Raw genomic sequence first — 51,849 nt, forward strand, 5'->3', positions numbered from 1 at the left:
CGATGCCGCGCGCCCGACGCGGCATCGTGAAGCTTTCGTTTTGCCGACTGACGAGGCGGCCGCCTGCACGTTCGATGTGGCTCTGCAACAATACGGCTCGCGGCGCCGCGCGCTCCGTTGCCGTTGCACGGAGGATGCGGTGCCGCGCCGCTTAATCCGCGACGCCGCGCGTCGCTCGTCAGCCGAGCCCATCTTGTCCGAATTCGCTTCCCCCGCCGGCGCGCACGAGCCGGCCGTCAACTGGCGCGCGATGTCCGCCGTGCTGCTGGCCGTCGCGCTCGCGACGCTCGACACCGCGATCGCGAACACCGCGCTGCCCGCCATCGCGACCGACCTGCATGCGTCGCCGGCCGCGTCCGTGTGGATCATCAACGCCTACCAGCTCGCGATGGTCGCGACGCTGCTGCCGTTCGCGTCGCTCGGCGACATCGTCGGCCACAAGCGCGTGTATGTCGCCGGGCTCGCGGTGTTCACGCTGGCGTCGCTCGGCTGCTCGCTCGCGTCGACGCTGCCGACGCTGACGGCCGCGCGCATCGTGCAGGGCTTCGGCGCGAGCGCGATCATGAGCGTGAACGTCGCGCTGATCCGCGGCCTGTTTCCCGCGCACCGGCTCGGGCGCGGCGTCGGTTTCAACGCGCTTGTCGTCGGCGTGTCGTTCGCGGTGGGGCCGACGATCGCGTCGCTGATCCTGTCGGTGGCCGCGTGGCCGTGGCTGTTCGCGGTGAACGTGCCGCTCGGCGTGTTCGCGCTCGCCGTGGCGATTCCGTCGCTGCCGCAGACGGCGCGCGGCAAGCATGCGTTCGATCCGGTTGCCGCGCTGTTCAACGTGATCACGTTCGCGTCGCTGATCTTCGCGCTCGGCGAGTTCGCGCAGCGCGGGCCGCTGACGGTCGTGTTCGCGGCGGCCGCGGTGGCCTTCTCGTTCGGCTGGCTGCTGATCCGCCGCCAGGCCGGGCATCCGGCGCCGATGCTGCCGGTCGACCTGTTCCGCCGGCCCGTGTTCACGCTGTCCGCGCTGACCGCCGTGTGCGCGTTCGCCGCGCAGGGGCTCGCATTCGTGTCGCTGCCGTTCTATTTCGAAACCGTCCTGCATCGCAACGCGGTCGAGACGGGGTTCCTGATGACGCCGTGGTCGGCGATCGTCGCGCTCGCCGCGCCGATCGCGGGGCGGCTGTCGGATCGTTATCCGCCCGGGCTGCTCGGTGCGATTGGCCTGGCGTTGCTGAGTGCGGGCATGGTGTCGCTCGCCGCGCTGCCGGTGTCGCCGGGCGCCGTCGACATCGGCTGGCGGATGATGCTGTGCGGCGCGGGCTTCGGCTTTTTCCAGTCGCCGAACCTGAAAGCGCTGATGTCGAGCGCGCCGCCCGAGCGCAGCGGCGGCGCGAGCGGGATCATCGCGACCGCTCGGCTGATCGGGCAGGCGACGGGCGCGGCGCTGGTTGCGCTGTCGTTCGGGATCGCGGGCCGCCACGGGCCGACGCTTGCGTTGATGCTCGGTGCGGGTTTCGCGGGCGCGGCGAGCGTCGCGAGCGGGCTGCGGCTGTTCGCGCCGTCGCATCGGGCCGGCGCACCGGTCGTGTCGGAGCGCGCGAAGGAACCGGCGGCGGAGTAGGGCACGGCACGATCAAGACCGGCGCACGGCAACCATCGCCGCGCGCCGGCCTTCATGCATCGCTCAGAACCCGCCCGACTTGATCAGCTGGTTGAGGTTCGCGATGTTCAGGCTGCCGAAGCCGGTCGTCGGATCCCACCCGGTGCCGGCCTTGTAGCCATACCCCTGATAGCCGTTGTTGCCCGACACGACGTCATAGCGCACGAGCGACGGATGCGACGGAATATCCGCATAGAAATTGGCGGCGGGGAAGCCGAGGCCCGTGCCGTTCGCCGCGAGCAGCCGCGCCCAGAAGCCCGTGAAGATCGGGGCGGCGAGGCTCGTGCCGCCGATCTGCTGCAACTGGCCGTAGTTGTAGATGTACGCGCCCGTGCTTTGGGCGGCATCGAACGCGACGTCCGGCAACTGGCGATTGCTGCCCGACTGCCACGACGGCGCGGGCAGGATCGTGCTGACGCCGCCGCCCGTCGCCCACAGCTTGCCGTTCGAATCGAGCCCTTCGTTCCACACCGTTTCGTTCGAGAACGCGCCGGCCGACGTCGTGTAGAGCGTCGTGCCGCCGATCGCGAGCACGTGCGGCGACGAAGCCGGCCACGACACCGTGTAGTTCGAGCCGTCCGGGTAGCCGCGGTTGTTGCACTCGTACACGCCTTCGTCGCCGGACGATACCGAGAACGTCTGGCCTTGCGCGGCCGCCGTCGTGAAGATCTGTTCCTCGGCGTCGAGCGTGCCGTCCGCGTTCGCGTCGGTTTCGCACCAGCCGAGCGAGACGTTGATCACCTTCGCGGTGTTGTCCGACACCGCGCGGTTGAACGCCTGCGTGAGGCCGGTGTTGCCGGCGGCGTTGAGGTCCGCCATGTAGAACACCAGCTTGCCGACCTGGCCGCCGGCCGAGCCGACGATCGACTGGCTGTCGAGATCCCATTCGCCCTGGCCGTCCTGGTCGTCGGTGTAGCTGCCGCCCGTGCCGTTGGTCTTGACGGTCTGCGTCGCGACCGTGCCGTAGCCGTTGCTCGACGTGAACTGCTTCAGGTCCTGCAGCGTCTGCGATACGCCGCCGATCGTGATGATGCCGACGGTCACGCCGGCCGCGGTCGGCACGCCGGTCGCGTTGTAGAGGCCCGGAAATTCCTTCGGGTAGTGGCCCGTCGCCGTGCCGGCCGCGAGCGCCTGCGGCTTCGCGACGTTGCCGATGCGCAGCATCGGCCGCGCACGCGCGACGCTTTGCAGCCCGAGCACCGAGCCGACGACGTCGCCGAGCGCACGCGGCACCTGCGCGGTCGACGTGTTGGCGAAGCCCGAACGGCCCGCGTACTGGAAGTGCACGAGCGACGTGTTGAACGCGGTCTTCACCGTGCCGGCCGTGCCGTGCGCGGAGACCAGCAGCCGGTTCGGCGCGACTTCGACGTTCACGAAGCCGCTCTTGCGCAGATAGTCGACGACCGACTTCACCTGCGCGTCGGTCGGCGCGTAGTTCGCGAGGAACTGCTCGTGCGTCAGGTACTGGCGGTAATGCGCGCTGCCGGGCCGGTTCACGTCGCGCGCCAGTTGCTTGAGCTGCGCGGCGTTGCGCAGCTTCAGGCTGACGACGACGTCGGTCGTCTCGCCGGCCGCGAGTTCGAGCGACGGCGCCGCGCTTTGCGCCATCAACTGCGGGCCGGTCAGAAAGGCCTTCGTATGGGTATCGACCCAATCCGTCGTCGCGTGCGCCGCGGCGGCGGCGAACACGAGCGGTGCCACGCACGCGAGGCGGCGGGGCGACGGAAGGGGAAGGGCAAACCAGGCGTTCCTTTTCATCGGGAGTCCTTTTTTAGGAGAGGCGACGTTACTGGAACCCCCGGCCCTTGTGGGGCCGCGAGCGGTGACGAGCGTAGGGCGTCGGTGCCGTTCGGGTAGCTGCCAGTTTCCATAGCTGTCAGTTCTGACAACGCGGGCGCGCGAGTGCGTGCGCGGCGCAGTGCGCGCCGGAAGTGGCGGGGCCGGTGAGCGGAACCGGTTCTCGGTGCGACGGCGCGGCAATGCGTGTCGCTCACACGCACGCGTCGTTCGTTGCAGCATCGGAATATGCGCGAGCGTGGACGGGCGCGCCGCGCGGATGCATGGCGTTTGTGTGTCAATGGCTGCACGTCGGGTCGCACTATGTGGTCATTGGAAGCGACTCGTCAGGAACCGATTCGCGCAGGGACGCGAACGCGGCTGGCCGACCCCGAACGTTTCCCGAACTGTGGAACAGCGCATCGGCCAGTCTTGCAGGCTGCTTTCGAATCGCGCGTCGTCATCGCGGATTAGAGGAAAGACTCGAATCCGGCGTCCGCGCGAGCCGATGCGACGCACGCGCCGGCCGCGCAGGATCGAACGACGTCATTCGCGAAATTCCGCCTTGACGCGCGCCGATCAGCGGATATCCTTCAATCCATAACCGGCCGGTTATGGATTTTGGACGATATGCAAAACGCTCAGGACACGCTTTTCAGGACGCTTGCCGATCCCACGCGCCGCGCGTTATTCGAGCGACTGTGCGCGGAGGGGGAATTGACGGTTGCCGCGCTGACGGCCCACGCGGGCGTCTCGCAGCCGGCCGTATCGAAGCACCTTGGCGTACTGAAGCAGGCCGGGCTCGTGAACGACCGTCACGAAGGCCGGCAGACGCATTACAGCGCGCAGCCGCAAGCGCTGGCCCCGTTGATCGACTGGACGAGCCAGATGGCAGGCTTCTGGCAGAGCCGGTTCGATGCCCTCGAAGATCTGCTCAAAAGGATGGATCAGTAATGAACCACGCCACGACCGAAACGCGCTCCGTCGTCGTCGACCGGGAGCTACCCCATCCGCCAGAGAAGATCTGGCGCGCGCTCACGCAACCGCACCTGATCGAGGCGTGGCTCATGAAGAGCGACTTCGCGCCCGTCGCGGGCCATGCCTTCCGTTTCCGCGCGGACTGGGGCTCGGTCGACTGCACGGTCCTCACGATCGAGCCGCATCGCACGCTGTCCTATACGTGGGCGGCCCACGGGCTCGACAGCATCGTCACATGGACGCTCACGCCGACGCCGGCCGGCACGCACCTGCGCATGGAGCAGGTCGGCTTCCGCCCCGACCAGGAGCAGGCGTACCGCGGCGCGCAGTACGGCTGGGTACGGTTCTTCGACACGCTCGAACAGGTGCTGTCGCGTCCCGACGAAGGCACGGAGGCCCGCGCATGAGGGCACCGGACCTCACACCGTCGGCGCGCATCGATGCGCTGATCGCAGGCATCGCCGACTGGCGCGGCAAGACCTTGGCCGACGTGCGCCAGACGATCCTCGCGGCGCAAGCGGGCATCGTCGAGGAATGGAAATGGATGGGCAGCCCCGTCTGGTCATGCGACGGGATGATCGCGGTGGCGAACGCGCACAAGGGCAAGGTGAAAGTGACGTTCATGCACGGCGCGCAGCTCCCCGATCCGGACAAGCTGTTCAACGACGGCCTCGACGGCAATGCGCGACGCGCGATCGATCTGTTCGAAGGCGACAAGCTCGACAAGCGGGCGTTGAAGAATCTCGTGCGCGCGGCGATCGAATACAACCGCACGCACCTGAAGAAGAACGCGCGAGGCTCGGGCGCGAAAGCGCGCGCAGACAAGGCGGCTTAAGGCCACGTAAAGCCCGGGCGAAAAAAAGCCCGACACGAGGTCGGGCATCCAAATCGGCCGCAACCGCCCGCGAGGCGGCTGCGGCGCCTGCAACAGCCGTGCGCTTACGCTGCGAGCAGCGAGCGCAGCACGAACGGCAGGATCCCGCCGTGCTTGTAGTAGTCGACTTCGATCGGCGTATCGATGCGCAGCAGCACCGGCACGCGCTGGGTTTCGCCGTTCTTGCGATGGATCACGAGCGTGACGTCCTGCTGCGGCTTGAAGTCGTCGCCGAGGCCTTCGATGTCGTACGTCTCTTCGCCGGTGATGCCGAGCGACTGGACGCTGTCCGCGCCCTTGAACTGCAGCGGCAGCACGCCCATGCCGACCAGGTTCGAGCGGTGGATGCGCTCGAAGCTGCGCGCGATCACGGCCTTCACGCCGAGCAACTGCGTGCCCTTCGCGGCCCAGTCGCGCGACGAGCCCGTGCCATACTCTTCGCCCGCGAACACGACGGTCGGCGTGCCGGCGTCGACGTACTTCATCGCCGCATCGTAGATCGACAGCTGTTCGCCGCTCGGCTGGTGGATCGTCAGGCCGCCCTCGACGCGCGTGCCGTCGGCCTTCGCCGGGATCATCAGGTTCTTGATCCGGACGTTCGCGAACGTGCCGCGCATCATCACGTCGTGGTTGCCGCGGCGCGAGCCGTAGCTGTTGAAGTCGGCCTTCTGCACGCCGTTTTCCTTCAGCCACTTGCCGGCCGGCGAATCTTCCTTGATCGAGCCTGCCGGGCTGATGTGGTCGGTCGTGACCGAGTCGCCGAAGATGCCGAGCGCACGCGCGCCCTTGACCGTCGGGATCGACGCAGCCGGCTCCATCGAGAAGTCGTTGCCGAAGAACGGCGGCTCGGCGATGTAGGTCGACTTCGGCCAGTCGTAGACTTCGCCCGATTCGCCCTCGATCTTGCTCCAGAGGTCGCCCTTCTTGGTCAGCTTCGAGTAGTTGTCCTCGAACTTCTTCGGATCGAGCGCGAACTTGAGCAGCGCGTGGATTTCTTCGCTCGTCGGCCAGATGTCGCCGAGGTAGATGTCGCGGCCGCCCTTGCCCTTGCCGACCGGCTCGGTCATCAGGTCGCGCGTGATGTTGCCGGCGATCGCGTACGCGACGACGAGCGGCGGCGACGCGAGGAAGTTCGCGCGGATGTTCGGATGAATGCGCGCTTCGAAGTTACGGTTGCCCGACAGCACGGCCGCCGCGACGATGTCGTTCTTCGTGATCGCTTCGTTCAGTTCCGGCGTCAGGTCGCCCGCGTTGCCGATACAGGTCGTGCAGCCATAGGCCGCGACTTCGAAGCCGAGCTTCGACAGGTAGGGCAGCAGGCCCGTCTTCGTCAGGTATTCGGTGACGATGCGCGATCCCGGCGCGAGCGAGGTCTTGATCTTCGGATCGACCGTGAGGCCGGCCTCGACCGCCTTCTTCGCGAGCAGGCCGGCAGCCAGCAGCACGCTCGGGTTCGACGTGTTCGTGCACGACGTGATCGCGGCGATCAGCACGTCGCCGTTCTTCACGTCGATGCCGTTGCTCGTCGTGTACTGCGTGTTCAGGTCTTCCGCCTTCTTCGCGAAGCCGTTCTCCGCGACCGGCTTCGAGAACAGGTCGGTGAACGTCGACTTGACGTTGCCGATCTCGATGCGGTCCTGCGGGCGCTTCGGGCCGGCCAGCGACGGGGCGACCGTCGCCAGGTCGAGCGTCACCGTCTTCGTGTAGTCGATGTCGCCGGCCTTCGGGATGCCGAACAGGTTCTGCGCCTTGAAGTAGTTTTCGAACGCGGCGATTTCGGCCTTCGTGCGGCCCGTGCCTTCGAAGTAGTCGATCGTCTTTTCGTCGACCGGGAAGAAGCCCATCGTCGCGCCGTATTCCGGCGCCATGTTGCCGATCGTCGCGCGGTCCGGCAGCGACAGCGACTGCGTGCCTTCGCCGAAGAATTCGACGAACTTGCCGACGACCTTCTCCTTGCGCAGCATTTCGGTGATCGTCAGCACCAGGTCGGTGGCCGTCACGCCTTCGCGCAGCCTGCCCTTGAGCTCGACGCCGACGACGTCCGGCGTCAGGAAGTACACCGGCTGGCCGAGCATGCCGGCTTCCGCCTCGATGCCGCCCACGCCCCAGCCGACCACGCCGATGCCGTTGATCATCGTCGTGTGGCTGTCCGTGCCGACGAGCGTGTCCGGGTAGTACACGGTGTCGGCGCCGTCGGTCTTCTTGTGGACGCCGCGCGCGAGGTATTCGAGGTTCACCTGGTGCACGATGCCGACGCCCGGCGGCACGACCTTGAACGTGTCGAACGCCTGCATGCCCCACTTCATGAACTGGTAGCGCTCGTTGTTGCGCTGGAATTCCAGCTTCATGTTCAGGTCGAGCGCGTCCTTCTGGCGGAAGTAGTCGATCTGGACCGAGTGGTCGACGACGAGATCGACCGGCACCAGCGGCTCGATCTTCTTCGGGTTCTTGCCCGTGCGTTCGGCGACGCCGCGCATGGCCGCGATGTCCGCGAGCAGCGGCACGCCCGTGAAGTCCTGCAGCACGACACGCGACACGACGAACGGAATCTCGTCGACGCGTTTCGCGGTCGGCTTCCAGTTCGCGAGCTGCTCGATGTGCTCTTCGGTGATCTTCTTGCCGTCGTAGTTGCGCAGCACGGACTCGAGCACGATGCGGATCGACACCGGCAGGCGTTCGATCTTCGTCTTCAGTTCCTTGCCGAGCTGCGGCAGCGAGTAGAACTTGCCTTTGCCGGAACCGCTGTCGAATTCCTTGAGGGTCTTGTGGAGATTGTGGGCCATGGTGATTTTCCTGGGTTTGAGGCTAGGAAACAACGTGTCCTGCAGCTATATCACATACAAGTCGACGTACTCATCGACCGGCATCGCTTCGAGCTTTGCCTGGTCCAGCGACACGTCGAGAATCGCTTGTTGCTGCTTGGCCGGGAAGCGGCGGGCGAGGTTGGACCGGAATTTGTCGACCAGCAGCGGGATGCCGTCCGCACGGCGCCGCCGATGGCCGAGCGGGTATTCGACCGCCACTTCGGCAAGCTTCGATCCGTCCGTGAACTCGATCGTCAGCGCATTCGCGATCGATCGCTTGTCCGGATCGTGATAATCCTTCGTGAACTGCGGATCCTCGACGCATACGGTCTTCGCGCGCAGCGCGTCGATGCGCGGGTCCGCCGCGGCCGCGTCTTCGTAGTCGGCCGCGGTCAGCCGGCCGAACAGCAGCGGCACGGCGACCATGTACTGGATGCAGTGGTCGCGGTCGGCCGGATTGGCGAGCGGGCCCTGCTTGTCGATGATGCGGATCGCGGCCGCATGCGTGCGGATCGTGATCCGCGCGATCTCGTCGGTCGTGCGGCCCGCCGCGGCGAGCTGCGCGTGCAGCTGCAGCGCGGCCTCGGCGGCCGTCTGCGCATGGAATTCGGCGGGGAACGCGATCTTGAACAGCACGTTTTCCATCACGTACGTGCCGTACGGGCGCTGGAAGCGGAACGGCTTGCCGTCGAACAGCACGTCGTAGAAGCCCCAGGTCTTGGCGGTGAGCGCCGATGGATAGCCCATTTCACCCGTTTTCGCGATCAGCGCGAGGCGCACCGCGCGGGACGTGGCGTCGCCGGCCGCCCAGGACTTGCGCGAACCGGTGTTCGGCGCATGGCGGTAGGTGCGCAGCGCGTGTCCGTCGACGAACGCATGGGAGACCGCGTTGATCAGCTCGTCGCGCGTGAGCCCGAGCAGCCGGCCGACGACGGCCGTCGACGCGACCTTCACGAGCAGCACGTGGTCGAGCCCGACCGCGTTGAACGCGTTCTCGAGCGCGAGGCAGCCCTGGATCTCGTGGGCCTGGATCATCGCGACCAGCACGTCGCGCATCGCGAGCGGCTTGCGGCCGGCCGCGCGGGCCGTGCGGGAGAGCCAGTCGGCCGTCGCCAGGATTCCGCCGAGATTGTCGGACGGATGACCCCATTCGGCGGCGAGCCAGGTGTCGTTGAAGTCCAGCCAGCGGATCATCGCGCCGATGCCGAACGCGGCCTGGACGGGATCGAGCTGGAAGGACGTGCCGGGCACCTTCGCGCCGTTCGGCACGATCGTGCCGGGCACGACCGGGCCGAGCAGCTTGGTGCAGGCAGGGTAGGACAGCGCCTCGAGTCCGCATCCGAGCGTGTCGATCAGGCAATGACGCGCCGTCTCCAGCGCGAGCGCGCTGTCGATGCCGGGGTTCAGCACGTAGTCGACGATGTCGACGAGTACCGTATCCGGAGCAGGGCGGACGTTGGAGACCGGGGCGGACATCGAGGGGCCGAGAGGAACGTGCTTAGTTCGTTGCCGGCTTCAGCTCGTTCGCCTGCGTCGGCGCTGCGCCGCCTTGTGCCATTTCCGGCGTCACGCATTCGTCAGCGAGGCGCTCGCCGCCGTTTGCGTCGGAGAACAGCATCGCCTTGCTCGGGATCACGACCAGCTTGAAGCCGGCTGCCGGATCGTAGAACGTGTCGGCGCCCGTCGTCGTGGCCTGACGCGGCAGCTTGTAGTTCTTCTTCGCCCAGTGAACCGTGACGACCTGGTCGCGCTTCATGTCGCCGGCGAGGTCGAACGACAGACCTTCCTTGCAGGACCACTTGACCGCGCCGTCCGGTACCGGATCGACCTTGGCGGCCGCGCGCGCCTGCGCCTTCTTGCTGCGCGGGATGATGCGCTTGGCCGGCGCCGGGCGCTTGGCCGTGGCCTTCTTCGTGGTGGCCGTACCCTGGGCAAACGCGCTCGGAGCCGACACCAGCATCGTGGCGGACAAGGCGCCGATGGCGGTAGCGATCAGGAGTTTCTTCATGGAGTCAGAACCTTTCGATAATCAGTTGACAAGGGCCGGCAATCGAAACTGTCGGCCGGTTTGAAACTGCACGCGCCCCGAAAGCGCGCAGCGGCCGCTATTTTCACCTATTTGGCCGCGCATACATCAGGTTTTCGGGCTCCGTTACGTTTTTTGTCGTTTCGCAAACGTCTGTCCGGTTCGCGAAATCGCGAATGCATGAAACTCGTGTATCGGCCGGCGGCGCGCACTCAACGCGCGGCACCCGCGGCGGCCGGGCCGAACAGCGGCGCGGCGTCGTCCGGTACGGGCTGGCCGGTGGCCCGCGCGCGGCGCAGCACCGACCAGTAATAACGATAACTCGCGCGATCGTGCAGCGTATCGCCGTGGCGCGTCGGGCCCCAGTCGGCGGCCTGCGCGGCCAGCAGGATCTCGGCGGCGAGCGTGACTTCGTCGGTGCGCGGTGCGAACGCGTCGACGATCGGACGGATCTGCGCGGGGTGGATGCTCCACATCCGCGTGAAGGCGAACTCGTCGCGCGCGCGGCGTGCGTCGCCGGCGACGACACCCATGTCGCGCACCTCGGTCGTCACGTTGTGCGACGGCGTCTTGCCGTGCGCGTGACAGGCCGCGGCGATTTCCAGCTTCGCGCGGCGGACGAGCGGGTGGTCGAACTGGCCGGGCGAGCGCATCGCGGTATCGGGGATCGCGCCGTGGTGCGCGGAGACGAAATCCATCAGCCCGAAGCTCAGCGTGCCGACCGTCGGCAGCGCGGCGAGGGCGGCCGCCTGCGCGAGCGCGCCGTGCGTCTCGACCAGCACGTCGACCGCGATCGGCTGCGCGATGCCGAGCTCGCGGCGCGTGCCTTCGATGAACGCGGTCATTTCGGCCGCGTCGGCGGCGTTCGCGACCTTCGGCAGTGTGATGTAGGCGGGTGCGCGCGCTGCGCGCAGCACGATGCGCACGTCGTCGCGCCAGTGCGGGTGGGAAAAGTCGTGGATGCGGACGCCGACGCGGCCGAAGCGGTTCTCGGCGCTGCCGAGCAGGTCGGCGACGAGCGCCGCGTGCGCGGCTTCCTGGCCGACGGCCGCACCGTCCTCGCAGTCGAGCGTGACGTCGAACACGGGGCCCAGCTCGGCCTGCAGCGCGAGCGACTTGCGCATCAGCTTCTCGCTGCCCGCGTAGTGATCGCAGCAGGGCAGGATCGCGGGCGGTGACGCCCCGTCGTACAGCACTTGTGCAGGAGTGAGCGCGGCCATCTCGTCTACGTCAGGGAAGCGGGTCAACGTGGAGAAAATCGGATTCGGGCAGGTTCTGGGCCGGCGCGCGGCGGGCGCGGGCGGCAAAACGTGCGCGAATCGGATCGATCGGCAGGGCCGGCGGCGTGCCGGCCCGTACCGAAGCCGGGCGCCCCGAAGGTCGCCCGGCGCGATGCGTGAGGCTTAGTTCTTCAGCAGGTGGGCGACGCCGTCGCGCTCTTCGAGCAGCTCGGCCAGCGTGCCGTCCATCTTCTCGCGCGAGAACGCGTCGATTTCCAGGCCTTCGACGCGCTTGTACTCGCCGTTTTCGCAGGTGACCGGCACGCCGTAGATGATGTCTTCGGGGATGCCGTACGAGCCGTCCGACGGGATGCCCATCGTGACCCACTTGCCGTTCGTGCCGAGCACCCAGTCACGGACGTGGTCGATCGCCGCGTTGGCTGCCGACGCGGCCGACGACAGGCCGCGCGCTTCGATGATCGCCGCGCCGCGCTTGCCGACGGTCGGGATGAACGTGTCGCGGTTCCACACGTCGTCGTTGATCAGCTTCAGCAGCGATTCGCCTTCGGCGGTCGCGAAGCGGAAGTCGGGGTACATCGTCGGCGAGTGGTTGCCCCACACGGCGAGCTTCTCGATCGACGCGACCGGCTTGCCCGACTTGGCGGCGAGCTGCGACAGCGCGCGGTTGTGGTCGAGGCGCAGCATGGCCGTGAAGTTCTTCTTCGGCAGATCCGGCGCCGACTTCATCGCGATGTATGCGTTCGTGTTCGCCGGGTTGCCGACGACCAGCACCTTCACGTCGCGGCTGGCGACTTCGTTCAGCGCAGCGCCCTGAACCGTGAAGATCTCGGCGTTCGCCGACAGCAGGTCCTTGCGCTCCATGCCCTTCGAGCGCGGACGTGCACCGACCAGCAGCGCGACGTCTGCATCCTTGAATGCCACCTTCGGATCGTCGGTGATCACGACGCCTGCGAGCAGCGGGAACGCGCAGTCGTCGAGTTCCATCACGACGCCTTTGACGGCGGCTTGGGCTTGCGGGAGGTCGAGCAGTTGCAGGATGACCGGCTGATCCTTGCCGAGCAGGTCGCCGTTCGCGATGCGGAACAGCAGGGAATAAGCGATTTGACCTGCGGCGCCGGTGACGGCAACGCGCTTTGCGGGCTTAGCCATTGAAAATCTCCAGGACGGGTGAAGCGTTGGACGCGAGCGAAAACGCCATTCTATGCGCGTTGTGCGTAGCGTTGCATTGAAGCAGGGCGGAGGACTCGCGATGGCGGACGCGGTGAACCTGGAGACGGCCGTGGCACGTAGCCGGGGACGCGCTGTTGCACCCGCGAACCCTTGCTCGACCGGGAGTGTAGGAGCCGTCACGCGCAAAGTCAAACGGTATCATATGTCTTATATAAGACAGATGTTTTGCGGAAATTGAGTGGACGAAAAAGTGCGGTTTGTGATGAAATGCGCGCCATGACATCGAACCAGGCGAACACCGCGAATCAGACCGGCGCAGGGGGCCCAGGGCAGCCCGGCGCGGGCGATGCCGCAGCCTCGCCCGCGGCGTCCGCGTCGCCGACGTTCAGCCCGTTATACCAGCAGATCAAGTCATTGATCACGCAAAGTCTCGAATCCGGCGAATGGAAGCCCGGCGAGATCATCCCCAGCGAAGTGGAGCTCGCGGCCCGCTACAAGGTCAGCCAGGGCACCGTGCGCAAGGCGATCGACGAGCTGGCCGCCGAAAACCTCGTGGTCCGGCGGCAGGGCAAGGGTACGTTTGTTGCAACGCACAACGAGGATCGCGCGCAATTCCGCTTCCTGCGGCTGCTGGCCGACGACGGCGCCGAGCACCCGCACGTGAGCCGCCTGCTCGAATGCCGGCGCCTGCGCGCGCCGGCCGAGATCGCGCGGCAGCTCGACCTGAAGCCCGCCGATCCGGTCGTGCAGGTGCGCCGCCTGCTGGAATTCGACGGCGAAGTGACGGTGCTCGACGAGATCTGGCTGCCGGGCGCGATGTTCCGCGGGCTCACGTTCGAGCGGCTGAGCGAGTACAAGGGGCCGCTCTACGCGATGTTCGAGACGGAGTTCGGTACGCGGATGATCCGCGCGACTGAGAAGATCCGCGCGGTGGCGGCGGATCCGGCGGTGGCCGACCTGCTGCACGTGCCGGCGGGCTTCCCGCTGCTGTCGGTCGAGCGCGTGTCCTATACGTACGGGGACCGGCCGGTGGAGGTGCGTCGCGGCTGGTATGTCACAACCGGGTACTACTATCAGAATGACTTGAGCTGACGACGTTCGGCTCAGCCGCGTGCCTTCGCGTTTCCCACGCTCGCGAAGCACGTTTCGGGCCGCCTTTGTTCTTGTTCGCGCAATTATCCAGAGCAGACTTTCGCTGCAGCGCGATATAAAAAGGCGCTAAAATCGCGGATTAGTGTGACAACATAGTAGGGGTCTAGCATGACTGACGCAGTAAGAAAGCCGAGGCCGGAATACCGGAACATCGGAATCGGCGACATCACGTTGAAATATCGCATGCCGCTGGCGGCGACATTGTCGATTCTCCATCGTATCAGCGGCGCGCTGCTGTTCCTGTTCCTGCCGTTCCTGCTGTTCCTCTTCGACCAGAGCCTCACCTCCGAGCTCAGCTTCGAAGTCTTCAAGGCTTTCCTCTCCAACATCGTCGTCAAGCTGATCGTCCTCGCGTTGTCGTGGGCCTTCTTCCACCATTTCTGCGCCGGCATTCGCCACCTGCTGATGGACGTCAACCACGACGCCGTCTCGAAGGAAGGCGGCAAGCGGACGGCCGTCGTCGTCTTTGTCGTCTCGATCGCGCTGACGATCGCCATGGCACTCAAACTGTTCGGAGCATTCTAAGAAAATGGCAGCCAATAACCGAATCGGCTCGAAGCGCCTCGTCGTCGGCGCACACTACGGCCTGCGCGACTGGCTCGCGCAGCGCGTCACCGCCACGATCATGGCGGTCTACACGGTCATTCTGCTCGTCCTCTTCTTCGGCGCGCACGATTTCTCGTACGAAGGCTGGGCATCGATCTTCGCCGCGCAATGGATGAAGCTCGCGACCTTCGTGATGCTGCTCTCCCTCTTCTACCACGCATGGGTCGGCGTGCGCGACATCTGGATGGACTACGTGAAGCCCGTCGGTGTGCGCCTGCTGCTGCAATCGCTGACCATCGTCTGGCTGCTCGCATGCGCGGGCTATGCCGCGCAGATTCTCTGGAGAGTGTAAAGAATGGCTGCAATCAAAACTTCCCTCCCGCGCCGCAAGTTCGACGTCGTGATCGTCGGCGCAGGCGGCTCCGGCTTGCGCGCAGCGCTGCAACTGTCGCGCGCGGGCCTGTCGGTCGGCGTGCTGTCGAAGGTGTTCCCGACGCGTTCGCACACGGTCGCCGCGCAAGGCGGCATCGGTGCGTCGCTCGGCAACATGAGCGAAGACAACTGGCACTTCCACTTCTACGACACGATCAAGGGCTCCGACTGGCTCGGCGACCAGGACGCGATCGAATTCATGTGCCGTGAAGCGCCGAACGTCGTGTACGAGCTCGAGCACTTCGGCATGCCGTTCGACCGCAACGCGGACGGCACGATCTACCAGCGCCCGTTCGGCGGCCACACCGCGAACTACGGCGAGAAGCCGGTCCAGCGCGCTTGCGCGGCCGCCGACCGTACCGGTCACGCGCTGCTGCACACGCTGTACCAGCAGAACGTCGAGGCGAAGACGCAGTTCTTCGTCGAATGGATGGCGCTCGACCTGATCCGCGACGCGGACGGCGACGTGCTCGGCGTGACGGCCCTCGAGATGGAGACGGGCGACGTCTACATCATGGAAGGCAAGACGACGCTGTTCGCGACGGGCGGCGCAGGCCGGATCTTCGCGGCGTCGACGAACGCGTTCATCAACACCGGCGACGGCCTCGGCATGGCCGCGCGCTCGGGCATCGCGCTGCAGGACATGGAGTTCTGGCAGTTCCACCCGACCGGCGTGGCCGGCGCGGGCGTGCTGATCACCGAAGGCGTGCGCGGCGAGGGCGGCATCCTGCGCAACTCGAACGGCGAGCGCTTCATGGAGCGCTATGCACCGACGCTGAAGGATCTGGCGCCGCGTGACTTCGTGTCGCGTTCGATGGACCAGGAAATCAAGGAAGGCCGCGGCGTCGGTCCGAACAAGGACCACGTGCTGCTCGACCTGTCGCACATCGGCGCCGAGACGATCATGAAGCGTCTGCCGTCGATCCGCGAAATCGCGCTGAAGTTCGCGAACGTCGACTGCATCAAGGAACCGATCCCGGTCGTCCCGACGATCCACTACCAGATGGGCGGCATCCCGACCAACATCCACGGTCAGGTCGTCGGCACGTCGCGCGATCACAAGGAACCGGTCAACGGCTTCTACGCAGTGGGCGAATGCTCGTGCGTGTCCGTGCACGGCGCGAACCGCCTCGGTACGAACTCGCTGCTGGACCTCGTGGTGTTCGGCCGTGCGGCCGGCAACCACATCGTCGAGCACGTGAAGAACCAGAAGGAACACAAGCCGCTGCCGGCCGACGCAGGCGAATTCTCGCTGGCGCGCCTCGCGAAGCTCGACAAGTCGACGTCGGGCGAATACACGCAGGACGTCGCGAACGACATCCGCTCGACGATGCAGAAGCACGCAGGCGTGTTCCGCACGTCGGAACTGCTGAAGGAAGGCGTCGACCAGATGGCCGGCCTGAAGGCGCGCGTGGAAAACATCCACCTGAAGGACAAGTCGAAGGTGTTCAACACCGCGCGCGTCGAAGCGCTCGAGCTGGAGAACCTGATCGAAGTGGCCCGCGCGACGATGGTGTCGGCGGAAGCGCGCAAGGAAAGCCGCGGCGCGCACGCGCACAGCGACTACGAGCACCGCGACGACGAGAACTGGCTGCGCCACACGCTGTGGTACAGCGAAGGCGATCGCCTCGACTACAAGCCGGTACAAATGAAGCCGCTGACGGTCGAATCCGTGCCGCCGAAGCCGCGCACGTTCTAAGCCGAGTCAAAGGAATCCGAAATGGCAAAACGCATTTTTGAAGTCTACCGCTACGATCCGGACAAGGACGCGGCGCCGCGCATGCAGACGTACGAGCTCGAGATCCAGCATGAGCGCATGCTGCTCGACGCACTGGTCAAGCTGAAGGCCCTGGACGAGACGCTGTCGTTCCGCCGTTCGTGCCGCGAAGGCGTGTGCGGCTCGGACGCGATGAACATCAACGGCAAGAACGGTCTCGCGTGCCTGACGAACCTGAACGACCTGCCGCAGAAGATCGTGCTGCGCCCGCTGCCGGGCCTGCCCGTCGTGCGCGACCTGATCGTCGACATGACGCACTTCTTCAACCAGTATCACTCGATCAAGCCGTACCTGATCAACGACGCGCCGCCGCCCGAGAAGGAGCGCCTGCAGTCGCCGGAAGAGCGCGACGAGCTCGACGGCGTGTACGAGTGCATTCTGTGCGCGAGCTGCTCGACGTCGTGCCCGAGCTTCTGGTGGAACCCGGACAAGTTCGTCGGCCCGGCCGGCCTGCTGCAGGCTTACCGCTTCATCGCGGACAGCCGCGACACCGCCACCGGCGAGCGTCTGGACAACCTCGAAGACCCGTACCGTCTGTTCCGTTGCCACACGATCATGAACTGCGTCGACGTGTGCCCGAAGGGCCTGAACCCGACGAAGGCGATCGGCAAGATCAAGGAACTGATGGTTCGCCGCGCGGTATAAAGTTTGATGAGCGACGATTCGCATCAATCCGACCCGCACCGTCGCGCACGCCTTCGCTGGCGTGCGCGGCGGGGTCTGCTGGAGAACGACATCGTGTTCGAGCGTTTCTTCGGCAGATACGAGCATGACCTCACCGATGCAGACGTAGGCGCGTTGTCGCGCCTGCTCGATCTGAGCGACAACGACCTGATGGACTTGCTCCTCGCGCGCAAGGAACCAGAAGGCGACCTAGACAGCCCGGATGTTCACCGGCTGTTGGAGATGCTGCGCAACGTGTAATCACGTTCCGCCCGTTATCGAATCCCGTTTCTTTATTTCGATTGAGGATGTGCCATGACTCCGTCTGATGTTAAAGCCACGCTATCGTTCAGCGACAACTCGCCGAGCGTCGAACTGCCGATCTACAAGGGCACGATGGGCCCGGACGTGATCGACATCCGCAAGCTGTACGGCCAGACCGGCAAGTTCACGTACGACCCGGGCTTCATGTCGACGGCTTCGTGCAATTCGGCGATCACGTACATCGACGGCGACAAGGGCGAACTGCTGTACCGCGGCTACCCGATCGACAACCTCGCGCAGAATGCCGACTTCCTCGAAAGCTGCTACCTGCTGCTGAAGGGCGAACTGCCGAACGCGGCACAGAAGAAGGAATTCGTCGACACCGTCACGAAGCACACGATGGTGCACGAGCAGATGCACTTCTTCTTCCGCGGCTTCCGTCGCGACGCGCACCCGATGGCGGTGCTGGTGGCGGCCGTCGGCGCGCTGTCGGCGTTCTATCACGACTCGCTCGACATCAACGATCCGCGTCACCGCGAAGTGTCGGCAATCCGCATGATCGCGAAGCTGCCGACGCTCGTCGCGATGGCGTACAAGTTCAGCATCGGCCAGCCGTTCGTCTATCCGAAGAACGAACTGTCGTACAGCGCGAACTTCATGCACATGATGTTCTCGAACCCGTGCGAAGAGTACAAGGTCAACGACGTGCTGGTCCGCGCGCTCGACCGTATCCTGATCCTGCACGCCGATCACGAGCAGAACGCATCGACGTCGACGGTCCGCCTGGCCGGTTCGTCGGGCGCGAACCCGTTCGCGTGTATCGCGGCCGGTATCGCCTGTCTGTGGGGCCCGGCGCACGGCGGTGCGAACGAAGCCGCGCTGAACATGCTCGAGCAGATCGGTTCGCCGGACAACATCCCCGAATTCATCAAGCAGGTGAAGGACAAGAATTCGGGCGTGAAGCTGATGGGCTTCGGTCACCGCGTGTACAAGAACTACGACCCGCGTGCGAAGCTGATGCGCGAAACGTGCTACGAAGTGCTGAACGAACTGGGCCTGCACGACGACCCGCTGTTCAAGCTCGCGATGCAGCTCGAGAAGATCGCGCTGGAAGACGAATACTTCGTGTCGCGCAAGCTGTACCCGAACGTCGACTTCTACTCGGGCATCGTCCAGCGCGCGCTGGGCATCCCGACGTCGATGTTCACGTGTATCTTCGCGATGGCACGCACGGTCGGCTGGATCGCACAGTGGAACGAAATGATTGCCGATCCGGAACAGAAGATCGGCCGTCCGCGCCAGCTGTTCATCGGCGATACGCCGCGCGAAGCGAAGCCGCTCAACGCACGTTAAACCGTGTGCGCCGCGAACGGCCGGCAGGCCGCTCGCGTCGGGCAATCGCAACGCCACGACACCCCGACGGGTCAGCCCGTCGGGGTGTTTTCATTTGCGCGGCCGACGCCGGCCCGATCCGGCGCGGCGCTCCAGCGACGGCGGCCGTGTGTCGAGCGCGAGCGCATCGTCGTCGGGTGCGTGGCCGTGCTGCTTGAAGAACTGCCGGTACGCGCCGGGCGTCGTGCCGCGCGCGGCGAGGAACTGGCGATTGAAGTTCGCGGCATTCGGAATGCCGCAGCGCGCGGCCACCGTCGCGATCGGCCAGTCGGTGCCGACGAGATGGCGACAGGCATGCGCGAGCCGCAACCGTTGCACGTAGCGGCCGACGCTTTCGCCGAGATGCCGGACGAACAGCCGTTGCAGCGTGCGTTCGGACAGGTGCGCGACAGCGGCGAGTGCGTCGATGCGCAGCGGTTCGTGGAAATGCCGGTCGATCGCGTCGAGCACGCGATCGAGGCGTTCGGCTTCGGGCGCGGCCGGGTCGGCCGGCGATGGCGCGCCGTCGGGCTGGCCGTACGCGTGCGCGGTGGCGAGCGGTTCGCCACCGGCTTCCGCGAGATCGGCAAGCGTGTCGAGCGTGGCCGCGAGCCTCGCGCGCGGCGACGGATCGAGCAACAGCGGCAGGCGCGCACGCATCGCGCGGGCCGTCTCCACGTCGAAGCGCAGGCCCGGCGCCGCGCGCCGCAGCAGCGAACGCAGCGGCGCGTATTCGACGCAGCAGTCGGCCAGCCGCCGCACCCAGTCGCCGTCGAACCAGACGACGAGCGCGACCTCGGGCGCGTCGCGATCGATGCGCGCGTTCGACGACCACGTATGCGGCAGGTTCGGCGGCACGAGCACGAGATCGTCGTCCGCGTAGCGCGCGACATGATCGCCGATGAAGCGCCGGCCGCGGCTGTTGAGCGTCAGCGTCAGTTCGTATTCGGGGTGGCGATGCCACTCGAACGGAATGCGCGCGAGCTGACGGTGATAGACGCGGATCGAACAGCCGGGCGCGAACGTCACGTGCTCGTATTGCGGTTTCATCGCGGCCTCCGGTAGGGGGCGGGCAGCGCGCCGTGGCATGATCGTGAGCGATCGTCACCACGGAGCGATGCCATGTTTTCACATGTTTGCGTGGGCGTCGGCGATACGGCGCGCGCCTACGATTTCTACGCGCCGCTGTTCGCCGAACTCGGGCTGCGCCTGAAATTCCGCGAACCGGACGGCTGGTCGGGCTGGATGCCGGCCGACGCCGAGCGGCCGCTGTTCTTCTTCGGCAAGCCGCTCGATGGCCGGCCGCCCGAACCGGGCAATGGCCACACGATCGCGTTCGATGCACCGACCCGTGCCCACGTCGACCGCTGTCACGCGCTCGCGCTGCGACAGGGCGGCGTCTGCGAAGGACCGCCGGGCCTGCGGCCGCACTATCACCGCGACTACTACGGCGCCTATTTCCGCGACCCGGACGGCAACAAGCTCTGCGTGGTCTGCCATCGTCGCGAATGACGCACGATTGTCAGGATTGTATCGATCATTGGCCGGATAGTGGTGATGGCGACCCTGCGCCGACCGTACGCTGACAGCACATCACGACACGCTTCAGCGAGGAGACGACGATGCAACTGACGATTGACGATCTGCCGGCCACGATCCGCGCGGCCAAACGGGCGCTGCGCGCCGACTTGCCCGGTTATGCGGCCACGTTCCGCGAGCTGGAAGGCGACATCGCGCGGCAGGTCGACGCGATCCGCCGCGCGCACGCGCATGGCCGCGACGTGATTCCGGTCGTGCCGTTCGCGGATATCGCGGGCGGAAAGGTCGATCCGCGGGCGATTGCCGCGATCCGTACGCATGGCGCGGTCGTGATCCGCGGCGTGTTCGATGCGCGGCAGGCGCGCGACTGGAACGACGAGATCGGCGCGTATCTGGACGCGAACCGTTTCGCCGACCGGTTGCACGCGCGCGCGGAAGACCGCTATTTCGGCAACCTCGCGTCGGGCAAGCCGCAGATCTACGGCGTTTATTGGTCGAAGCCGCAGGTCGCTGCGCGCCAGTCGCCGGCGCTCACGCAGGCGCGAGTGTTCCTGAATCGCCTGTGGCGGCATGCGGACGGCGCACGTACGCATTTCGATCCCGACCGGGTGCCCGCCTATGCGGACCGGATTCGCCGCCGGCCGCCCGGCTCGACGTCACTCGGGCTGTCGCCGCATGTCGACGGCGGCTCCGTCGAGCGCTGGCTCGGCGCGAATTTTCGCCACGTCTATCGCCACGTGCTGGCCGGCCGCTGGCGCGATTACGATCCGTTCGACGCAGCGTTCCGTCCCGACGTCGAGGAGATTCCGTCGCCGGCCGTGTGCTCGATGTTCCGCACGTTCCAGGGCTGGACCGCGCTGACGCCGCAGGGGCCCGGCGACGGCACGCTGCAGCTGATCCCGGTCGCGAACGCGATGGCCTATGTCGTGCTGCGTGCGCTGCAGGACGACGTCGCCGACGACGACCTGTGCGGCGCGCGTCCCGGCCGCGCGCTGTCGATCCGGCCCGAATGGCACGCGCTGCTGCTCGACGCGCTGGTGCCGATCCCGCACATGGCGCCGGGCGACGCGGTGTTCTGGCACGGCGACGTCGTGCATGCGGTCGAGGATGCGCATCGCGGCAGCGGCGACAGCAACGTGATGTACATCGCCGCCGCGCCCGGCTGCGCGAAAAACGACGCGTACCTGCAACGGCAGCGTACCGCGTTCCTGCGGGGCGACAGCCCGCCCGATTTCCCGGCCGATCATTTCGAGGTCGAGTTCGACGGGCGCGCGGGGGAGGGCGAGCTGACGGCGCTCGGCCGTGCGCAGATGGGATTCGAGCCCGGCGCGTGACGCGCGGGCGGCAGGCGAAACGGCCGTGCGCGAGACGGCGAGCGGGCCGTCTGCCGAATCCGCTGCGCGGTGCGCGCAATTCGACGCAATCGGCTGTCGGTGCCGCCGAAATCGACGCGAATTGCGCAATTTGGCTTCCGATAATGGTCCGGACATCACGCCGCTGGCCAGTGCGCCGCACGGACGCGGCGCAGACCATGGAGGAGTCGATGCAATTCACGCAAGCGATCGTTCGCCGTCCCGCGCCGTCCTGCGGCGCGGGTCTCACCACCGCCGCGCTCGGCGCGCCCGACTACGACAAGACGCTCACGCAGTTCCACGCGTACTGCGCCGCGCTGCGCGGGCTCGGCGTCGAGCTGACCGAACTGCCGCCGCTGGATGCGTTTCCCGATGCGCACTTCGTCGAGGACGTCGCCGTCGTCACGCCGGAATTCGCGGTGATCACGCGCCCCGGCGCGCCCGCCCGGCGCGGCGAGACGGTTCATGTCGAAGCGGCGCTCGCCGCCCATCGCGACCTGCTGCCGATGCAGTCCGGCCGCCTCGACGGCGGCGACGTGATGCAGGTCGGCAAGCGCTTCTTCATCGGCCTGACGAGCCGCACCGACGCGGGAGGCATCGCCGCGTTCGACGCGCTGGTGTCGCGCCATGGCTACTCGGTCGTCGCGGTGCCGGTCGGCGCCGGCCTGCACCTGAAATCGGTCGTCAACGCGCTCGGCGACGACACGCTGCTCGTCACGGAAGCGCTCGCCGCGCATCCGGCGTTCGCCGGCTATCGTCGGATCGCGATCGCGGCCGAGGACGAATACGCGGGCAACACGCTGCGCGTGAACGGCACGCTGATCACGCCGGCCGGTTATCCGCGCGTGCATGACGCGATCGCGTCGCTCGGCATGCCGCTGCACGTGATCGACACGAGCGAGTTCCGCAAGATGGACGGCGGCCTGACTTGCCTGTCGCTGCGGTTCTAGCCGATTGGCGCGCGAGCGCTTCGGCCGGATAATGTGGCCCCGCGCGGAACGGCAGACGTTCCGCGCATGAGCCACGACCCGACCGGAGCGAACGCGGATGACCGACAAGAAGATGCAGCTCGACAAGATCGATCTCCGGATCCTCGACATCCTGCGTACCGACGGGCGAATTTCCTACCGCAAGCTGTCGGAACGCGTGAACCTCACGCCGCGCCCCTGCCAGGCGCGCGTGGAGCGGCTCGAGGCGCTCGGCGTGATCGAAGGGTACCGCGCGGTGATCAACGCGCCGCGCGCGACCAAGCCGATCGTCGTGATCGCGCAGATCGTGCTGGCCGATCATGGGCGTTCGCAGGCGCCGTTCGAGGAGGAAATGCGCGCGAATCCGGCCGTGCTCGATTGCTGGCTCGTCAGCGGCACGTTCGATTTTCTCGTGCGGCTCGCGTGCGAGGATCTCGACGAATACCGGCGAATCGCGAACGCGTGGCTGGAAAGCCCGCGGTTCCGGATCGAGAAGATCGTGACGACGGCCGAACTGCAGGCGATCAAGCGCAGCGTCGTGTGACGCGACCGGCCCGGCGGGGCCGTTTTCAACGCGAATGACCGAGTCGATCGATTTGCATTCCGAATCGAATGGGCTGACCGGGTCACAATCAGGATGAACACTATGGATGCTATGCAAGCGGCAGCGGAGACGGCCGTGCCGTCCGGGGCGACGCTGAAGCGCCGTCTGCAGGGCCGCCACGTCGCGATGATCGCGATCGGCGGCTCGATCGGCACGGGGCTGTTCGTCGCGTCGGGCGCGTCCGTCGCGCAGGCGGGGCCGGGCGGCGCGATCGCCGCGTATCTCGCGATCGGGATCATGGTCTACTTTGTCGTCACGGGGCTTGGCGAGATGGCCGCGCTGATGCCGGTATCGGGCTCGTTCGCGATCTATGGCGAGAAGTACGTCGACGAAGGTTTCGGCGTCGCGCTCGGCTGGACTTACTGGTACAGCTGGGCGGTGACGATCGCGATCGAGCTGGTCGCCGCGCAGATCGTGATGCGGTACTGGTTTCCGGCGGTGCCGGGCGTGTGGTGGGGCGCGGGGTTCCTCGTGCTGATCTTCCTGCTCAATACGCTGTCGGTGCGCGGCTTCGGCGAATCGGAATACTGGTTCTCGCTGATCAAGGTCGTCACCGTGATCGCGTTCATCGCGGCCGGGCTGTTGATCGCGGCCGGCGTGCTCGGCAGCGGGCATACCGGCACCGGGCATACCGGCGCCGGCCATCCGGTCGGCTGGCGCAACTTCACGACCGGCGACGCGCCGTTCGTCGGCGGCGTGCACGCGATGATGAGCGTCGCGCTGATCGCCGGTTTTTCGTTCCTCGGCACCGAGCTGGTCGGCATCGCGGCCGGCGAATCGGAAAACCCGCGCACGACGATTCCGCGCGCGGTGAAGCAGATCTTCTGGCGGATCATGCTGTTCTACGTGCTCGCGATCTTCGTGATCGGCCTGCTCGTGCCGTACACCGATCCGAACCTGCTGAAGAGCGACGTGACCGACATCGGCGTGAGCCCGTTCACGCTGGTGTTCAGCCATGCGGGGTTCCCGCTCGCCGCCGGCGCGATGAATCTGGTGATCCTGACGGCCGTGCTGTCGGCCGGCAATTCCGGCACCTACGCGGCGACGCGGATGCTGTACAACCTCGCATCGGAAGGGCGCGCGCCCGCCATGTTCGCGACGCTGTCGCCGGGCGGCGTGCCGCGCAACGCGCTGTACGCGACGATGGCCGTCGGCGGGCTGTGTTTCCTCACGTCGTTGACCAACAACCAGCGCATCTATCTGTGGCTGCTGAATACGGTCGGCATCACCGGCTTCATCGCGTGGCTCGGCATCGCGGTCTGCCATTACCGGTTCCGCAAGGGGTTCCTGAAGCAGGGCTATCGGCTCGATCAACTGCCGTATCGCGCGAAATGGTTTCCGTTCGGGCCGCTGTTCGCGATCGCGGTCTGCATCGTGATTTCGCTCGGCCAGGATTACCAGGCGTTCTTCGCGGCGCGCATCGACTGGATGGAGGTGGTGTCGATCTATGTGTGGATTCCGCTGTTCGTCGCGATCTGGTGGGCGTATCGCCGCGCGCGCAAGAGCCGGCTCGTGCGCTACGAGGAGATGGACATCGGGCCGTGGCTCACGCGTTCGGTCGAGGCCGTCGACGCGGCTGCCGCGCAGCACGGGCAGCCGCGCTGATCGCCCGCCGCGCGGCGCGGCGATGGAGCCGGCCGAATCGGATGGCCGGCTGCCGTTGAAGCGCGTCGCGCCGCCCCGCGCGTTCAGCGCGTCTGCTGCAATTGCGCCTTCATGAAATCCACCCACGCGCGCACTTTCTGCGGCACGTGCCGCGCCGCGACGTACAACGCGTAGACGTTTTGCCGCGGAAAGCGGTATGCGGGCAGCGCGTCGACCAGCGCACCGCTTGCGAGATCGTCGCGCACGAGCCATTCGGGCAGCAGCGCGACGCCGCTGCCCTGGCGCGCCAGTTCGCACAGCACCGACGCGTTGTCGACGACGATGCGCGGTTTCGCGTGCGGCCGGAACGCATGCTCGTTTCCCGCGCGATCGGTGAGCCTCCATTCCGCGATTCGTTCGAGCCGACTGTGGCCGAGCTGCGGCAGGCGCGCCAAAGCGTCCGGCGACGCCGGTTGCGGAACGCCGGTGCGCGCCGGCAGGTCGGGCGCCATCACGGGCAGCACGTCGTACGTGCCGAGGCAGACGCCGCGATACGGCAGGTCGCGAAAGTGCTCGTGGCGGCCGAGCCGGATCGCGACGTCGAAGCGGTCGCGCACGAGGTCCGCCTGTGACGTATGCGTTTCGAGCCGGATGCGCAACGCCGGATGCCGCGCGGTAAATGCATGCAGCGCCGGGGCGAGGATGCGTGCCGCATATTCGACCGTCGACGTCACGCGCAGGATGCCCTCCATCCCGCCATGTTCTCCGCGCACCTCGTCGATCGCGCCTTCGGCTTCGTCGAGCACGCGCAGACAGCGTCGGTAGAACCGCTCGCCGGCATCGGTCAGCTCGACGCGCCGCGTGGTGCGCGTGAGCAGCGTCACGCCGAGCTCGGCTTCGAGCTGCTTGATGTTGAAGCTGACGGCCGCGCGTGCCTGGTTCAGCGCGGTCGCGGCGGCCGTGAACGAGCCCGCCTCGACCACGGCGCGGAAGACGACGAAACGATCGAGGCTCACCATGGTCGGGGTGCGGTCCTGTCGGTGTATGGAATCGCCCGAAGGGTACCCGAATGTGCGGTCGTGTGCGATGCGTCGCGCATTCCGGCGTGGCCGCACACGATCCGATTGTCAAAATTTTTCGACCGGACCGGTCGAATCCGGCCGCTTACCGGCCCGGCCGCCGGCCTCTACACTGCGGCGTTTCGTGATGCCCCGGCCGCCGCCATGCCAGACCGCTCCAGAATCGCCGCCGTCTATCTGCTCGGATTCGCGATCGATCTCGCGAACATGTTCATGCTGAACGCCGCGTATCCGGCGCTGCAGCGTGAATTGCACGCATCGGTCGCGCAGCTCGCGTGGGTCGGCAACATGTACGTGCTCGGGCTGACCGTCGTGATTCCGTTCGGCACGTGGCTGGCGCGTCGCTGCGGCGAGCGGCGCGTGTTCGGCGCGTCGTTGCTGCTGTTCGGGCTCGGCAGTGCGGGCGTCGGCGCGGCGCCGTCGATCGACGCGCTGCTCGTGTGGCGGCTGGTCCAGGGGCTGGGCGGCGGGCTGCTGATTCCGGTTGGCCAGACGATTGCCTATCGCGCGTATCCGCCGCACACACACGCGCGGCTCACGTCGATCGTGATGATGGTCGCATTGCTCGTGCCGGCATTGTCGCCCGCGATCGGCGGCGCGATCGTCGATCGCGGATCGTGGCGTGCGATCTTCTTCGCCATGGTGCCGATTGCGGCTGCGGCCGGTGCGCTCGCGCTGGCATGGCTGCCGCGCGACGGCGCACGCGAGCGGCCTCCGCGGCTCGACTGGCGCGGGCTCGGCCTGAGCGCGGCGGCGCTGGTCGCGTTGCTGCTGGGGCTCACCGCGGCGGGGCAGTCCGGCGCAACGGCATTTCCGTGCGCGATGCTGGCGGCCGCGGCGGCAGCCGGCATCGGTTATGTGCGACACGCGCGCCGTGCAGCCTCTCCGCTGCTCGACCTGCGTCTGCTCGCGCAACCGTGGTTGCGGACCGGCGTGGTGGTTTATCTCTGCGTGCCGGGCGTTTTTACCGGTGTCAATCTCGTCGCGTCGCTGTACCTGCAGAACGCCCTCGCATTGAGCGCCGCGCATGTCGGCGCGCTGATGCTGCCGTGGGCGATCGCGGCGTTCTTCGCGATCGCGACGACACGTCGCTGTTTTCCGCGCCACGGCGCGAAGCCATTGTTCGCGTGCGGAATCGCGATCGATTGTGTCGGCATCGCGTTGCTCGCGACGCCGTGGGCGCACGTCGAAGCCCTGCGCGTCGCGGCGTTCGTCGCGATGGGATTCGGCGCCAGCCTGTGCACGAGTGCGTCGCAAAGCGCGGCATTCGCCGATGTGCCGCCCGATCGGATGGGCGATGCGAGCGCGCTCTGGAACATCAACCGCCAATTGAGCTTTTGTGTCGGCGTGGCCGTGCTCGGCAGCGCGCTGAACGCGTTGCTGGCCCTCGATGCAGGCCCGTCGTCGCCGGCCCCGTACCGCTGGTGCTTCGGGCTGGCGGTGCTGCTGACGTTGCTGCCGCTCGGCTGCGTCGTGCGGCTTCCCGCGCATCGCACGCCGGCCGTGCAAGCCGTTTCATCCCGCCCTGAGAACCTGAGAACCTGAGAGACCCATGAATCTGCCGAATCCGTTTTTCAATGAAGTCGTCGACACGCACGTCGACATCGAACGCTGGTTGTCGGGCCGCGCGGAGCCCGGGCGGCTCGCGATGCTGATGGCGCGTTTTTCGCCGGGATTTTCGATGATCACGACGTCCGGCACGGTGCTCGATTACGCGGGCGTCGATGCGCTGTTTTCACGCGGGCACGGCGCGCGACCCGGGCTCGTGATCGGCATCGACGAATTGCGCGCCCTTGCGGTGTGGTCCGACGGCGCGGTGATCGGCTATCGCGAGACGCAGACCGACATGGAAGGGCGGCGCACGGTGCGACGCTCGACGGCGTTGTTCCGGCGCGAAGCGGATGGCGTGATCGTATGGCGCCACCTGCACGAGACGCCGGTCGCCGCGTAGACGGCGAGCTGCGCGCCCGCGGGGCCGTTACTTGTCGAGCTCGGGATAGTGCCGGAAGATCCCCATGTCGTTGAACGGGATGCGGCGCTCCGATTCCAGGTAGCGCGCGACGGGCGGGTGCTGCGCGACGCGATCGTGCAGCGCGACGAGCGCCGCGACCTTGCCCTCCGCGCGCTTCATCGCTTTCGGAAACGCATAGCGCAGGCCCTCGATCAGCTGGAACATCGTCAGATCCGCATAGCTGAGCGCGTTACCCGCGATATAGCCGTTCTCGTGCGGATTCTGTTCGAGCAAGCGATCGAAGTAGCCGAGGAATTTCGGCAGCCGGTTCTCGAGGAAATCGGCCGCGCGCTCGGCCGCTTCCGCTTTCTGATCCTCGTAGTACAGACCGCTGCCGATCGGATGGTGCGTGTCGTGGATCTCGGTGATGAAATCGGCGGCGGTCAGCTGGATCTGGTGGACCCACAGCCGGCCGGCTTCGTCGTCGGGCGCGAGCCCGAGCCGCGCGCCGAGAAACAGCAGGATGTTCGCGGTCTGCCCGACGACTACGTCGCCCGCCTTCAGGAACGGCGGCGCGAACGGCACGCATTCCGCTTTCGTGCTGTCCATCATGCGCATCATCGCCGACACGCCCATGCCGCGCCCGGATTCGCGCGCGACGTCGACATAGTCGGCTTCGGCCGCCTCGAGCGCGAGCCGCACGTATTCGCCGCGTCCCTGGATCTCGGGCCAGTAATAGAGTTCGTATCGCATGCTGTTCTCCTGTTCGTTGCACCGGATGCTGCCGGCTGCTTGACGGTGGGGCGGCCATGCGGCGCCCGCTGCGAATAGACAGTCTAGGAGATCGCCGGAAAAGTGCCGTGTGCGTCGTGCGTCACGCGCCGCGTTCGCGGTCTTCGGCGCCGCAAAAGAACGAGAACACCCATGTCGAGAAATCGTCGGTGAAACAGGAGAAGCGATGCCCGGCGTGCGCGTGCACGAACAGCGCGTCGCCGATCACGACGTCGCATTCGCGTCCGTCGACGACGAAGCGCGACGTGCCGGCGGCGATCACGTCAACCTCGCCGCGCGTATGCGGCATCTACCCGTCCTCGATACGCGGCCGGTACCGCACGGCTCGCGCGTGCCGGGCCGAAACGGCGTCGTGAACAGTGTGCCTTCTTCATCGAGCCGAGCAAGCGATTCGTTCAGGCCGAACGCCATCGTCGCGTGCTCCGGATCGGATCGTGGGAACGCGCGTTGCGCCCTCGTATCGCGAAATCCGAAGCGGGCCGTGCGACGCGCGACGATGCCCGCGCATCGCGTGCTCGCCACCGGTGAAACGGCGGCTGCGTTCGCTCGCCACGGATGAAACGTACGCGTCCGTCGATGAAACGGCATGACGATCGTCAGCCTTCGATCGACAGGTTCACCGCCATTTAATAAACGCCCACTACGATCCAGCATCGTCGATCGACGGGGTGCCGCGATCCGATCCGCGCGTCGATCCTGTCGCCCGCTTTCCAGCCGTGCGACGTGCCCGATGGTCATTTCCCTGAACCCGCGATTTGCAACGCCGCGACTTGCTGCCGGCGTCGTTCGCATCGTTTCCTGTCTGTTATGAATCTGAACACGCCGGCTTCTTCACGAAGAAAATTTCTTGCCGTCGCGCCCGCCGTCGCGGCAGCGCCGCTGCTGAGCGCATGCGGTGGCGACGACGTCACGTCGGCACCCATCACCGATGCCGCGCTTGCCGCGCAGATGTCCGCGAAGCTGAATGCGCAGCTCGGCGATCGCGCAACGGCCGACGCGATGCTGCCGGCGCTGACCGACGTCGGCTTCACGTGGGCGCTGCCGACGGTGCCGGCCGCAAGCATCGGCGCGATCGTCGCGTACAGCTTCGGCAATCGTCCGAACGCGGCGAGCGGCAATACGTCGAGTACCGGCGGCAACCAGTCGGCGCTGCCCGATCCGGGGCCGGTGAACGAAGCGCTCGCGGACGCCGTGTACCGCATCCGCCAGTTGAAACCCGTCAAGGTCTACGCGCAGTGGGAAATCGCGCGCTTTCTCGTGTCGAAATACGGGCTGGGCGCCGACGTGCTGTCGTCGATCGAGCCGGTGATCGCGAGCGACGGTTCGATCGTGTACCTGAGCACCGCGGGTGTCGCGGCCGTGGCCGTATCGCGCGCGGGCGGTGCGGCGGCGATGGGCACGGTAGCGGTGGTCGGCCATCGCGATCATGCGAAGCGCTGCATCCAGACCTCGCAGCAGGCGGGCATGCAAGCGGCGGCGGTTGCCGAGGTGCCGCTGCCGACGACGTACGACCCGCAGTCGGGCCAGCCGTGGACGCGCAACCGCAGCCTCTATCTCGTGCACGACATGTATGCGCAGATGCTGACGCACGCGATGGCCGCGACGATGCAGGCTTTCCCGAAGGGCTGATGTTTTCCGTTGTTTTTCATTCGAATTCCGTGACCATGACGAACCGCCGCCATTTCCTGGCCTCTACCTCGTTGCTCGCCGCATCGTGTGCCGCCGCCGCACCGGCCTTCGCGAGCGATGCCCCCGTTTCCGATGCGGAACTGCAGCGCCAGATGCTCGGCAAGCTGACCCGCGAACTGAACGATCGCGCGACCGCCGCCGACGAAACCGGTTACCTGCTCGACACGTTTTTCTCGTGGACGCCGCCGACCGTCGACGCCGCCGCGATCAACAAGATCGTCGCCTTCGCCTTCGGAAATCGCGCCGGCGCATCGGCCGCCGCGCCGGTGCCGGGGCCCGTGAACGAGGCGATCGCCGATGCCGTGTTCCAGCTTCGGCAGAAAGTCGCGGCGCCGATCTTCGCGCAGCAGGAAGTCGCGAGCGTGCTCGCGTCGAAGTACGGACTGACGGCCGGCGTGACGTCGATCGCGACGCCCGCCGCGGTCGCCGGCAGCCCGATACCGACGCCCGATGGCGTGGCCGCCGCGATCGTCAGGCAGGCCGGGGCGGCCGCGGCGCTCGGCAAGGTCGGCGTGGTCACCCATCGCGATCAGGCGTCGATTGCCGTGCGCGTATCGAACGCGGCGGGGATGCAGGCGGCGGTGCCGGCGGGATTGTCGCTGCCGGGCGTCTACGACGCATCGGCGCAGCAGGCGGCGATGCGACGGCGCGATCTTTATCTGATGAGCAACGCCGGCATGCAGCTCGCGATGCTGCGGCTCGATCTGATCAATCGCGAATACCCGAACGGCTAGGCGAGGGCACGGATACGGGCGCCGCACGCGCGCGTCGCGCGCCGGCCCGTGCGTGCCCCGTTTTGGCTGGTAATGCCGATACAGGTATTGGCACTACCAGCCAAACCACTGTTTTTAATGGGTTTTTTCGCGTCCGGCCTGCGCCGTGGCGCGTTGTGCGTGGCATAATCGACCGCATCCGCAAGGCTTGTAGTCACAACGACCCCGCATACCCATGGCACAGACGCTCTACGACAAACTGTGGAACACCCACGTGGTCCACACCGAGGAAGACGGCACGACCCTGCTCTACATCGACCGTCAGCTGCTGCATGAAGTCACGAGCCCGCAGGCATTCGAAGGGCTGAAGATCGCGCAGCGTCCGGTGTGGCGCATCAGCGCGAACCTGGCCGTGTCGGACCACAACGTGCCGACGACGGACCGCAGCCACGGCATCGCCGATCCCGTCTCGAAGCTGCAGGTCGACACGCTCGACGCGAACTGCGACGCCTTCGGCATCACGCAATTCAAGATGAACGACGTGCGCCAGGGCATCGTCCACATCATCGGGCCGGAGCAGGGCGCGACGCTGCCGGGCATGACGATCGTGTGCGGCGATTCGCATACGTCGACGCACGGCGCGTTCGGCGCGCTCGCGCACGGCATCGGCACGTCGGAAGTCGAGCACGTGCTCGCGACGCAAACGCTCCTGCAGAAGAAGAGCAAGAACATGCTCGTGAAGGTCGAGGGCGCCCTGCCGCGCGGCTGTACCGCGAAGGACATCGTGCTCGCGATCATCGGCAAGATCGGCACCGCGGGCGGCACGGGCTATGCGATCGAATTCGGTGGCTCGACCATTCGCGCGCTGACGATGGAAGGCCGCATGACCGTCTGCAACATGGCGATCGAGGCCGGCGCGCGCGCGGGCATGGTCGCCGTCGACGATACGACGATCGATTACCTGAAGGGCCGTCCGTTCGTGCCGACCGGCGCGGAATGGGATCAGGCCGTCGAATACTGGCGCCAGTTCAAGTCGGACGAAGGCGCGCAGTTCGACCGCGTGGTCGAGCTGAACGCGGCTGAGATCGTCCCGCAGGTCACGTGGGGCACGTCGCCGGAAATGGTCACGTCGATCGACGGTCGCGTGCCCGATCCCGAGCGCGAAAAGGATCCGGTCAAGCGCGACGCGATGGAGCGCGCACTGGCCTACATGGCGCTCGAACCGAACACGCCGATCGAATCGATCAAGGTCGACAAGATCTTCATCGGCTCGTGCACGAACGCGCGGATCGAGGACATCCGCGCGGCCGCGTACGTCGTGAAGAAGCTGAACCGCCGCGTCGCACCGAACGTGCGGCTCGCGATGGTCGTGCCGGGCTCGGGCCTCGTGAAGGCGCAGGCCGAGCGCGAAGGGCTCGACAAGGTGTTCACCGATGCGGGCTTCGAATGGCGCGAGCCGGGCTGCTCGATGTGCCTCGCGATGAACGCCGACCGGCTCGAGCCGGGCGAGCGCTGCGCGTCGACGTCGAACCGCAACTTCGAAGGGCGGCAGGGCGCGGGCGGTCGCACGCATCTCGTGAGCCCTGCGATGGCGGCGGCCGCGGCGATCGAAGGTCACTTCGTCGACATTCGCCAGCTGGGGTGACGTATGACGGCATCGAAGCTCATCGCGCGGCTGGTTGCCGCGCTGGCGCTTGCGGGGCTGGGCGTCGGCCTGGCCGGCTGCAATACCGTCCGAGGCTTCGGCGAAGACGTCCATGCCGCCGGCAACGCGCTGCAGCGCGCCGCGGACTGACGCCACCCGAGAATTTGTCGATGGGCGCCGGCTGCGTGCCGGCCCTTCAACCGGATAGACGGATCATGGAAAAATTCACTGTACATACCGGCGTCGTGGCGCCGCTCGATCGCGAGAACGTCGACACCGACGCGATCATCCCGAAGCAGTTCCTGAAGTCGATCAAGCGCACGGGCTTCGGTCCGAACGCATTCGACGAATGGCGCTATCTCGATCACGGCGAGCCGGGCCAGGACAACTCGAAGCGTCCGCTGAACCCGGATTTCGTGCTGAACCAGCCGCGCTATCAGGGCGCATCGGTGCTGCTCGCACGCAAGAACTTCGGCTGCGGCAGCTCGCGCGAGCACGCGCCGTGGGCGCTGCAGCAGTACGGCTTCCGCGCGATCATCGCGCCGAGCTTCGCGGACATCTTCTTCAACAACTGCTACAAGAACGGTCTGCTGCCGATCGTGCTGACCGAGCAGCAGGTCGATCACCTGTTCAACGAGACGGTCGCGTTCAACGGCTATCAACTGACGATCGACCTCGACGCGCAGGTCGTGCGCGCGGCCGACGGCCGCGAGTATCCGTTCGAGATCGCCGCGTTCCGCAAGTACTGCCTGCTGAACGGCTTCGACGACATCGGCCTCACGCTGCGCTACGCGGACAAGATCCGCCAGTTCGAAGCGGAGCGGCTCGTGAAGCAGCCGTGGCTCAATACCAAGCTGGTCGGCTGATCGCGTTGCGGGCGCGCCGCGCGTGCGCTCGCCCGCCTGCTTTCCCAATACCCTACCCAGTCAGGAATTTCGCATGAAGATTGCAGTGCTGCCCGGCGACGGCATCGGTCCGGAAATCGTCAATGAAGCGGTGAAGGTGCTGAACGCACTCGACGAGAAGTTCGAACTCGAACAGGCGCCGGTCGGCGGCGCGGGCTACGAGGCGAGCGGCCATCCGCTGCCCGACGCGACGCTGGCGCTCGCGAAGCAGGCCGACGCGATCCTGTTCGGCGCGGTCGGCGACTGGAAGTACGACTCGCTGGAGCGCGCGCTGCGCCCCGAGCAGGCGATCCTCGGGCTGCGCAAGCACCTCGAACTGTTCGCGAACTTCCGCCCGGCGATCTGCTATCCGCAGCTCGTCGATGCGTCGCCGCTGAAGCCCGAGCTCGTCGCGGGCCTCGACATCCTGATCGTGCGCGAACTGAACGGCGACATCTACTTCGGCCAGCCGCGCGGCGTGCGTGCGGCGCCGGACGGCCCGTTCGCCGGCGAGCGCGAGGGCTTCGACACGATGCGCTATTCGGAGCCGGAAGTGCGCCGCATCGCGCACGTCGCGTTCCAGGCCGCGCAAAAGCGCGCGAAGAAGCTGCTGTCGGTCGACAAGTCGAACGTGCTGGAGACGTCGCAGTTCTGGCGCGACATCATGATCGACGTGTCGAAGGAGTACGCGGACGTCGAGCTGTCGCACATGTACGTCGACAACGCGGCGATGCAGCTCGCGAAGGCGCCGAAGCAGTTCGACGTGATCGTCACCGGCAACATGTTCGGCGACATCCTGTCGGATGAGGCGTCGATGCTGACGGGCTCGATCGGCATGCTGCCGTCGGCGTCGCTCGACAAGCACAACAAGGGCCTGTACGAGCCGTCGCACGGCTCGGCGCCGGACATCGCGGGCAAGGGCATCGCGAACCCGCTCGCAACGATCCTGTCGGCCGCGATGCTGCTGCGCTACTCGCTGAATCGCGCGGAGCAGGCCGATCGCATCGAGCGCGCGGTGAAAACGGTGCTCGAACAGGGTTACCGTACGGGCGACATCGCGACGCCGGGCTGCAAGCAGGTCGGCACGGCTGCGATGGGCGACGCGGTGGTCGCCGCGCTGTAAGCGCACGGAAGCGAAGTGCGGTAATTGATGTGAAAAAGGGCGCGAACGGGCCGTGAGAATCGGCCGGTTCGCGCGCGGTTGGCCGTTGTGCGGGCCACCGGCTTTGTGTAGACTCGAACGATGGCGCTGATTTCCCTGATCTCCCCGGTCCTGAAACTCCACGGCAACACTGCCCGTGCGGGTGCGCGCGCCATCGTCATCACGAAAACCATTACCACGAAAACGATCATTAAACGCTGATCGCCGTCGTGCCCGCCTGTTTCCCCGCGCGGTCACGCGGGGACGGAAATGGCGGGGAAGCTCCATTCAAGCAAAGGGTTAGTCATGAACGTAGGTCTCGTAGGTTGGCGCGGCATGGTCGGCAGCGTCCTGATGCAGCGCATGCAGGAAGAGGGCGATTTCGACCTGATCGAACCGGTGTTCTTCAGCACCAGCAACACGGGCGGCAAGGCGCCGTCGTTCGCGAAAAACGAGACCACGCTCAAGGACGCGACCAACGTCGACGAGCTGAAGAAGTGCGACGTGATCATCACGTGCCAGGGCGGCGACTACACGAACGACGTGTTCCCGAAGCTGCGCGCGGCCGGCTGGAACGGCTACTGGATCGACGCGGCATCGTCGCTGCGGATGAAGGACGACGCGGTCATCATTCTCGATCCGGTCAACCTCGACGTGATCAAGGACGCGCTCGTCAAGGGCACGAAGAACTTCATCGGCGGCAACTGCACGGTCAGCCTGATGCTGATGGCGCTCGGCGGCCTGTTCCGCGAGAACCTCGTCGACTGGATGACGGCGATGACGTACCAGGCCGCGTCGGGCGCGGGCGCGCAGAACATGCGCGAGCTGCTGTCGCAGATGGGCACGCTGAACGGCGCGGTGCAGGAACAGCTCGCCGATCCGGCTTCCGCGATCCTCGACATCGACCGCCGCGTGCTGGCCGCAATGAACAGCGATGCGATGCCGACGAGCCACTTCGGCGTGCCGCTCGCCGGTTCGCTGATTCCGTGGATCGACAAGGATCTCGGCAACGGGATGTCGAAGGAAGAGTGGAAGGGCGGCGCGGAAACCAACAAGATCCTCGGCAAGCCGGCGATGGGCGAGCCGGGTTCGATCCCGGTCGACGGCCTGTGCGTGCGGATCGGCGCGATGCGCTGCCATTCGCAGGCGCTGACGATCAAGCTGAAGAAGGACGTGCCGCTCGACGAGATCAACGGCATCCTCGCGTCGGCGAACGACTGGGTGAAGGTCGTGCCGAACGAGCGTGAAGCGTCGATGCGCGACCTGTCGCCGGCGAAGATCACCGGCACGCTGTCGGTGCCGGTCGGCCGCCTGCGCAAGCTCGCGATGGGCGGCGAATACCTGTCGGCGTTCACGGTCGGCGATCAACTGCTGTGGGGCGCGGCCGAGCCGCTGCGCCGCATGCTGCGCATCCTGCTCGACAAGTAAGCCCGCGCGCTGTCCGGCCCGCGGTCCGGGCTGCACGACACGACGCGCCGCGTCGGCCTCGAGATTCGGGGCCGGCGCGGCGCGTTTTTTCATGCGCGGTTCAGCGCAGGCTCAGCGCAGGTTCAGCAGCGTCTGATCGACGGCCTGCTGGGTCTTGATCGTCTGCGCATTCGCCTGGTAATTGCGTTGCGCGGTGATCAGGTGCACGAGCTCGTTCGTGAGGTTGACGTTCGAGTTTTCCAGCGCGCTGCCCTGCAGCGTGCCGTGGTTCGTGCTGCCCGGCGCGGAGATCTGCGGCACGCCCGACGCGGCGGTTTCCGCATACTGGTTGCCGCCGATGTTCACGAGCCCGTTCGGGTTGTTGAAGTTCGCGAGCGCGATCAGGCCGAGCACCGCGCTCTGGCCGTTCGAGTAGTTGCCGGTCAGCTTGCCGTCGGCGCCGATCGAGAACGTCGTCAGCGTGCCGCTCGCGAAGCCGTCCTGCGCAAGATGGGTCACGCCATCCTTGCCGCCGTACTGCGTCGTGCCGCCCAGATCGAGCGCCAGGTTCTGCGGATTGGCGCCGCCCGTCGTGTTCGGGATCGAGAACGCGAACTGGCCGAGGCTCGGCGTCGGCTGGCCGGTCGCGGCCGACGTCGTCGCGCTGATCCGGCCCGATGCGTCGAACGTGACGGTGCCGAGATGCGTCGGCGTCTGGCCCTGCACGCCCGCGTAGGCCTGCCACGTGCCGGCCGCGCTCTTCGCGAAGTACATCGTGACCGGTTGCGAGCCGCCGAGCGTGTCGTAGACCTGGATCGACGCGTTGTAGTTGTACGTCGTGTTGTCGGTTGCGTTGAACGGCGTCTTCGTCGGCACCTTGTCCTGCGCGTTCAGGTTGAACTGACCGGTGATCCTGGTCGTCGCGCGCGGCGCGAGGTTGCCGGTCGGCGCCTGCAGCGGCACCGTTTGCGCGGTGTCGATCGCGCCGCCGGCGCCTGCCGCATAGCCCATCAGGTTGCGGCCGTGCGCGTCGACGATCGCGCCGTTCTTGTCGCGGTGGAACGTGCCGTCACGCGAATACGTGGTCACGCCGTTGCTCGACATCTGGAAGAAGCCGTTGCCGTTGATCGCGACGTCGAGCGACGACTTCGTCGAATCGATCGTCCCCTGGCCGAAATTCTGCTGCACCGACGCGAGCCGCGTGCCGATGCCGATCTGTGTATTGACCGACGTCGCGACCGAATTCGCGTACATGTCGGCGAAATTCGCGCGCCCCTGTTTGAAGCCGACCGTGTTCGCGTTCGCGATGTTGTTGCCGATCACGTCGAGATGGCTCGACGCACCGGCCAACCCGCTCAAACCCTGCTGATAGCCCATGTTCGGTCCCCGTAACGAGCTGGTGAGTGAATGCAGTCGTGCGACTGCGCGATGACCTTCCGGTACTTCACGGCAGCAGCCTGGCCGAGCGGGCTCCCGCCTTTCCGGCATGGGCAGGCGCTAGGCCGGAATGCGCCGATTCCTGTTTAGGGGCGATCGTATCGACGGTAATTAATTGATCTGTGTAATTTTGTGTAATGAAATTGAATTCATGTGAAAGTCACCGCTTTCATATGCGCGGTGGGGCATGCGGAAGGCGCTGAAAGCCTTGTGGGGTGGTGCTTCGGTAGTGTGGATATTCATTTCTTCGATAAGAGCGGGAAATTGCCTTCTTATTGAAGAATTGGGCGTGATTGGAGCGAGATTGGTCGCCGGTCGCGATTTATTCTGATTTTCGGCTGTCGATTCATTAACCGCGGCCGGGGCGGATCGTCGGGGGGACGTTGGCGTTTCTGTCGCCGCGATCCTGCGGCGTACACGAGGCGAACACGCGGTGAACGTCAGAAAGCAGCCATTCGAACGGTGGGGCGATGCCGCTGCGAGACGGTTTTCGACTGCGCGCGCAGGTTGGCTTCGATCGATCGGATGCACGGGCCGAGGCAGGCGGACCCGCGCGACACGCGCGCCCGCCCGCAGCCGTTGCATCGACGGACGACGAATTCGGCCGGAACCCGATCGTGTGAAGTAAACTACGCGGTTACGACGCACAGACCCGCCGAAAGCGTCGCGTTCCGCGCGACGCTTTTGCATTTCTGCAGCCACTTTATTGACGCTTCCAACCGCGAATCCGAGCCGCGCCCGCGCGCGGCGATAGAGCCAACGATGTCCCGAATTTCCTTGTTTCCGCGTCAGTCCCGTCTGTCGCGCGCCGTGCGTGGCGCGCTGGCGATCCTGGCGCTCGGCGCAGCCGCATCGGCATGGGCAGTCGGCACCGGCGAACTGCCGGCGTCCGCCGCCGGCGGCGCCGCTCCGCTTACCGTGACGGTCCAGCCGGGCCAGTCGCTGAACGACATCGCGAAAGCGGCCACGCAATCGCACGATCCGGCCGTGCTCGCGCGCGCGGGCCGCGCGCTGTTCGACGCCAATCCGCAGGCGTTCATGAAGCGCGACGCGAGCCGCCTGAAAGTCGGTGCGACGTTGACCTTGCCCCCGCTCGACGCCACCGGCGCGGCGCTCGTGCCGGCCGGCGCGTCCGCTGCGTCCGCCGCGTCCGGTACGGCGGCCGCTTCCGCACCCGCCGCCGCATCGGGCGGCGCGGCGAACGCGCAGCACGGCGCATCCGCGCCGCATCCCGGCTCGACCGCGCAGCCCGCGCCGATGGCGCCGGCCGTGCATGCAGCTCCGGTGAGCGGGGCGAGTGCCGCGACGGCGACGGCGGCGGGGGCGTCGGCTTCGAGCGGTGCTTCGGCTTCGAGCGGGGCGTCGGCCGCCCGTGGCGCGTCGGCCGTCGACGGCATTCAGGCGGCGGCGCCCACCGTCGGTGCAAGCGGTCCGCATGTATGGAGCGGTGCGATCCAGTCGGCGCCGTCGTCCGCGAGCGAGGCCGCGGCGCCGTCGGTGCCGGGCAGCCCGGTCTTCGGCGTGCATGAACCGGCCGCACCCGCCGTGGGTGCGTCGCAGCCGCGGCCGTCGAGCCTGCAGCAATTGCTGGCATTGAAGAATCGCGTGCTGATGGAATTGCAGAAGCACGGCATCGGCAAACCGGCAACGACGACCGGCGTTGCGCCTGCGCCCGCTTCGGCGCCCGCCGCGCCGCGTGCGGCCGCGAATGACGCCGGTGCGTCGGCCGCTGCATCGACGGCAGGCGAAGCCGCGTCGGATGCGGCAGCCAGTGCGCCGCAACCGGCATCGGCTCCGGTACGACCGGCCGCTCCCGTCGCGACGCCTGCACGTCGTACCGAGCAGATGGACTGGCGCCCGGCCGCCGTGGCCGGCGCCGCCGTGATCGTGCTCGCGGCCGGCTTCGCATGGCGCAAGCGCCGCAAGGGTCGCCGTCCGGACGATGCGGGGACGGCTGCGGTTGCAGCAGGCGGTGCCGCGGTTGCAGAAGCGGAAGCCGCGCCGTCCGTCGAACGCGAACTGCGGATCACGCCCGAGATGCCGGTCGCACTCGATGCGGCGTCCGACATGAATCTCGCCGCGGCGACTGCCGCTGCGGCGGAGACGGTCGAGCCGCCCGCCGCGGACGCATCGTCCGCGCCCGACATGACGGCACCGCGCGACGAGTCGCCTGAATCTCCGCTTGCGCACGCTGCGGTGCCGGCCGAGGCTTCGCACGATAAGGAGCCGGCCGAAAAAGCCGCTGCCGCCGACGAGCCGGCCCAGCAGAGCGAGCCCGCCGAGCCGACCTCCACATCCGCCGCACCTTCGACGACCGAAGCGCAGCATGCGACGCTGATGCAGAACGCGATCAGCGCGCTCAACAGTCTCGACATGCCGTTGCCGCCGCGGGCAGCAGGCGAACCGTCGTCGACGGCAGGCGAACCGTCTGCGCGGGCGGCGCAGACCGAAGCCGATAAAATCGCAACTAACGGTCAAGCCGCCGAGCGCCCGTCGATGGGTTCGAGCGAAACGGCACCGGGACATCCGGCCGACCAGGAAGACGACCTCGACTGGGATCCGGATGCGGCGACGCCTGCCGGCCACGCGGGCAGCCCGCCCGCGACGTCGTCGCTGCCGCCGCTCGGCGGCGCGCAGTTCGGCGCGCTGAAGCTCGACTTCGATCTCGACCTGCCGGCCACGCCGGGCGCCGCGCTGCCTGCGCTGACCCCGGACGAGCTCGCGCGCATCGCCCGCAACAAGCTGGACCTCGCGGCCGAATACGTCGAACTGGGCGACTTGTCCGGCGCGCGGACGCTGCTGCAGGAAGTGGTCGACGCGAACGACGCCGCGACGCGCGACGACGCACGCGCGCTGCTCGCGAAACTGGCGGACGAGGCGTGATGCGGATCGCGCTGGGCATCCAGTACGACGGCGCGGCGTTCTGCGGCTGGCAGGCGCAGCCGCACGGCAAGACCGTGCAGGACCGGCTCGAGCATGCGCTGGCCGAGTTCGCGCGGGTGCCGCTGCACACGACGGTTGCGGGGCGCACCGACACCGGCGTGCACGGGCTCGGGCAAGTCGTGCATTTCGACACCGACCTCGAGCGCGAAGCGTTCTCGTGGGTGCGCGGCACCAACGCGTTCCTGCCGCCGACCGTGTCGGTGCAGTGGGCGAAGCCGATGCCGGACACGTTCCACGCGCGTTTCTCGGCGTTCGAGCGCACTTACTACTACGCGCTGTACGTGCACCCCGTGCGCTCGCCGATGCTGGCCGGCCGTGCGGGCTGGATCCACACGCCGCTCGACGACGACGCGATGCGCGCCGCCGCCGCGCACCTGATCGGCGAGCACGACTTTTCGTCGTTCCGGTCGTCGGAATGCCAGTCGAAGACGCCGGTCAAACACCTGTATCAGATCGACGTGCGGCGCGCGGGGCATTTCATTCATTTCCGCTTCCGCGCGAACGCGTTCCTGCATCACATGGTGCGCAACCTGATGGGCTGCCTCGTCGCGGTCGGGCGCGGCCGCTACCCGGCCGACTGGCTCGCCGACGTGCTGGCCGGGCGCGACCGCAACCTCGCGGCGCCCACGTTCATGGCCGACGGGCTGTACCTTGCCCACGTCGGCTACCCGGCGGAATTCGCCGTCCCGCCCGCGCAGCTCGGCAGCGTGCCGTGGAGCAGCGTCTGGGCCGATCTGGACCCACTATCATGACGGATCACGACGTGTCTTCTTCGAATTCCGCCGCGGCGGGCCTGCCGCCGCGCACGCGCATCAAGCTGTGCGGGCTGTCGCGCCGAGAGGACGTGCTGCACGCGGCGGCGCTCGGTGCCGATGCGATCGGTCTCGTGTTCTACCCGAAAAGCCCGCGTGCCGTGACGATCGCGCAGGCGGCCGAGCTGGCGAGTCTCGCGCCGCCGTTCGTGTCGGTGGTCGGGCTGTTCGTGAATGCGACCGAAGCCGAGATCGAGGCCGTCGTGCGCGACGTGCCGCTCACGGTGCTGCAGTTCCACGGCGACGAGACGCCGGAGCAGTGCGATGCGCTCGGCCGCGCGGCGCGCCTGCCGTGGCTGCGCGCGGTGCGCGTCGGCCCCTCGACGCAGCCGTCCGATTTGGTAGAATCGGCTCTTCATTATTCGAAAGCGCGCGGCCTCCTGTTCGACACCCTGGTGCCGGATTACGGCGGTAGCGGCAAGGTCTTCGATTGGTCTCTTATTCCCGCAGAGCTCGCGCGTCGGGCCGTTTTGAGTGGTGGCTTGAACGCGCAAAACGTCGGTGATGCGATCCGCCAGTTGCGTCCGTTCGCTGTCGATGTCTCGAGTGGCATCGAAGTGGAGGGCGCGAAGGGCGTGAAGGATCACGCCCGGATGGCGGCGTTCGTGCGCGCGGTGCGCGAAGCGGACGCCGGATGACGCAAGCCGGTGCGGTCCGACAAGCGGGCGCACCGACCGATCGAGAGAGACACCATGTACAACCTTCCCGATGATCGCGGCCATTTCGGCCCGTATGGCGGCGTGTTCGTCGCCGAGACGCTGATTCACGCGCTGGACGAACTGCGCGCGGCGTATGAAAAGTTCCAGAACGATCCCGACTTCGTCGCCGAATTCGAGCGCGAGCTGAAGTATTTCGTCGGCCGCCCGTCGCCGATCTATCACGCGCAGCGCTGGAGCGAGATGCTCGGCGGCGCGCAGATCTACCTGAAGCGCGAAGACCTGAACCACACCGGTGCGCACAAGATCAACAACGTGATCGGCCAGGCGCTGCTCGCGAAGCGCATGGGCAAGAAGCGCGTGATCGCGGAAACCGGCGCGGGCCAGCACGGCGTCGCGACCGCGACGATCTGCGCGCGCTTCGGGATGGAGTGCGTGGTCTACATGGGCGCGGAGGACGTGCGCCGGCAGGCCGCGAACGTCTACCGGATGAAGCTGCTCGGCGCGACGGTCGTGCCGGTCGAATCGGGTTCGCGCACGCTGAAGGACGCGCTGAACGAAGCGATGCGCGACTGGGTCACGAACATCGAAAGCACGTTCTACATCATCGGCACGGTCGCGGGCCCGCACCCGTACCCGATGATGGTGCGCGACTTCCAGCGCGTGATCGGCGACGAGTGCAAGGTGCAGATGCCCGAGCTCGCGGGCCGGCAGCCGGACGCGGTGATCGCGTGCGTCGGCGGCGGGTCGAACGCGATGGGCATCTTCTATCCGTACATCGACGATCGATCGGTGCAGCTGATCGGCGTCGAAGCGGCCGGCGACGGCATCGACACGGGGCATCACGCGGCATCGCTGATCGCCGGCAGCCCGGGCGTGCTGCACGGCAACCGCACGTATCTGCTGCAGGACGACAACGGCCAGATCATCGAGACGCATTCGGTGTCGGCGGGCCTCGACTATCCGGGCGTCGGCCCCGAACACGCGTGGCTGAAGGACAGCGGCCGCGCGCAGTACGTGCCGATCACCGACGACGAGGCGCTGAAGGCATTCCACGACTGCTGCCGGATCGAGGGGATCATCCCCGCGCTCGAGTCGAGCCACGCGATCGCGTATGGCGTGAAGCTCGCGCCGACGTTGCCGAAGGACAAGATCCTGCTCGTCAACCTGTCGGGCCGCGGCGACAAGGACATGCACACGGTCGCCGAGCGATCGGGCATCGAGCTCTGACCCCGACCGATGCGTGACCTGATCGAAGAGCCGGGCGGCGGCGCCGCGAGCGAGGCGGAGGCGGTTCAGCCCGCCGCTGTCGTGCCGCGCGTGCTGCCGCACGGTATCGAGCTGCACAACCGCGATTTCCTGACCGATGCCGCGCACTTGCCGGATGCGTCGATCGACCTGATCGTCGCCGATCCGCCGTACGGGCTCGGCAAGGACTACGGCAACGACTCGGACAAGCGTTCGGGCGACGATTTCCTCGCGTGGACGCGCGAGTGGCTCGAGCTCGCGATTCCGAAGCTGAAGCCGAGCGGGTCGATGTACATCTTCTGCACGTGGCAGTACGCGCCGGAAATCTTCAGTTTCCTGAAGACGCAGCTCACGATGGTCAACGAGATCATCTGGGACCGGCGCGTGCCGAGCATGGGCGGCACGACGCGCCGTTTCACGTCGGTGCACGACAACATCGGCTTTTTCGCGGTTTCCAAAGCGTATTACTTCGATCTCGATCCGGTCCGCATCCCGTACGACGCCGACACGAAGAAGGCCCGCTCGCGCAAGCTGTTCGAAGGCAGCAAGTGGCTGGAGATGGGTTACAACCCGAAGGACGTCTGGTCGGTCTCGCGCCTGCACCGGCAGCACGCGGAGCGCGTTGATCATCCGACCCAGAAGCCGCTGGAAATCATCGAGCGGATGGTGCTCGCGAGCTGCCCGCCGGGCGGCCGCGTGCTCGATCCGTTCATGGGCAGCGGCACGACCGCGGTGGCCTGCGCACGGCAGGGGCGCGACTTCGTCGGCTACGAGATCAACGAAAGCTATTGTGCGATTGCGCACGAGCGCGTGAGCGCGCTCGCCGCGCCGGCGTGCGCGTGAATCGCGCCGCCGAACGCATGCTTTGCATGGGATCGGAGTAAGCGCTGAAGCGCCAACTCCGATCGACACAAGGAAAATTGCCATGTCCCGTATTCAGCAGACCTTCGCCGCACTCGCCGAACAAGGCCGTAAGGGCCTGATCCCGTTCATCACCGCCGGCGACCCCGATCCGGCGAAAACCGTCGAATTCATGCACGCGCTCGCCGCGGGCGGCGCGGACGTGATCGAACTCGGCGTGCCGTTCTCGGACCCGATGGCCGACGGCCCGGTGATCCAGCGCTCGTCGGAGCGCGCGCTCGCGCGCGGCGTCACGTTGAAGAGCGTGCTCGCCGACGTGAAGCGTTTTCGCGAAACCGACCAGAAAACCCCCGTCGTGCTGATGGGCTATGCGAACCCGATCGAGCGGATGGGTGTCGACGCGTTCGCGGCCGAGGCGCACGCGGCCGGTGTCGACGGCGTGCTGGTGGTCGACTATCCGCCGGAAGAAGCGGGCGTGTTCGCCGAGAAAATGCGCGGCGCGCAGATCGATCCGATCTTCCTGCTCGCGCCCACGTCGACCGACGAACGCATCGCCGACGTCGGCAAGATCGCGAGCGGCTACGTGTATTACGTGTCGCTCAAGGGCGTGACCGGCGCCGGAAATCTGGATGTTTCGAGCATTGCAGGTAAAATCCCGGCCATCAAGTCGCGCGTGCCGGTTCCGGTGGGCGTCGGCTTCGGTATCCGCGACGCCGAAACGGCGCGCGCGGTGGCCGAAGTGTCGGACGCCGTCGTGATCGGCAGCCGCCTGGTGCAGCTGCTCGAAAGCGCCGCGCCGGAAGGCGCCGCCGCCGCGCTGAAGGCGTTCATCGCCGAGCTGCGCGCCGCGCTGGACGGCGCCGCCAAGGCAGCGCGATAAACACAACACAGGAAGCGGGAACGAGCCGATCGGCCCGCCCCGCCACGGAACAGGAAACCATACGATGAGCTGGCTCGACAAACTGTTGCCGCCGAAGATCAAGCAGACCGACCCGAAAAGCCGCAAGGGCATTCCGGAAGGCCTGTGGGTCAAGTGCCCGTCCTGCGAGGCCGTTCTCTATCGCAACGACGTGGACGCGAACCTGCACGTGTGCCCGAAGTGCGATCACCACATGCGCATCGGCGCGCGCGAGCGTCTCGACGGGCTGCTCGATCCGGAAGGCCGCTACGAGATCGGCCAGGAAATCGTGCCGGTCGACTCGCTGAAGTTCAAGGACAGCCGCAAGTACCCCGATCGTCTGAAGGAAGCGATGGACGAAACCGGCGAGACCGACGCGATGGTCGTGATGGGCGGCGCGATCCACACGCTGCCGGTCGTGGCTGCCTGCTTCGAGTTCTCGTTCATGGGCGGCTCGATGGGGTCGGTCGTCGGCGAGCGCTTCGCGCGCGGCGCGCAGAATGCGCTGGAACAGCACGTGCCGTTCATCTGCTTCACCGCATCGGGCGGCGCACGGATGCAGGAAAGCCTGCTGTCGCTGATGCAGATGGCCAAGACCACCGCGATGCTGACCAAGCTGGCCGAGGCCAAGCTGCCGTTCATCTCGGTGCTGACCGACCCGACGATGGGCGGCGTGTCGGCGAGCTTCGCGTTCCTCGGCGACGTCGTGATCGCCGAGCCGAAGGCGCTGATCGGCTTCGCCGGTCCGCGCGTGATCGAGCAGACGGTCCGCGAGAAGCTGCCGGAAGGCTTCCAGCGTGCCGAATTCCTGTTGAAGACCGGCGCGATCGACATGATCGTCGACCGGCGCAAGATGCGCGACGAGATCGCGCAATTGCTCGCGCTGCTGCAGCGACAGCCGGCCGACGCGCTGGCTTGACCGGCGCAAGGTTGTGACTCTGCGCGTCGCCTGGCTCGAGCGTCAGGCGGCGCGCTTCGTTTTTTGGCGTAGTGGCGGTACCGATCCAGATTTGATCCGATGAGCACTTTTCCCACTCTCGACGCGTGGCTTTCGCATCTCGAACGCGCGCACCCGGTCGGCATCGACATGGGCCTCACCCGCATCGGGCAGGTCAAGGCGGCGCTGCAGCTCGAATTCGCATGCCCGGTGATCACCGTCGGCGGCACGAACGGCAAGGGCTCGACCTGCGCATTCCTCGAGACGATTCTCGTGCGCGCGGGCTACAAGGTCGGTTGCCACACGTCGCCGCACCTGCTCGAATTCAACGAGCGCGCCCGCGTGAACGGGCACAACGTGACCGACGACGAACTGCTGCCGCATTTCGAGGCCGTCGAAGCCGCGCGCACGTCGTTGGCGGAGCCCGTGTCGCTCACGTATTTCGAATTCACGACGCTCGCGATTCTCCATCTGTTCGCGTCGCGCGGGCTGGACGCGGTGATTCTCGAAGTCGGCCTCGGCGGCCGGCTCGATGCGGTCAACATCATCGATACCGATTGCGCGATCGTCACGAGCATCGACATCGACCACACCGAATACCTCGGCGACACGCGCGAGAAGATCGCGTTCGAGAAGGCCGGGATCTTCCGCGCGGGCAAGCCGGCGATCTGCGGCGATCCGGCCGCGCCGCAGACGCTGATCGACCACGCCGAAGCGATCGGCGCGGATCTGTGGCTGGTCGGCCGCGATTTTCGCTACGAAGCGCAGGCGGGCGCCGAACGTCAGCAATGGAGCTACCTCGGCCGCGAGAAGCGCTATCCGGCGCTCGCGTATCCGGCGCTGCGCGGCGCGAATCAGCTGATCAACGCGTCGGCCGCGCTCGCCGCGCTCGAGGCGCTGCGCCCGGTGCTGCCGGTGTCCGCGCAGGACATCCGGCTCGGGCTGGCGAACGTCGAGCTGCCGGGGCGCTTCCAGGTGCTGCCCGGCAAGCCGGCGATCGTGCTCGACGTCGCGCACAATCCGCACGCGTCGGCCGTGCTCGAGCAGAACCTCGGCAACATGGGCTTCTTCCCGTACACGTACGCGGTGTTCGGCGCGATGCACGACAAGGACATCGACGGCGTGCTGCAGCATCTGAAGGGCGAGATCGACCACTGGTGCGTGACCGATCTGCCGCTGCCGCGCGCGGCCTCCGCGGAGCAGCTCGAAGCCGCGCTGCGCAAGGCCGGCGTGGCGGAGGGGCCCGATTCGAGCGTGACGCGTTACGCGTCGCCCGCGGAAGCGTTTCGCGATGCACTAAAAAGAGCATCCGAGAATGATAGAATCGTGGTTTTCGGCAGTTTCCATACGGTTGCCGGCGTGCTGGCCTACCGTAAATCGCAGCAACACTGACTGACGGGCAGTTTCGGACTCAGCCATTCATGGGAATTTTCTCGTTCGGCAAAAAAGACGACGACGCGCCCCCGCGGCGCGGCGGTCGTACCGGGGCCTCCCGGAACGTGCGCACGGAGCGCACTGAACGCGTCGAGCGACGCTCGCGCCGCACCGAGCGTCCGGAATCGGACGCACTGCTCCTCGATCCGACCCTTCCAGAAAAGCAACGCGCGCGCCGTCGCCTCGTCGGCGCGATCGCGCTCGTCGTGGCCGCGGTGATCGTACTGCCGATGGTGCTCGATTCGCACCCGAAGCCGGTCACCGACGACATCGCGATCGACATTCCGAACCGGCCCGCGCACCAGGCGGTCGCGCCGCGCGACGACGATGCGGCCGACGTGCAGGCGGGCGTCGCGCACGACGAACCGCCGGCCTCCGACACGGCCGTTGCGGCCGCACCGGCGCCCGCGCCAAAGGAGGCCGCCAAGCCGGTCGCGAAACCCGATACGACCACCACCGCGAGCGTGACGCCGCCGAAGCCCGCAGCGAAGCCGGCTGCTCCCGCACCGAAACCGGCCGCGCCGAAGCCTGCGCCCGCAACCGTTGCGAATGCCGACGCCGCCAGCCCGGACAGCGGCGACGCATCGTCGCCGGCATCGCCGGCCGGTGCGCGCTTCGCGGTGCAGCTCGGTTCGTTCAAGGATGACGCGACGGCCCGTTCGTGGGCGGCCAAGTTGAAAACGGCGGGCGTGCCCGCATATGTCGAGCATCGCAAGCAGGCGGATGGCAGCACGGCTACACTGTTGCGTGCCGGCCCGTTCGCGGATCGCTCGGCGGCCTCCGCCGCGATCGCGAAGGTGCGCGAAGCCGGTCTGACGCAGTAATGCCACGATGCTGACGGCTTTCGACTACGCTGTATTGGCGGTGATCGCGTTGTCGGCACTGCGCGGCGCGTGGCGCGGCTTCGTGTCCGAGATTTTCGGGCTGATCGGCTGGATCGCGGCGATCGTGATCGCGAGCCGCTACGTCGGGCTGGTCGTGCCGTATATCCCGGCGAACTGGCCGGGCGGCGCGCTGACGCAGTGGGTGATCGCCTTCGCGTTGCTCGTGATCGGCGTCGTGCTGGTCGCCGGCGTGGCGAACGCGCTGCTGTCGCGGATCGCGCAGGCGAGTGGCCTGGGCGGCGTCGACCGCTCGCTGGGCATGATGTTCGGGCTGGTGCGCGGCTGCGTGCTGGTGGTGCTGCTGGTCGCGGCGGCCGGGCTGACCGAACTGCCCAAACAGGATTTCTGGCGCAATGCGCTATTGCGTCCTTTTGCCGAACAGGGCGTGCACGAGCTGAAGCAGCTCCTGCCCGACGGCATGGCCCAGTACGTACGCGTGTGACGACGCGGCCGGGCAGGACGGAACCGATTTTGTCATCTTGAAGGACATGCCATGTGCGGCATCGTAGGTGTTATCTCCCAATCCCCGGTCAATCAGCTGATCTATGACAGCCTGCTGCTGCTGCAGCATCGCGGTCAGGACGCGGCGGGCATTGCGACGGCGGACGGCAGCAATTTCCACATGTACAAGGCGAACGGCATGGTGCGCGACGTGTTCCGCACGCGCAACATGCGCAGCCTGCCCGGCACCTACGGCATCGGCCAGGTGCGCTACCCGACGGCCGGCTCGGCGTCGAGCGAGGCCGAGGCGCAGCCGTTCTACGTGAACGCGCCGTTCGGGATCATCCTCGCGCACAACGGCAACCTGACGAACTGGCAGCAACTGAAGGACGAGATGTTCCGGATCGACCGCCGGCACATCAACACCAATTCCGACAGCGAAGTGCTGCTCAACGTGTTCGCGCACGAGCTGCAACTGTCGACCACGGGCCTCGAGCTCGATCCGGCGTCGGTGTTCAAGGCGGTGTCGGGCGTGCATCGCCGCCTGCAGGGTTCGTACGCGATCGTGTCGCTGATCGCCGGCTACGGCCTGCTCGCGTTCCGCGACCCGTACGGCATCCGTCCGCTGTGCATCGGCAAGCTCGAGACCGAACACGGCACCGAATGGATGGTCGCGTCGGAGTCGGTGGCGGTCGAAGGCATCGGTTTCGAATTCGTGCGCGACCTGGAGCCGGGCGAAGCGATCTTCATCGACAAGGCCGGCAACTTCCACAGCCAGCAGTGCGCGGAGAACCCGACGCTGAATCCGTGCATGTTCGAATACGTGTATCTCGCGCGTCCGGACTCGTGCCTCGACGGCGTGCCGGTCTACAACGTGCGCCTGCGCATGGGCGACTATCTCGCCGAGAAGATCAAGCGCGAGCTGCCGAACGTGCCGATCGACGTCGTGATGCCGATTCCCGATTCGTCGCGCCCGGCTGCGATGCAGGTCGCGGCGAAGCTCGGCGTCGAGTATCGCGAAGGCTTCTTCAAGAACCGCTACGTCGGCCGCACCTTCATCATGCCGGGGCAGGCCGTGCGCAAGAAGTCGGTGCGCCAGAAGCTCAACGCGATGAGCATCGAGTTCAAGGACAAGCACGTGCTGATCGTCGACGATTCGATCGTGCGCGGCACGACCTCGCACGAAATCGTGCAGATGGCGCGCGATGCGGGCGCGAAGTCGGTGATCTTCGCGTCGGCGGCGCCGCCCGTGAAGTTCCCGAACGTGTACGGCATCGACATGCCGACGCGTGGCGAGCTCGTCGCGCACGGCCGCACCGACGAAGAAGTCGCGAAGATCATCGGCGCCGACCACCTGATCTACCAGGACGTCGACGACCTGCGCCGCGCGGTGCGCGACATCAACCCGAAGCTCGAACGCTTCGAGGCGTCGTGCTTCGACGGCAACTACATCACGGGCGACGTGACGCCCGAGTATCTCGATGCGATCGAGCGCGCGCGCCTCACGCCGGCGTCGCAGGCCGATCGCGACACGGCCGGCGACACCGAGCGTTCGCAGATGAACCTGCAACTGTCGGTCGAGTAACGCCGGCGCACGCTTTTATCGAGGCGTGATAGGATGTGGCCTTGCGTCGATTTGATATCAGCTTGCGGACGCGGGGCAACTTCCCAAAACAGCTAAAGCGAAGGCCGGCGGCAGCCGGCCCGAGTCGATCGCTGTCGTACCGCACCGAAGCCCGCTGATGCCGACGCATAGCGGGCTTTTTGTTTTTGGCCTGGGTTTTGACCGGGTCCGCGCCGCATGCACGACCGTCGGCGCGGCCATCGAATACGGAAAACGGAACATGGACGACTCCCTCAACTTCGACACGCTTGCCGTGCGCGCGGGCACGCTGCGCAGCGACTTCAACGAACATTCGGAAGCGCTGTTCCTCACGTCGAGCTTCTGCTTCTCGAGCGCGGCCGACGCGGCCGAGCGCTTCGCGAATTCGGAAGACTATTTCACGTACTCGCGCTTCACGAACCCGACCGTCACCATGTTCCAGGAGCGTCTCGCCGCGCTCGAAGGCGGCGAGGCGTGCATCGCGACGGCGTCGGGCATGGCCGCGATCATGTCGGTCGTGATGTCCGCGCTGCAGGCGGGCGACCACCTCGTCAGCTCGCGCAGCCTGTTCGGCTCGACGCTCGGGATGTTCTCGCAGATCTTCAGCAAGTTCGGGATCACGACGACCTTCGTCGACCCGACCGACCTGAATGCGTGGCAGGAAGCCGTGCGGCCGGAAACGAAGATGTTCTTCCTCGAGACGCCGTCGAACCCGCTGACCGAGCTCGCCGACATCGAGGCGATCGGCAGGATCGCGAAGGCCGCGAACGCATTGTTCGTCGTCGACAACTGTTTCTGCAGCCCGGTGCTGCAGCAGCCGCTGAAGCTCGGCGCGGACGTCGTGATGCACTCGGCGACGAAATTCCTCGACGGGCAGGGCCGCGTGCTCGGCGGCGCGCTGGTCGGCTCGAAGGAATTCATCATGGGCAAGGTGTTCCCGTTCGTGCGCAGCGCGGGGCCGACGCTGTCGGCCTTCAACGCGTGGGTGCTGCTGAAGGGGATGGAGACGCTGTCGCTGCGCGTCGAAAAGCAGTCGGCGAACGCGCTGGAGATCGCGCGCTGGCTCGACGCGCATCCGGCCGTCGCGCGCGTGTTCTATCCGGGGCTCGAATCGCATCCGCAGCATGAACTCGCGAAGCGCCAGCAGAAGGCGGGCGGCGCGATCGTGTCGTTCGAGCTGAAGGGCGACACGCCCGAGCAGCAGCGCGCGAACGCATGGCGCGTGATCGACGGCACCCGGCTGGTGTCGATCACCGGCAACCTCGGCGACACGCGCACGACGATCACGCATCCGGCCACCACGACGCACGGCCGCATCACGCCGGAAGCGCGCGCGGCGGCGGGGATCACCGAAGGGCTGATCCGGCTCGCGGTCGGTCTCGAGCACGCGGGCGACATTCGCAACGATCTGGCGCGCGGTCTGGACGGCTGAGCGATACGGCCGAGGTTCGTTCGGCATCGATGAAACGGGCCGCTCGAAAGAGCGGCCCGTTGTCGTTGTGCGCCCAGCATGGGCGCACTCCTGCGGGTGCAAGTCCCGCCATAAGCTGGTCACAGCGAATGAAGTGAAGCGCAACTGCATGAGGGCGACCGAATGTGGAGAGGAAGCGTGGAGCGTAAAT

Annotated in this window: 49 protein-coding genes; 38 read left to right on the forward strand and 11 right to left on the reverse strand. The window is 66.9% G+C overall.

Annotated elements, in window-relative coordinates; genetic code table 11:
• Positions 1-193 precede the first annotated feature (193 nt).
• Complete coding sequence (locus WS95_RS21215; RefSeq protein WP_082746968.1) at positions 194-1,612, forward strand: MFS transporter; 1,419 nt, start codon at positions 194-196, stop codon at positions 1,610-1,612.
• A gap of 63 nt (positions 1,613-1,675) precedes the next feature.
• Here WS95_RS21215 and WS95_RS21220 read toward each other — a convergent pair whose 3' ends face one another.
• Positions 1,676-3,409 carry a S53 family peptidase gene (locus WS95_RS21220; RefSeq protein WP_059784013.1) on the reverse strand — a complete coding sequence of 578 codons (1,734 nt, stop codon included), beginning with the start codon at positions 3,407-3,409 and terminating at the stop codon, positions 1,676-1,678.
• A gap of 648 nt (positions 3,410-4,057) precedes the next feature.
• Between WS95_RS21220 and WS95_RS21225 the strand changes: the two genes are divergently transcribed.
• The 3 genes from WS95_RS21225 to WS95_RS21235 are packed head-to-tail and all read left to right on the forward strand — an operon-like array spanning position 4,058 to position 5,240.
• The gene (locus WS95_RS21225; protein WP_034205195.1) at positions 4,058-4,381 is read left to right on the forward strand and encodes an ArsR/SmtB family transcription factor; all 324 of its coding nucleotides are present in this window, start codon (positions 4,058-4,060) and stop codon (positions 4,379-4,381) included.
• Positions 4,381-4,812 (forward strand): SRPBCC family protein, encoded by a 432-nt coding sequence (locus WS95_RS21230; RefSeq protein ID WP_059825612.1) that lies wholly within the window; start codon positions 4,381-4,383, stop codon positions 4,810-4,812. Before WS95_RS21225 ends, WS95_RS21230 begins: the two co-directional genes overlap by 1 nt.
• Positions 4,809-5,240: a DUF1801 domain-containing protein gene (locus tag WS95_RS21235; protein WP_059825613.1), complete on the forward strand. Its 432-nt coding sequence runs from the start codon at positions 4,809-4,811 to the stop codon at positions 5,238-5,240. Before WS95_RS21230 ends, WS95_RS21235 begins: the two co-directional genes overlap by 4 nt.
• A 104-nt stretch (positions 5,241-5,344) precedes the next feature.
• Here the strand turns inward: WS95_RS21235 and acnA are convergent, their stop codons facing one another.
• The 5 genes from acnA to WS95_RS21260 all read right to left on the reverse strand — a co-directional run bounded on the left by acnA (position 5,345) and on the right by WS95_RS21260 (position 12,499).
• On the reverse strand, positions 5,345-8,062 hold the full coding sequence (acnA, locus tag WS95_RS21240) for an aconitate hydratase AcnA (RefSeq protein WP_059825616.1): 2,718 nt from the start codon (positions 8,060-8,062) through the stop codon (positions 5,345-5,347).
• Between the two features lie 45 nt (positions 8,063-8,107).
• Entirely contained in the window at positions 8,108-9,559 is a 1,452-nt protein-coding gene (locus WS95_RS21245; protein WP_059825619.1) for a bifunctional 2-methylcitrate dehydratase/aconitate hydratase, read from the reverse strand.
• A 22-nt stretch (positions 9,560-9,581) separates the two neighbouring features.
• Entirely contained in the window at positions 9,582-10,091 is a 510-nt protein-coding gene (locus tag WS95_RS21250) for a hypothetical protein (protein WP_034205190.1), read from the reverse strand.
• A 230-nt stretch (positions 10,092-10,321) separates the two neighbouring features.
• On the reverse strand, positions 10,322-11,329 hold the full coding sequence (locus WS95_RS21255) for an HpcH/HpaI aldolase/citrate lyase family protein (protein ID WP_059825622.1): 1,008 nt from the start codon (positions 11,327-11,329) through the stop codon (positions 10,322-10,324).
• Between the two features lie 183 nt (positions 11,330-11,512).
• On the reverse strand, positions 11,513-12,499 hold the full coding sequence (locus tag WS95_RS21260) for a malate dehydrogenase (protein ID WP_006487742.1): 987 nt from the start codon (positions 12,497-12,499) through the stop codon (positions 11,513-11,515).
• 288 nt (positions 12,500-12,787) lie between these two features.
• Between WS95_RS21260 and WS95_RS21265 the strand changes: the two genes are divergently transcribed.
• From WS95_RS21265 to gltA, 7 genes are all read left to right on the forward strand, one after another.
• The gene (locus WS95_RS21265; protein ID WP_080747666.1) at positions 12,788-13,612 is read left to right on the forward strand and encodes a GntR family transcriptional regulator; all 825 of its coding nucleotides are present in this window, start codon (positions 12,788-12,790) and stop codon (positions 13,610-13,612) included.
• A gap of 168 nt (positions 13,613-13,780) precedes the next feature.
• Positions 13,781-14,197, forward strand: coding sequence for a succinate dehydrogenase, cytochrome b556 subunit (gene sdhC, locus WS95_RS21270; protein ID WP_034205188.1), 417 nt, complete (start codon positions 13,781-13,783; stop codon positions 14,195-14,197).
• A gap of 4 nt (positions 14,198-14,201) precedes the next feature.
• A complete protein-coding gene (sdhD, locus tag WS95_RS21275) occupies positions 14,202-14,570 on the forward strand; it encodes a succinate dehydrogenase, hydrophobic membrane anchor protein (RefSeq protein ID WP_006487767.1) in 369 nt (122 codons plus the stop codon).
• Between the two features lie 3 nt (positions 14,571-14,573).
• Positions 14,574-16,349: a succinate dehydrogenase flavoprotein subunit gene (gene sdhA, locus WS95_RS21280; RefSeq protein WP_034205187.1), complete on the forward strand. Its 1,776-nt coding sequence runs from the start codon at positions 14,574-14,576 to the stop codon at positions 16,347-16,349.
• Between the two features lie 21 nt (positions 16,350-16,370).
• Positions 16,371-17,072 (forward strand): succinate dehydrogenase iron-sulfur subunit, encoded by a 702-nt coding sequence (locus WS95_RS21285; RefSeq protein ID WP_006479352.1) that lies wholly within the window; start codon positions 16,371-16,373, stop codon positions 17,070-17,072.
• A gap of 6 nt (positions 17,073-17,078) precedes the next feature.
• Positions 17,079-17,351: an FAD assembly factor SdhE gene (locus WS95_RS21290; RefSeq protein WP_034205186.1), complete on the forward strand. Its 273-nt coding sequence runs from the start codon at positions 17,079-17,081 to the stop codon at positions 17,349-17,351.
• A 54-nt stretch (positions 17,352-17,405) separates the two neighbouring features.
• Entirely contained in the window at positions 17,406-18,707 is a 1,302-nt protein-coding gene (gene gltA / locus WS95_RS21295) for a citrate synthase (RefSeq protein ID WP_034205185.1), read from the forward strand.
• Positions 18,708-18,797: 90 nt separating this feature from the next.
• Here the strand turns inward: gltA and WS95_RS21300 are convergent, their stop codons facing one another.
• Complete coding sequence (locus tag WS95_RS21300; RefSeq protein WP_034205184.1) at positions 18,798-19,775, reverse strand: helix-turn-helix domain-containing protein; 978 nt, start codon at positions 19,773-19,775, stop codon at positions 18,798-18,800.
• A 72-nt stretch (positions 19,776-19,847) separates the two neighbouring features.
• Here WS95_RS21300 and WS95_RS21305 point away from each other — a divergent pair, with 72 nt between their 5' ends.
• From WS95_RS21305 to WS95_RS21325, 5 genes are all read left to right on the forward strand, one after another.
• The gene (locus tag WS95_RS21305) at positions 19,848-20,237 is read left to right on the forward strand and encodes a VOC family protein (protein WP_059501161.1); all 390 of its coding nucleotides are present in this window, start codon (positions 19,848-19,850) and stop codon (positions 20,235-20,237) included.
• A 110-nt stretch (positions 20,238-20,347) separates the two neighbouring features.
• Positions 20,348-21,598, forward strand: a complete 1,251-nt coding sequence (locus WS95_RS21310; RefSeq protein ID WP_059825626.1) for a DUF1479 domain-containing protein — start codon at positions 20,348-20,350, stop codon at positions 21,596-21,598.
• Positions 21,599-21,807: 209 nt separating this feature from the next.
• Positions 21,808-22,566, forward strand: coding sequence for a dimethylarginine dimethylaminohydrolase family protein (locus WS95_RS21315; protein WP_059825678.1), 759 nt, complete (start codon positions 21,808-21,810; stop codon positions 22,564-22,566).
• Between the two features lie 97 nt (positions 22,567-22,663).
• Positions 22,664-23,128: an Lrp/AsnC family transcriptional regulator gene (locus tag WS95_RS21320; RefSeq protein ID WP_034205181.1), complete on the forward strand. Its 465-nt coding sequence runs from the start codon at positions 22,664-22,666 to the stop codon at positions 23,126-23,128.
• A 102-nt stretch (positions 23,129-23,230) separates the two neighbouring features.
• Positions 23,231-24,793 (forward strand): amino acid permease, encoded by a 1,563-nt coding sequence (locus tag WS95_RS21325; RefSeq protein ID WP_059825628.1) that lies wholly within the window; start codon positions 23,231-23,233, stop codon positions 24,791-24,793.
• Positions 24,794-24,876: 83 nt separating this feature from the next.
• Here WS95_RS21325 and WS95_RS21330 read toward each other — a convergent pair whose 3' ends face one another.
• Entirely contained in the window at positions 24,877-25,791 is a 915-nt protein-coding gene (locus WS95_RS21330) for a LysR family transcriptional regulator (RefSeq protein WP_059825631.1), read from the reverse strand.
• A 204-nt stretch (positions 25,792-25,995) separates the two neighbouring features.
• Between WS95_RS21330 and WS95_RS21335 the strand changes: the two genes are divergently transcribed.
• Complete coding sequence (locus WS95_RS21335) at positions 25,996-27,396, forward strand: MFS transporter (RefSeq protein WP_059825634.1); 1,401 nt, start codon at positions 25,996-25,998, stop codon at positions 27,394-27,396.
• 7 nt (positions 27,397-27,403) lie between these two features.
• Positions 27,404-27,802 carry a hypothetical protein gene (locus WS95_RS21340; protein ID WP_059783990.1) on the forward strand — a complete coding sequence of 133 codons (399 nt, stop codon included), beginning with the start codon at positions 27,404-27,406 and terminating at the stop codon, positions 27,800-27,802.
• 27 nt (positions 27,803-27,829) lie between these two features.
• Here the strand turns inward: WS95_RS21340 and WS95_RS21345 are convergent, their stop codons facing one another.
• The gene (locus WS95_RS21345; protein WP_059825637.1) at positions 27,830-28,555 is read right to left on the reverse strand and encodes a glutathione S-transferase; all 726 of its coding nucleotides are present in this window, start codon (positions 28,553-28,555) and stop codon (positions 27,830-27,832) included.
• Positions 28,556-28,676: 121 nt separating this feature from the next.
• The gene (locus WS95_RS35805) at positions 28,677-28,883 is read right to left on the reverse strand and encodes a hypothetical protein (protein ID WP_257139913.1); all 207 of its coding nucleotides are present in this window, start codon (positions 28,881-28,883) and stop codon (positions 28,677-28,679) included.
• Between the two features lie 518 nt (positions 28,884-29,401).
• Here WS95_RS35805 and WS95_RS21355 point away from each other — a divergent pair.
• From WS95_RS21355 to asd, 8 genes are all read left to right on the forward strand, one after another.
• The gene (locus WS95_RS21355; protein WP_059825639.1) at positions 29,402-30,223 is read left to right on the forward strand and encodes a hypothetical protein; all 822 of its coding nucleotides are present in this window, start codon (positions 29,402-29,404) and stop codon (positions 30,221-30,223) included.
• A 35-nt stretch (positions 30,224-30,258) separates the two neighbouring features.
• Entirely contained in the window at positions 30,259-31,017 is a 759-nt protein-coding gene (locus WS95_RS21360) for a hypothetical protein (protein ID WP_059825641.1), read from the forward strand.
• Between the two features lie 214 nt (positions 31,018-31,231).
• Positions 31,232-32,641: a 3-isopropylmalate dehydratase large subunit gene (leuC, locus tag WS95_RS21365; protein ID WP_034205174.1), complete on the forward strand. Its 1,410-nt coding sequence runs from the start codon at positions 31,232-31,234 to the stop codon at positions 32,639-32,641.
• Positions 32,642-32,644: 3 nt separating this feature from the next.
• A complete protein-coding gene (locus tag WS95_RS21370; RefSeq protein ID WP_034205173.1) occupies positions 32,645-32,791 on the forward strand; it encodes an entericidin A/B family lipoprotein in 147 nt (48 codons plus the stop codon).
• Positions 32,792-32,856: 65 nt separating this feature from the next.
• Positions 32,857-33,507 (forward strand): 3-isopropylmalate dehydratase small subunit, encoded by a 651-nt coding sequence (gene leuD, locus WS95_RS21375; protein WP_034205172.1) that lies wholly within the window; start codon positions 32,857-32,859, stop codon positions 33,505-33,507.
• A gap of 73 nt (positions 33,508-33,580) precedes the next feature.
• Positions 33,581-34,648 (forward strand): 3-isopropylmalate dehydrogenase, encoded by a 1,068-nt coding sequence (gene leuB / locus WS95_RS21380; RefSeq protein WP_011548096.1) that lies wholly within the window; start codon positions 33,581-33,583, stop codon positions 34,646-34,648.
• Positions 34,649-34,768: 120 nt separating this feature from the next.
• Positions 34,769-34,888: a hypothetical protein gene (locus WS95_RS21385; RefSeq protein WP_006756675.1), complete on the forward strand. Its 120-nt coding sequence runs from the start codon at positions 34,769-34,771 to the stop codon at positions 34,886-34,888.
• 84 nt (positions 34,889-34,972) lie between these two features.
• Positions 34,973-36,094 (forward strand): aspartate-semialdehyde dehydrogenase, encoded by a 1,122-nt coding sequence (gene asd / locus WS95_RS21390; protein WP_059783982.1) that lies wholly within the window; start codon positions 34,973-34,975, stop codon positions 36,092-36,094.
• A 111-nt stretch (positions 36,095-36,205) separates the two neighbouring features.
• Here the strand turns inward: asd and flgE are convergent, their stop codons facing one another.
• Complete coding sequence (flgE, locus tag WS95_RS21395) at positions 36,206-37,450, reverse strand: flagellar hook protein FlgE (RefSeq protein WP_059825644.1); 1,245 nt, start codon at positions 37,448-37,450, stop codon at positions 36,206-36,208.
• An 822-nt stretch (positions 37,451-38,272) separates the two neighbouring features.
• Here flgE and WS95_RS21400 point away from each other — a divergent pair.
• The 12 genes from WS95_RS21400 to WS95_RS21455 all read left to right on the forward strand — a co-directional run bounded on the left by WS95_RS21400 (position 38,273) and on the right by WS95_RS21455 (position 51,659).
• Positions 38,273-40,393, forward strand: coding sequence for a FimV/HubP family polar landmark protein (locus WS95_RS21400; RefSeq protein ID WP_059825647.1), 2,121 nt, complete (start codon positions 38,273-38,275; stop codon positions 40,391-40,393).
• Positions 40,393-41,205 carry a tRNA pseudouridine(38-40) synthase TruA gene (gene truA / locus WS95_RS21405; protein ID WP_034205167.1) on the forward strand — a complete coding sequence of 271 codons (813 nt, stop codon included), beginning with the start codon at positions 40,393-40,395 and terminating at the stop codon, positions 41,203-41,205. The genes WS95_RS21400 and truA overlap by 1 nt, the downstream gene beginning before the upstream one ends.
• Positions 41,202-41,903: a phosphoribosylanthranilate isomerase gene (locus WS95_RS21410; RefSeq protein WP_059825650.1), complete on the forward strand. Its 702-nt coding sequence runs from the start codon at positions 41,202-41,204 to the stop codon at positions 41,901-41,903. Before truA ends, WS95_RS21410 begins: the two co-directional genes overlap by 4 nt.
• Before the next feature lie 54 nt (positions 41,904-41,957).
• Complete coding sequence (trpB, locus tag WS95_RS21415; RefSeq protein WP_059501145.1) at positions 41,958-43,151, forward strand: tryptophan synthase subunit beta; 1,194 nt, start codon at positions 41,958-41,960, stop codon at positions 43,149-43,151.
• Positions 43,152-43,160: 9 nt separating this feature from the next.
• Positions 43,161-44,012, forward strand: a complete 852-nt coding sequence (locus WS95_RS21420; RefSeq protein ID WP_059783974.1) for a DNA-methyltransferase — start codon at positions 43,161-43,163, stop codon at positions 44,010-44,012.
• 82 nt (positions 44,013-44,094) lie between these two features.
• A complete protein-coding gene (gene trpA / locus WS95_RS21425; protein ID WP_034205163.1) occupies positions 44,095-44,910 on the forward strand; it encodes a tryptophan synthase subunit alpha in 816 nt (271 codons plus the stop codon).
• Positions 44,911-44,974: 64 nt separating this feature from the next.
• Complete coding sequence (gene accD / locus WS95_RS21430; RefSeq protein WP_009691548.1) at positions 44,975-45,847, forward strand: acetyl-CoA carboxylase, carboxyltransferase subunit beta; 873 nt, start codon at positions 44,975-44,977, stop codon at positions 45,845-45,847.
• A gap of 99 nt (positions 45,848-45,946) precedes the next feature.
• Positions 45,947-47,257, forward strand: a complete 1,311-nt coding sequence (folC, locus tag WS95_RS21435; protein WP_034205162.1) for a bifunctional tetrahydrofolate synthase/dihydrofolate synthase — start codon at positions 45,947-45,949, stop codon at positions 47,255-47,257.
• A gap of 29 nt (positions 47,258-47,286) precedes the next feature.
• The gene (locus tag WS95_RS21440) at positions 47,287-48,123 is read left to right on the forward strand and encodes an SPOR domain-containing protein (RefSeq protein ID WP_059825652.1); all 837 of its coding nucleotides are present in this window, start codon (positions 47,287-47,289) and stop codon (positions 48,121-48,123) included.
• A 7-nt stretch (positions 48,124-48,130) separates the two neighbouring features.
• A complete protein-coding gene (locus tag WS95_RS21445; protein WP_034205160.1) occupies positions 48,131-48,625 on the forward strand; it encodes a CvpA family protein in 495 nt (164 codons plus the stop codon).
• A gap of 51 nt (positions 48,626-48,676) precedes the next feature.
• The gene (gene purF / locus WS95_RS21450; RefSeq protein WP_034205159.1) at positions 48,677-50,209 is read left to right on the forward strand and encodes an amidophosphoribosyltransferase; all 1,533 of its coding nucleotides are present in this window, start codon (positions 48,677-48,679) and stop codon (positions 50,207-50,209) included.
• 259 nt (positions 50,210-50,468) lie between these two features.
• The gene (locus WS95_RS21455; protein ID WP_059783969.1) at positions 50,469-51,659 is read left to right on the forward strand and encodes an O-succinylhomoserine sulfhydrylase; all 1,191 of its coding nucleotides are present in this window, start codon (positions 50,469-50,471) and stop codon (positions 51,657-51,659) included.
• Positions 51,660-51,849 lie beyond the last annotated feature (190 nt).

The sequence above is a fragment of the Burkholderia sp. MSMB1826 genome, from assembly GCF_001526325.1.
Classification (GTDB): Bacteria; Pseudomonadota; Gammaproteobacteria; order Burkholderiales; family Burkholderiaceae; genus Burkholderia.

What these genes read in the sequence shown, in the direction of transcription:
- WS95_RS21220 (WP_059784013.1), bottom strand. Translation starts at nt 3,409, where the DNA reads ATGAAAAGGAACGCCTGGTTTGCCCTTCCCCTTCCGTCGCCCCGCCGC.
- WS95_RS21225 (WP_034205195.1), top strand. Translation starts at nt 4,058, where the DNA reads ATGCAAAACGCTCAGGACACGCTTTTCAGGACGCTTGCCGATCCCACG.
- WS95_RS21230 (WP_059825612.1), top strand. Translation starts at nt 4,381, where the DNA reads ATGAACCACGCCACGACCGAAACGCGCTCCGTCGTCGTCGACCGGGAG.
- WS95_RS21235 (WP_059825613.1), top strand. Translation starts at nt 4,809, where the DNA reads ATGAGGGCACCGGACCTCACACCGTCGGCGCGCATCGATGCGCTGATC.
- acnA (WP_059825616.1), bottom strand. Translation starts at nt 8,062, where the DNA reads ATGGCCCACAATCTCCACAAGACCCTCAAGGAATTCGACAGCGGTTCC.
- WS95_RS21245 (WP_059825619.1), bottom strand. Translation starts at nt 9,559, where the DNA reads ATGTCCGCCCCGGTCTCCAACGTCCGCCCTGCTCCGGATACGGTACTC.
- WS95_RS21250 (WP_034205190.1), bottom strand. Translation starts at nt 10,091, where the DNA reads ATGAAGAAACTCCTGATCGCTACCGCCATCGGCGCCTTGTCCGCCACG.
- WS95_RS21255 (WP_059825622.1), bottom strand. Translation starts at nt 11,329, where the DNA reads ATGGCCGCGCTCACTCCTGCACAAGTGCTGTACGACGGGGCGTCACCG.
- WS95_RS21260 (WP_006487742.1), bottom strand. Translation starts at nt 12,499, where the DNA reads ATGGCTAAGCCCGCAAAGCGCGTTGCCGTCACCGGCGCCGCAGGTCAA.
- WS95_RS21265 (WP_080747666.1), top strand. Translation starts at nt 12,788, where the DNA reads ATGCGCGCCATGACATCGAACCAGGCGAACACCGCGAATCAGACCGGC.
- sdhC (WP_034205188.1), top strand. Translation starts at nt 13,781, where the DNA reads ATGACTGACGCAGTAAGAAAGCCGAGGCCGGAATACCGGAACATCGGA.
- sdhD (WP_006487767.1), top strand. Translation starts at nt 14,202, where the DNA reads ATGGCAGCCAATAACCGAATCGGCTCGAAGCGCCTCGTCGTCGGCGCA.
- sdhA (WP_034205187.1), top strand. Translation starts at nt 14,574, where the DNA reads ATGGCTGCAATCAAAACTTCCCTCCCGCGCCGCAAGTTCGACGTCGTG.
- WS95_RS21285 (WP_006479352.1), top strand. Translation starts at nt 16,371, where the DNA reads ATGGCAAAACGCATTTTTGAAGTCTACCGCTACGATCCGGACAAGGAC.
- WS95_RS21290 (WP_034205186.1), top strand. Translation starts at nt 17,079, where the DNA reads ATGAGCGACGATTCGCATCAATCCGACCCGCACCGTCGCGCACGCCTT.
- gltA (WP_034205185.1), top strand. Translation starts at nt 17,406, where the DNA reads ATGACTCCGTCTGATGTTAAAGCCACGCTATCGTTCAGCGACAACTCG.
- WS95_RS21300 (WP_034205184.1), bottom strand. Translation starts at nt 19,775, where the DNA reads ATGAAACCGCAATACGAGCACGTGACGTTCGCGCCCGGCTGTTCGATC.
- WS95_RS21305 (WP_059501161.1), top strand. Translation starts at nt 19,848, where the DNA reads ATGTTTTCACATGTTTGCGTGGGCGTCGGCGATACGGCGCGCGCCTAC.
- WS95_RS21310 (WP_059825626.1), top strand. Translation starts at nt 20,348, where the DNA reads ATGCAACTGACGATTGACGATCTGCCGGCCACGATCCGCGCGGCCAAA.
- WS95_RS21315 (WP_059825678.1), top strand. Translation starts at nt 21,808, where the DNA reads ATGCAATTCACGCAAGCGATCGTTCGCCGTCCCGCGCCGTCCTGCGGC.
- WS95_RS21320 (WP_034205181.1), top strand. Translation starts at nt 22,664, where the DNA reads ATGACCGACAAGAAGATGCAGCTCGACAAGATCGATCTCCGGATCCTC.
- WS95_RS21325 (WP_059825628.1), top strand. Translation starts at nt 23,231, where the DNA reads ATGGATGCTATGCAAGCGGCAGCGGAGACGGCCGTGCCGTCCGGGGCG.
- WS95_RS21330 (WP_059825631.1), bottom strand. Translation starts at nt 25,791, where the DNA reads ATGGTGAGCCTCGATCGTTTCGTCGTCTTCCGCGCCGTGGTCGAGGCG.
- WS95_RS21335 (WP_059825634.1), top strand. Translation starts at nt 25,996, where the DNA reads ATGCCAGACCGCTCCAGAATCGCCGCCGTCTATCTGCTCGGATTCGCG.
- WS95_RS21340 (WP_059783990.1), top strand. Translation starts at nt 27,404, where the DNA reads ATGAATCTGCCGAATCCGTTTTTCAATGAAGTCGTCGACACGCACGTC.
- WS95_RS21345 (WP_059825637.1), bottom strand. Translation starts at nt 28,555, where the DNA reads ATGCGATACGAACTCTATTACTGGCCCGAGATCCAGGGACGCGGCGAA.
- WS95_RS35805 (WP_257139913.1), bottom strand. Translation starts at nt 28,883, where the DNA reads ATGCCGCATACGCGCGGCGAGGTTGACGTGATCGCCGCCGGCACGTCG.
- WS95_RS21355 (WP_059825639.1), top strand. Translation starts at nt 29,402, where the DNA reads ATGAATCTGAACACGCCGGCTTCTTCACGAAGAAAATTTCTTGCCGTC.
- WS95_RS21360 (WP_059825641.1), top strand. Translation starts at nt 30,259, where the DNA reads ATGACGAACCGCCGCCATTTCCTGGCCTCTACCTCGTTGCTCGCCGCA.
- leuC (WP_034205174.1), top strand. Translation starts at nt 31,232, where the DNA reads ATGGCACAGACGCTCTACGACAAACTGTGGAACACCCACGTGGTCCAC.
- WS95_RS21370 (WP_034205173.1), top strand. Translation starts at nt 32,645, where the DNA reads ATGACGGCATCGAAGCTCATCGCGCGGCTGGTTGCCGCGCTGGCGCTT.
- leuD (WP_034205172.1), top strand. Translation starts at nt 32,857, where the DNA reads ATGGAAAAATTCACTGTACATACCGGCGTCGTGGCGCCGCTCGATCGC.
- leuB (WP_011548096.1), top strand. Translation starts at nt 33,581, where the DNA reads ATGAAGATTGCAGTGCTGCCCGGCGACGGCATCGGTCCGGAAATCGTC.
- WS95_RS21385 (WP_006756675.1), top strand. Translation starts at nt 34,769, where the DNA reads ATGGCGCTGATTTCCCTGATCTCCCCGGTCCTGAAACTCCACGGCAAC.
- asd (WP_059783982.1), top strand. Translation starts at nt 34,973, where the DNA reads ATGAACGTAGGTCTCGTAGGTTGGCGCGGCATGGTCGGCAGCGTCCTG.
- flgE (WP_059825644.1), bottom strand. Translation starts at nt 37,450, where the DNA reads ATGGGCTATCAGCAGGGTTTGAGCGGGTTGGCCGGTGCGTCGAGCCAT.
- WS95_RS21400 (WP_059825647.1), top strand. Translation starts at nt 38,273, where the DNA reads ATGTCCCGAATTTCCTTGTTTCCGCGTCAGTCCCGTCTGTCGCGCGCC.
- truA (WP_034205167.1), top strand. Translation starts at nt 40,393, where the DNA reads ATGCGGATCGCGCTGGGCATCCAGTACGACGGCGCGGCGTTCTGCGGC.
- WS95_RS21410 (WP_059825650.1), top strand. Translation starts at nt 41,202, where the DNA reads ATGACGGATCACGACGTGTCTTCTTCGAATTCCGCCGCGGCGGGCCTG.
- trpB (WP_059501145.1), top strand. Translation starts at nt 41,958, where the DNA reads ATGTACAACCTTCCCGATGATCGCGGCCATTTCGGCCCGTATGGCGGC.
- WS95_RS21420 (WP_059783974.1), top strand. Translation starts at nt 43,161, where the DNA reads ATGCGTGACCTGATCGAAGAGCCGGGCGGCGGCGCCGCGAGCGAGGCG.
- trpA (WP_034205163.1), top strand. Translation starts at nt 44,095, where the DNA reads ATGTCCCGTATTCAGCAGACCTTCGCCGCACTCGCCGAACAAGGCCGT.
- accD (WP_009691548.1), top strand. Translation starts at nt 44,975, where the DNA reads ATGAGCTGGCTCGACAAACTGTTGCCGCCGAAGATCAAGCAGACCGAC.
- folC (WP_034205162.1), top strand. Translation starts at nt 45,947, where the DNA reads ATGAGCACTTTTCCCACTCTCGACGCGTGGCTTTCGCATCTCGAACGC.
- WS95_RS21440 (WP_059825652.1), top strand. Translation starts at nt 47,287, where the DNA reads ATGGGAATTTTCTCGTTCGGCAAAAAAGACGACGACGCGCCCCCGCGG.
- WS95_RS21445 (WP_034205160.1), top strand. Translation starts at nt 48,131, where the DNA reads ATGCTGACGGCTTTCGACTACGCTGTATTGGCGGTGATCGCGTTGTCG.
- purF (WP_034205159.1), top strand. Translation starts at nt 48,677, where the DNA reads ATGTGCGGCATCGTAGGTGTTATCTCCCAATCCCCGGTCAATCAGCTG.
- WS95_RS21455 (WP_059783969.1), top strand. Translation starts at nt 50,469, where the DNA reads ATGGACGACTCCCTCAACTTCGACACGCTTGCCGTGCGCGCGGGCACG.